We start from the raw sequence: 55,747 nt of genomic DNA on the forward strand, positions 1-55,747 counted from the left end.
ATTTCAATAGCCCGCAACGATGCCGCTGAATCGGTAGTGAAGTAAGGAGAGCCAATGCCGGCCCCAAAAATCACCACCCGGCCCTTTTCCAGGTGCCGCACCGCGCGCCGCCGGATGTAGGGCTCGCACACGCGTTGGATCGTAAGGCCCGAAAGCAGGCGGGTACTGACATCCAGCTTTTCCAGGGCGCTTTGCAGAGCCATGGAGTTGATAACCGTAGCCAGCATTCCCATATAGTCGCCCTGAACGCGGTCCAAGCCGAAGGCTTCCGCCTGAACCCCACGGTAGATATTGCCGCCGCCGATTACAACGGCTACCTGCACCCCCGTGGCCGCCGCCGTCTTAATTTCGGAGGCATATTGCATCAGCCGCTCGGCATCGATGCCGTATTGTTGCTGACCCATCAGGGCTTCGCCGCTCAACTTTAGCAGGATTCGGGTGTATTTCAAGGGAAAGGGATTAAATGTGAAGAAAAGAGCAAGCCAGTCTGGTTGCGCACGAAAAAGGGTTCAGCAGAACCCCTGAGTCGTGGCCATGTAGGCTTGCCTAAGCATCAACTGAACTGTACGAGAACCTGCCCTTTGGTGACGTTGTCGCGCAGGACAACTTTGATGGCCCCCACCACCCCGTCGGTAGGAGCTTTTAGGATGTTTTCCATCTTCATGGCTTCCAGTACCAACAACGGGTCGCCTTTTTGGACGGTCTGGCCCAGGGCTACCCGGATGTCGACAATAAGCCCTGGCATGGGGGCTTTTAACTCGTTCACCTTGCTGGCTGCGACGTTGCTCATGCCGAGCTTATCGAGGAGCAGATCGAACCGGTCTTTAGCCTGTAGCTCCAGCAACTGGCCATTGACTTTCAGCTGGAACGTCTTCGTAGGGTAATCGGCGCTGACGACTTCGGCAGAATAGGAACGACCTTCCAGCAGGATGTGGTAGCGTCCCTGGCCCAGCGCCACTAGGTCCCAGACGAATGGGGCACCATTGACTTCGATGCGCCCCTTAGGCGGATACTCGATATCCCAGGTCTGGGTGGGGGTAGTACGTACCTGTAGCATGCTGAATAGGGGCAGGGTAGGGGGAAAAGGGCTTAAAGATAGGCCAAATCTGAAATATTTTCGGAACTTGAGGCATCAATTCCCTATTGCTTCCCTGCATGAAATATTCGGTCCTCGGCATTATCAGCCTGGTCCTCACGTGCCACTTAACGACGTCCGCTCAGGTAGCTAAATCTACCAAGCCCACGTCGCCGAAAGCGGCTACCCATAAAAAAAGCCCGCCCGTTCCGGCCCCTGTTACCACCTCAGCGGCGCCTGCTACTATTATCGTTCCGTCCTGGCTGCCCCCAACCAACCCGGTTCAGCCCACGGCCACCATGGTCACTGAGCTGCTCGATACCAGGCTCGACGTAAAATTCGATTGGTCCCGGCAATGGCTGGTGGGTAATGCGTTGCTGACTTTGCGGCCGCATTTCTATCCGCAAACCCAACTGGTGCTCGATGCCAAAGGCTTCGACCTGAAGAGTGTGCGGGCCGTGATTGGCGGCAAGGAGAAGAATCTGAACTACAACTACGACAAGCGCAAGATTACCATCAATCTCGATCGGTCCTATGCTCGTAATGAGTCGTATCAGATCCGCATCGCCTACGTAGCCAAACCCAATGAGCTGGAAGCCGGCGGCAGTGCGGCCATCACCAACAATAAGGGGCTGTATTTTATCAATCCGCTGGGTACCGATAAGACCAAGCCCAAACAAATCTGGACGCAAGGCGAGACAGAGTCTAATTCCTGCTGGTTTCCGACTATTGATAAGCCCAACCAGCGCATGACCCAGGAAATAGCTATGACCGTTGATGGGCAGTATAAAACCCTGTCTAATGGTCTGCTGATTTCCTCCCGAAAGAACCCGGATGGCACCCGTACCGACATCTGGAAGCAAACCCTGCCCGCCGCGCCCTACCTGACTATGATGGCCGTCGGCGAGTTTGCCGTTATCAACGATACCTGGCGCGGCAAGGCCGTCGACTATTATGTGGAACCCAGGTTTCAGGGTACGGCTAAGACAGTGTTCGGCAACACGCCGGCTATGCTCGATTTCTTCTCCCGCAAGCTCGGAGTAGATTTCCCGTGGGAGAAGTACGCGCAGATAGCTATTCGGGACTTTGTATCAGGGGCCATGGAAAACACCACGGCCACTACCATCCGCCAGGAATGGGTGCAGCTGACCAAGCGGGACTTGATTGACCAGAGCTACGTAGCGGAAGGCACTATTGCCCACGAGCTGTTTCACCAGTGGTTTGGTAACTACGTCACGAGCGAGTCGTGGTCTAACCTGCCGTTAAACGAATCTTTTGCCGATTACTCAGAGCTGTTGTGGGCAGAGCATAAATATGGGGCTGATGCCGCTGCTTTAGTGCAGCAACAGAAGCTGACCCAATACCTGACCGAGGCGGAAAGCAAGCGGGAACCACTGATCCGCTACAACTATGCGGCCCGGGAGGATATGTTTGACCGGCATTCCTATGACAAAGGCGGCCGAGTGCTGCACATGCTGCGCAAATATGTCGGCGACGACGCCTTCTTCGCGTCGCTGAACCGGTACCTGACCCAGAATAAATTCTCGGCTTCCGAAATAGCGAAGCTGCGGTTGGCTTTTGAGGAAACTACCGGAGAGGACCTGATGTGGTTTTTCGACCAATGGTTCCTGCGGCGGGGCCATCCTGAGCTGCATATTTCCCATACCTACGCCAACGGTCAGGTGAATTTGCGCGTGGAGCAGTTGCAGGACTCCACCTTCACGCCGATTTACCGCCTGCCCGTCACCGTTTCCGTGTGGTCAGGTAGCCAAAGCCAGCCTACCGACTACAAAATAGTAGTCACCAAGGCCAACCAAATGTTTACGTTGCCGATTTCGCAACGTCCCAGCCTCGTTAAATTCGATTCAGAAAGCCAGCTGTTGGCTAAGATAGAAGAGGAGCTCACCCAGGACGAGCTGGTGTTCCAATATTATCACGCCCGGAGCTACCTGCAGAAATACGAGGCCATTGATCAGCTTCGCCCCAAACTGGGGGACTTAGCCGTAAGCGGTATGTTGCGTAACGCTATGAACGACAACTTCTGGGCTGTTCGCCTGGCCGCCGTCGAAGGCTTCCGGCGCTACAAAGGAGCGGAGGGCAATGCGGTCCGAAAAGAGCTTAAACGCGTGGCTGCCACCGATAAGAAAAGCCAGGTTCGTGCCATGGCGGTAACTACTCTGGCAAGCTTCCCCAACGAAGATTTTGGGGATATCTATGGCACGGCCCTCAACGACAGCTCATATCTGGTCGTGGGAGCGGCTATTGACGCGCTGACCAAAAACCCTACGGCAAGTACGCGGGAAACGATTAATGCCTTGCAAGAAACGACTAGTCCGGCCTTGTTGCGCTCTTTGGCTAGGTATTACTCGCTCAATGGCACAGCAGACCAGTACCAGTGGTTTTTACGTCGCATGAACGATATAGCAGACGATGAGCTATACGCTTACCTGCAGAACTTTGGGCTGTTGATGCAACGCCTGCCGCCTATTGAGCGGGATAAAGGCATTCAGCGGCTCGAATCATACGCTCGCACCCATCCTAATATATCGGTCCGCTTAGGGGCGTACCGGGGGCTCTATTCTTTGGTGCCCAGCATGCCGGCCATGAAGGCGACTTTGCAGGATATTCGCTACAAAGAGAAGAATGACCAGCTGAAAGCCGCCTACAGCTTGGTGCAATAGAAATTATTTTGCCCAGCGGGCACATTTTGTGTAAAGGTAAAATGAACTCCTTGTTCCTGCAAAATCAGGGGGTTAGCTGCTGGGAAGGCCTGCTTTGGTGAAGGAGTCCGGAAAAATAATCACAACCTTTTTAGCCGCGGGCTTGACTTGCACCGGAAACCCTCTAATTTTGCAACTCCTTTAGCAACCCACCCACTTTGGAAAGGCTAGCGAAAAGGGAAATGTTCTTCGCAAAAGGTGAAGAAAACCAAGCTGGGGGTATCGCATAGTGGCAATTGCGGGTGACTGTAACTCACCTCCTTCGGGTTCATAGGTTCGAGTCCTGTTACCCCCACCAGCTAAGTTTGAGTGTTGAGGTATTGAAAAGGTGTTCTTCAGAAGACTTTTCAATACCTCTTCCTTCGGACTTCTTACGCGGGAGTAGCTCAGTTGGTAGAGCGGCAGCCTTCCAAGCTGCAGGTCGCGGGTTCGAGCCTCGTCTCCCGCTCTTTTCATCAGCTTTTAGTCCTTGACTTCCCGCTGTTAGAATTAACAAGTACCTTTGCAAGCCTTAGTAGCTTTCGGCTGATAAGGGGCGTATTTAAAACCAGCCGTTTTAGCTCAGTGGTAGAGCACTTCCTTGGTAAGGAAGAGGTCATGGGTTCAAATCCCATAAATGGCTCATTAGTACCAGTGCCAGCCGAGCAGCGCGACTGCCTAGTTTGGATCTGTCAGGCAAGCAAAGCGACGTGCAGTTGTTCCCACTAAGCGGCGCTGCGTTTCGCTTTCTTGCGGTATAGATAAGTCGCGTTTTCTCCTTCTTCCTTTAAAATTCCTCTTAATCTCTTTACAATGGCCAAAGAAAATTTTGATCGTTCCAAGCCGCACGTGAACATCGGTACGATCGGGCACGTCGACCACGGCAAAACCACCCTGACCGCTGCTATCACGATGGTACTGGCGAACAAAGGTTTGGCCACCAAGCGTGACTTCTCGTCGATTGACAACGCTCCCGAAGAAAAAGAGCGCGGTATCACCATCAACACGTCGCACGTAGAATACTCGACCGTCCTGCGGCACTATGCTCACGTCGACTGCCCCGGTCACGCTGACTATGTGAAGAACATGGTAACGGGTGCTGCCCAGATGGACGGCGCTATCCTCGTGGTAGCTGCTACCGACGGCCCAATGCCCCAGACGCGTGAGCACATCCTGCTGGCTCGCCAGGTAGGTGTTCCTCAGCTCGTGGTATTCATGAACAAAGTGGACATGGTGGATGACCCCGAGCTGCTTGAGCTCGTGGAAATGGAAATCCGCGAACTGCTCTCGTTCTACGACTTCGACGGCGACAACATTCCGGTTATCCAGGGCTCGGCTCTGGGCGGCCTGAACGGCGATGCCAACTGGGTTCCGAAAATCGAGGAGCTGATGGACGCTGTTGACAGCTTCATTCCAATCCCGGCTCGTCTGACCGACCTGCCCTTCCTGATGCCAGTAGAGGACGTGTTCTCTATCACGGGTCGTGGAACGGTTGCTACCGGCCGTATCGAGCGTGGTATCATCAACTCGGGTGAGCAGGTTGACATCCTGGGCATGGGCGCTGCCCCCGGCCTGAAGTCGACCGTAACTGGTGTTGAGATGTTCCGCAAGATTCTTGACCGTGGCGAAGCCGGCGACAACGTAGGTCTGTTGCTCCGTGGTATTGAAAAAGAAGCCATCCGTCGTGGTATGGTTATTTGTAAGCCCGGCTCGGTAACTCCTCACCAGAAGTTCAAGGCTGAAGTCTACGTTCTCTCGAAAGAAGAAGGTGGCCGTCACACGCCGTTCTTCAACAACTACCGTCCGCAGTTCTACCTGCGTACCACCGACGTTACCGGTATCATCACCCTCCCAGAAGGTGTTGAAATGGTAATGCCAGGCGACAACATCACCATCCAGGTGGAGCTGATCAGCAAGGTAGCCATGGAGAAAGGCCTGCGCTTCGCTATCCGCGAAGGTGGCCGTACGGTAGGTGCCGGTCAGGTGACCGAAATTCTCGACTAGTTTCGCCTAGAAACTGGTAAATCAAGACAATCCGCCTCTGATATTTTCAGGGGCGGATTTGTTTTGTTTAAAGACTTCAGTACATTTGCAGTCCCAATCCGGCTTTGTAGCCGTTTGCAACGCATCCACGGGCGTAGTTCAAGGGTAGAATAGAGGTCTCCAAAACCTTTGATGGGAGTTCGAATCTCTCCGCCCGTGCAGTAATGGCCGTTCCGGCCGCAGTAAGTACAGCCAAACCAGGCGCGAACATGAGCAAGCTGACAAATTATTTCCGCGACACCACCGAGGAGATGCGCTACAAAGTAACGTGGCCTTCTTTCGATGAACTGCAGAAGAGTGCCGGCTTGGTACTGATTGGCTCGCTGATTTTTGCCGTTGTGGTCGGCATTATGGACATCGTGTTCAAAACCGGCCTGGAGGCGTTCTACAATTCATTCCGTTAATCGGCTGATCTAATGGGCGAGTTGAAGTGGTACGTGGTTCGCTCGGTGAGCGGACAGGAAAAGAAAGCCAAGCAGTACTTGGAAACCGAGATTGGCCGGCATGGCCTTTCGGAGTTGGTACCCCAGGTATTGATTCCGGCCGAGAAGGTGTATGAGATGCGGAATGGTAAGAAGCGGGTGCGCGAGCGTAACTTCTTCCCCGGCTACATTCTCATTCACGCCGACCTGTCGCACGGCGAAGTAGACCACATTATTACCAGCACTCCGGGGGTAATTGGTTTCCTGAGCGACAAAGAAGGCAAAACCGCCAACACTAAGCCCGTGCCGCTGCGCATGGCCGAAGTGAATCGCATCCTGGGAATCGTCGATGAGGCCGAGGAAGAAACCGCCAGCCTCGATACGCCCTTCGTAGTGGGTGAACTGGTGAAGGTAGTCGATGGCGCTTTCAGCGGATTCTCCGGCAACGTGTCCGAGATATTCGAAGAGCGGAAGAAACTCAACGTGATTGTGAAGATTTTCGGCCGTAGCACTCCCATGGAGCTTAGCTACACCCAGGTCGAGAAAGAATCTTAATGCATATAGATAGTATCGTCGCTGGCTCGTGTGCTCCGGCCAGCGGTGCTTCCACTTGTAGGAGCAATTAGTAAACTGAGGGTAACAGGTGTTACGACCTGCCTGCCCGAAGCCTTTCAAGCCCAATGGCCAAAGAAATTAGAGGTTATCTGAAGCTTCAGATAAAGGGAGGCGCTGCGAATCCTTCGCCGCCGGTTGGACCTGCACTTGGTAGCAAAGGCCTTAACATCATGGAATTCTGCAAGCAGTTCAACGCTCGCACCCAGGATAAGGCCGGCCAAGTATGTCCCGTACTGATTACCATGTACACCGACAAGTCGTTCGACTTCGTCGTGAAAACCCCTCCGGTGCCGGTTCTTCTCCTGGAAGCAGCCAAAATCCAGAGTGGTTCGAAAGAGCCTAACCGGAACAAGGTTGGCTCGGTGTCGTGGGACCAGGTTCGCACCATTGCCGAAACGAAGATGCCCGACTTGAACTCGTTCAAGATTGAGTCGGCCATGAAACTCGTTGCCGGCACGGCCCGCAGCATGGGTATCACCGTCTCGGGAGCTTCTCCTTTCGCTGCATAATCAAACGGAGAAGAACTCATGACCAAGATTAGCAAAAAACGCAAGGACGCCCTTGCCAAGCACGACCTGACGACGGTTCGCAACTTGGTAGAAGCTGCCAAAGTGGTAAAGGATATCACCTATACCAAATTTGACGCTTCTGTCGACATCGATGTACGTCTGGGCGTTGACCCCCGCAAAGCTGACCAGATGGTACGTGGCGTCGCCACGCTGCCCCACGGCACCGGCAAAACCGTTCGGGTACTGGCTCTCGTGACTCCCGATAAGGAAGCCGAAGCGCTGGCCGCCGGCGCCGATTTCGTTGGTCTGGACGACTACATCGCCAAGATCGAAAAAGGCTGGACCGACATCGACGTGATTATCACGATGCCGTCGGTAATGGCTAAAGTAGGTCGCCTGGGCCGTGTGCTCGGTCCCCGTGGTCTGATGCCTAACCCGAAGTCGGGTACGGTAACGACCGACGTGGCCAAGGCGGTGCAGGAAGTGAAGGCTGGTAAAATCGACTTCAAAGTTGACAAGACCGGTATCATTCACTGCAGCGTAGGCAAAGTGTCTTTTGATGACCAGAAGCTGGCCGAAAACGCCATCGAAGTAATCCAGACGCTGTTGCGTCTGAAGCCTTCGTCCGCCAAGGGTACCTACATCAAGAGCATCACGCTTTCGAGCACGATGAGCCCGGCCGTTCCGGTTGACACCACGGTTACTTCCGCTTAATTCACAATCAACGAGATATGACAAGGGAAGAAAAACAAGTCCTCGTCGACGAGTTGAGCGAAAAGTTTCAATCGCACAACGCGTTCTACATTGCCGATGCTTCGGGAATGTCGGTGGCGAAAATCAACGAATTCCGTCGTCTGTGCTTTACGCGCGGCCTGGAATTTAAAGTCTACAAGAACACGCTGATCCGCAAAGCCCTCGACACCCTGGACGGTGACACGGCCGAGATGGATGCGGCGCTGAAAGGCCAGTCGGGTGTGCTGTTCTCGAAAGAGTCCGGTAATGCCCCCGGCAAGCTGCTGAAGGACTTCTATAAGTCGCAGGCCTACGGCAAAAATGTCGTGCCCAAGCCGGCTTTCAAAGGTGCTTACATCGATGCCGGCATCTATCTGGGTGCTGAGCAGCTGGATATGCTGAGCACGCTGAAAGGCAAAAACGAGCTTATCGGTGAAGTTATCGGTCTGCTCCAGTCGCCTGCCAAGAACGTTATCAGCGCTCTGTCGAGCGGTGGCAACAAGCTGGCCGGGATCCTCAAGACGCTTTCCGAAAGAGAAGAGGTTGCTGCTTAATTGCCGCCCGTCTTTTTCCCCCTCAATTAAATTCAACAACCCCTTTTTTTTTAACAATCTACAGAAATGGCAGATTTGAAAGCATTCGCTGAGCAGCTCGTTAACCTGACGGTTAAAGAAGTAAACGAGTTGGCTACTATCCTGAAGGATGAGTACGGCATCGAGCCAGCTGCTGCTGCTCCAGTAATGATGGCTGGTGGTGGCGCTGCCGCTGCTGAGGCTCCAGAAGAGAAGACGGCATTCGACGTAATCCTGAAGGCTGCCGGTCCTAGCAAGCTGGCCGTAGTTAAGATGGTGAAAGACCTGACCGGTCTGGGCCTGAAAGAAGCTAAAGAGCTGGTAGACGGCGCTCCTAAGCCTTTGAAAGAAGGTGTAACCAAGGACGAAGCCGAAGCTCTGAAGAAGCAACTGGAAGAAGCCGGCGCTGAAGTAGAGGTTAAGTAAGCTGCCCCGCGCTTTTTCTCTTACGAACATGGATAGGCCTGGCAACTAAGCCAGGTCTTTTCCTGTTTGTAGACCACAAACCTTCCTGGATTGCCTTTCCGCGCCGCCTTGCGGCTTTTTGTGCCTACGGGTACGCAGGGTGCCCCAATCAGGTTTATTGATTACAGTACGCTTCAGTGTCCATTTCTTAACACCCAAACGCATTGGCTACACCGAAAGCAAAGGCTTTGATGCAGAAAGCCATCGAGCGAATTAATTTCGCCAAGATTAAGAAAGTTATTGAGTACCCGGATTTTCTGGACGTGCAGCTGCAGTCGTTCCAGGACTTCTTCCAGTTGGAGACGGCCGCCGAAAGCCGCACCGACGAGGGGCTCTTCAAGGTATTCGCCGAGAACTTCCCAATTTCGGACTCACGCGAAAACTTTGTACTGACCTTCCTGGACTACCACGTCGATCCGCCCAAGTACTCGGTCGACGAGTGCATCGACCGCGGCCTGACGTATTCAGTGCCCCTGAAAGCCAAGCTGCGCCTCGTCTGCAACGACAAGGACAACGAGGACTTCGAGACGATTGAGCAGGAAGTGTTCCTGGGTAACATCCCCTACATGACCGAAAAAGGCTCGTTCGTTATCAACGGCGCCGAGCGGGTTATTGTATCGCAGCTGCACCGCTCGCCGGGCGTGTTCTTTGCCCAGAGCAAGCATACCAACGGCACTAAGCTATATTCGGCCCGGATCATTCCGTTCAAAGGCTCGTGGATTGAATTTGCCACGGACGTGAACAACGTGATGTACGCCTACATCGACCGGAAGAAGAAATTCCCGGTTACCACCCTGCTGCGCGCCATCGGCTACGGCACCGACAAAGACATTCTCGACCTGTTCGGTTTGTCGGAGGAAGTGAAGGCCGATAAGAAGGCCTTGAAAAAAGCTGTCGGCCGCAAGCTGGCTGCCCGGGTGCTGCGCACCTGGACGGAGGACTTCGTGGACGAGGACACCGGGGAGGTAGTTTCCATCGACCGCAACGAAGTGCTGCTGGAGCGGGACTCGACCATTCAGGAAGAGGACATCGACACCATCCTCGAAGCTGCGCCCAAGTCCATTATCCTGCACAAGGAGAATGTGAACATCGCGGACTTCGCTATCATCTATAATACGCTGCAGAAGGACAACTCCAACTCGGAGAAGGAAGCTGTCGAGCAAATCTACCGTCAGCTCCGGAATACGGAAGCTCCCGACGAAGAAACCGCTCGTGACATCATCCAGAAGCTGTTCTTCTCAGACAAGCGTTACGACCTCGGCGACGTAGGCCGCTACCGGATCAACAAGAAACTCGGCCTCGATAAGAACTGGGAAGCCCGCGTACTGACCAATGAGGACATCGTGCTCATCGTGAAGTACCTGATCGGCCTGATCAACTCGAAAGCCGTAGTCGATGATATTGACCACTTGAGCAACCGGCGGGTGCGCACCGTGGGCGAGCAGCTCTACGCCCAGTTTGGCGTGGGCCTGGCCCGCATGGCGCGGACCATCAAGGAGCGCATGAACGTGCGCGACAACGAGGACTTCAAGCCTGTTGATCTGATCAACGCCCGGACGCTGTCGTCGGTAATCAACTCCTTCTTCGGCACCAACCAGCTGTCGCAGTTCATGGACCAGACCAACCCGCTGGCCGAGGTGACGCACAAGCGTCGCGTGTCGGCCCTGGGGCCGGGAGGTTTGAGCCGCGAGCGGGCTGGCTTCGAAGTACGGGACGTTCACTACACCCACTACGGCCGCCTGTGCACCATCGAAACGCCGGAAGGACCCAACATTGGTCTGATTTCGTCGCTGTGCGTACATGCCCGGGTCAACGGCATGGGCTTCATCGAAACGCCTTACCGCGCTGTAAAAGAAGGTAAGGTCGACGTGAGCCACACCGTGAAATACCTGACGGCCGAGGAAGAAGATACCCACCACATTGCCCAGGCCAACGCCCGGATCGATGATAAAGGTAACTTCATCAACGACCTCGTAAAAGGCCGTTTCGAAGGTGACTTCCCCGTAGTGGCTCCCCAGGAGTACACCTACATGGACGTGGCCCCGAACCAGATTGTATCGGTAGCAGCTTCGCTGATTCCGTTCCTGGAGCACGATGATGCTAACCGGGCCCTGATGGGTTCGAACATGCAGCGTCAGGCAGTACCGCTGCTCCGTCCGGAAGCTCCTATCGTGGGCACGGGTCTGGAGCGCCGCACGGCTATCGACTCCCGCTCACTGGTGGTAGCCGAAGGCAACGGGGTAATCGATTACGTGGACGCCAACCGCATCGTCGTGAAATACGACCTGACGGCCGACGATATCATGATCAGCTTCGATGCCGAGAAGATTTCGTACGACCTGATCAAGTTCCGCCGGACCAACCAGGATACCTGCATCAACCTGACGCCGCTGGTGAAGAAAGGCCAGCGCGTGACGAAGGGCGAGCCGCTTTGCGAAGGCTACGGCACCAACAAAGGTGAGCTGGCCCTGGGCCGCAACATGCAGGTGGCCTTTATGCCATGGCAGGGCTACAACTTCGAGGATGCCATCGTCATCTCGGAGCGCGTAGTCCGTGACGACATCTTTACCTCAATTCACATTGAGGAGTTTGAGCTCGAAGTGCGGGAAACCAAGCGCGGCGAGGAAGAGCTGACGTCGGAAATCCCGAACGTGAGCGAGGAAGCCGTCCGCAACCTCGACGACAACGGTATCATCCGTCTGGGCGCGGAGGTTAAGGAAGGCGACATTCTGATCGGTAAGATTACGCCGAAGGGCGAAACCGACCCGACTCCGGAAGAGAAGCTGCTCCGCGCCATCTTCGGCGATAAGGCCGGCGATGTGAAAGATGCTTCCCTTAAGGCGCCACCGTCCCTGCAAGGGGTGGTTATCGGTACCAAGCTGTTCTCGCGTCCGAAGAAAGACAAAAACCTGCGGGCCAAGTCGAAGAAGGAAGTGGAAGAGCTCAAGGAAGCCTATTCCAAGGATCTGCGCGCCGTGCGGGTGATTATGGTCGAGAAACTGGTGCAGTTGCTGGAAGGCAAAACGTCGCAGGGCGTGAAGCACAAGTTTGGCGACGAGGTCATCAGCAAGGGCGTGAAATTCGGTAAGAAGAACGTCTCCGAAGGCCTCTTCCCCGAGAAGAACCTCTACAAGGACGAGAGCAACTACGCCGTACCGGAAGAAGTCAACATCTTCAAGGATCTGATCCTGGACAACTGGACGGCCGACGAGCGGATCAACGGGATGGTGCTGCAATTGGTGAAAAACTACGCCAAGCGCCGCAACACCATTACCGCCCGCTTCAAGCGCGAACGGTTCACCCTGGAAGTAGGGGATGAGTTGCCAGCCGGCATCGTGCAGCTGGCCAAAGTGTACATCGCCAAGAAGCGTAAGCTGAAGGTGGGAGACAAGATGGCTGGTCGTCACGGTAACAAAGGGGTGGTAGCCCGCATCGTGCGCGATGAGGATATGCCGTTCCTGGCCGATGGCACGCCAATGGACATCGTGCTGAACCCGCTGGGGGTACCAAGCCGGATGAACATCGGGCAGATCTACGAAACCGTACTGGGCTGGGCCGGCCTCAAGCTGGGCCGCACCTACGCTACGCCAATTTTTGATGGGGCTACCGAAGAGGAAGTATCCAAAGAGCTGGCGGAAGCCGGGCTGCCCGTGTTCGGTCGTTCGTACCTGCATGATGGCCTGACGGGTCAGCAGTTTGACCAGCCGATTACGGTCGGGGTTATCTACATGCTGAAGCTGGGTCACCTTGTCGACGACAAGATGCACGCTCGTTCGATCGGGCCGTACTCGCTCATCACGCAGCAGCCGCTGGGTGGTAAGGCGCAGTTCGGTGGTCAGCGCTTCGGGGAAATGGAAGTGTGGGCTCTGGAAGCCTTCGGTGCGTCGAACGTGCTGCAGGAAATCCTGACGGTGAAGTCGGATGACGTGGTAGGTCGTGCCAAAGCGTACGAAGCCATTGTCAAAGGCGACGTGCTGCCCAAGCCGAATATCCCCGAGTCATTCAACGTACTCATTCATGAGCTGCGCGGTCTGGCCCTGGAAATCACGCTTGACTAAGGTCTGAAAAAGGAGTTGCCGGTGCCGATGCATCGGCAGCTCCCGTTTCAGTGCCTTTTGATAATACGCGGATCGGGCAACCGATACTTACTGCCGCCGGCGTCGCTCCGAGATGAGGTCAGAACGACAATTCTTTACCGGCTTAAGTTGACCGCACCCGCCCGGACTTGCCCAAGCTCGAGCACTATTCATCCAGACTTGGCCGAATCTACTGCCTGACGTACCTATCCGATCGGCAGAGCACTTTTGTCAGAGTCGAACTGTTGTAGCCTTTCGGGATCTTCTTAAGAAGGACCGATCATCTGCCACAGCCCACAAAGCCAATAGCTAACTAGCTCCCCCACATGGCGTTTGCAAAAAACAAAAAACTGGTGCAGGACTTCTCGAAAGTCACTATCTCACTGGCCTCGCCCGAATCCATTCTGGAGCGGTCGAACGGCGAAGTAGTGAAGCCCGAGACGATCAACTACCGGACGTACAAGCCCGAAATGGGCGGCTTGTTCTGCGAGCGGATTTTCGGTCCCGTGAAGGACTGGGAATGCCACTGCGGCAAATACAAGCGGATTCGCTACAAAGGCATCATCTGCGACCGTTGCGGCGTGGAGGTGACCGAGAAGAAAGTACGCCGCGAGCGGATGGGCCACATCGAGCTGGTGGTGCCCGTTGCCCACATCTGGTACTTCAAGTCGCTGCCCAATAAAATCGGCTACCTGCTGGGCCTGCCCACCAAGAAGCTTGATCAGATTATTTACTACGAGCGGTACGTAGTCGTGCAGCCCGGCACTTTGGCCGAAGAAGGCGTGCAGCAGCTCGACTTCCTCACCGAAGACGAATACCTCGACATCATCGACAAGCTCCCGCGGGAGAACCAGATGCTGCCGAACGAGGACCCCAACAAGTTCATCGCCCGTATGGGTGCCGATGCCTTGTACATGCTGCTGGAGCGCATCAACCTCGATGAGCTTTCCTACAGCCTGCGCGACTCGGCCGCCCACGAAACTTCGCAGCAGCGTAAGGCTGAGGCGTTGAAGCGTCTGCGCGTAGTAGAAGCTTTCCGTGACGCCGCGACCCGCGTGGAAAACAAGCCCGAGTGGATGGTTATCCGCATGGTGCCCGTTATTCCACCGGAGCTGCGCCCGCTCGTTCCATTGGATGGTGGCCGTTTCGCTACTTCCGACCTGAACGACCTGTATCGTCGCGTTATCATCCGCAACAATCGCCTCAAGCGCCTGATCGAAATCAAGGCACCCGAGGTGATTCTGCGCAACGAGAAGCGCATGCTGCAGGAAGCCGTGGATTCGCTCTTCGACAACTCGCGTAAGGTGAATGCCGTGCGGGCCGAAGGCAACCGGGCCCTGAAGTCGCTGTCCGATATGCTGAAAGGCAAGCAGGGCCGCTTCCGTCAGAACCTGCTCGGTAAGCGGGTCGACTATTCCGGTCGTTCGGTTATCGTCGTTGGTCCGGAGCTGAAGCTGCACGAGTGCGGTCTGCCGAAGAACATGGCGGCCGAGCTGTTCAAGCCGTTCATCATCCGCAAGCTCATCGAGCGCGGTATCGTGAAGACGGTGAAATCGGCCAAGAAAATCGTGGACCGCAAGGATGCCGTCGTTTGGGATATTCTGGAAAATGTGCTGAAAGGCCACCCCGTACTCCTGAACCGGGCTCCAACCCTTCACCGCCTGGGTATCCAGGCGTTCCAGCCCCGTCTGATCGAGGGTAAGGCTATCCAGCTCCACCCACTCGTTTGTACGGCCTTCAACGCTGACTTTGACGGTGACCAGATGGCCGTGCACGTTCCTCTGGGGCCGGCCGCTATCCTGGAAGCCTCCATGCTGATGCTGGCTTCGCACAACATCCTGAACCCGGCCAACGGCGCGCCCATCGCGGTACCGTCGCAGGACATGGTTCTGGGCTTGTACTACGTCACCAAAGGTAAGCGCAGCACGCCCGAAGAGAAAATCGACGGCGAGGATATGATGTTCTACTCCGATGAGGAAGTAGTTATTGCCCTCAACGAAGGAGTTCTGTCGAAGCACGCCTACATCAAGGTCCGCACGCAAATCCGCGACGAGAACGACGACTTGGTTACCAAGATCGTGGAGACCGTAGCCGGCCGCGTGCTGTTCAACCAGATGGTGCCGGCGGAAGTTGGCTTCGTGGATGAGCTGCTGACCAAGAAAAAGCTCCAGCAGATCATTTCGATGGTGTTCAAGCGGACGGGCATGGCCCGCACCGCACAGTTCCTCGACGACATCAAGACGCTGGGCTTCCAGTCGGCTTACAAAGGTGGTCTGTCGATGGGTCTGGGCGACATCCAGATTCCGAAGGAGAAAGATGCGCTGATTCTGCAGGCGCAGAACGACGTGAAGGCCGTGACTCAGAACTACCAGATGGGTCTGATTACCGACAACGAGCGTTACAACCAGGTTATCGATATCTGGACACGTATCAACAACCAAATCACTGAAACCCTCATGGGTCGCCTCGAAAAGGAGAACCAGGGCTTCAACTCGATTTACATGATGATGCACTCCGGTGCCCGGGGCTCGCGGGAGCAGATTCGTCAGCTCGGCGGTATGCGGGGGCTGATGGCCAAGCCGCAGAAGTCGCTTCAGGGCTCGGTCGGTGAGATTATCGAAAACCCGATTCTGTCTAACTTCAAAGAAGGCCTGGACGTAATCGAGTACTTCATCTCGACCCATGGTGCCCGGAAAGGTCTGGCTGACACCGCGCTGAAAACGGCTGATGCCGGCTACCTGACCCGTCGTCTGGTAGACGTATCGCAGGACGTAATCGTGAATGAGCAGGACTGCGGTACCCTCCGCGGTATCGAAACCTTCGCTCTGAAGGACAATGAGGACGTGGTAGAGCCGCTGTCCGAGCGTATCCTGGGCCGCGTCACGGTACACGATATCATCGACCCGCTGACCGACGAGGTTATCCTGGCTTCGGGCGAGGAAATCAAGGAGGACACCACCCGCCGTATTGATGCCACCAGCATTGAGTCGGTGGAAATCCGCTCGGTACTGACCTGCGAAAGCAAGCGTGGTATCTGTGCCAAGTGCTACGGCCGTAACCTGGCTTCGGGCCGCATGGTCCAGAAAGGTGAAGCTGTGGGGGTTATTGCTGCCCAGTCCATTGGGGAGCCCGGTACCCAGCTTACGCTGCGTACCTTCCACGTAGGTGGTACGGCCTCCAACATTGCGGTAGAAGCCAACATCAAAGCCAAGTTTGCTGGTATCGTGGAGTTCGAAGACATCCGGACTGTCGATTCGACCAACGCCGAGGGCGATAAGTCGAGCGTGGTCATGGGGCGTTCGGGCGAAATCCGGATTATCGACAAAGCCACGGGTAAGGTGTTCATCTCGAACCACGTGCCGTACGGCTCTTTCCTGCTGGTTAAGGAAGGTCAGGAAGTGGAGAAGGGCCAGGAACTCAACAACTGGGACCCGTACAACGCCGTTATTCTGGCCGAGTTCGACGGTACCGTTGTCTACGATGCCATCACGGAAGGTGTAACCTACCGGGAAGAATCGGATGAGCAGACGGGTCACCGCGAGAAGGTAATTATGGAAAGCCGCGACAAGGCTCAGAACCCGTCTATCATCATTAAGGCGGGCAAGAAAGATGTCGAGGAAGGCCAGCGGGCCTATAGCATCCCGGTAGGGTCGCACTTGAATGTCGACAACAACGAGAAAATTAAGGCGGGTCACATCCTGGCCAAGATTCCCCGGGCTGTTGGCAAGACACGCGACATTACGGGTGGTCTGCCCCGCGTTACCGAGCTGTTTGAGGCTCGTAACCCATCGAACCCGGCCGTTGTGTCGGAAATCGATGGTGTGGTAACGTACGGTACCGTGAAGCGTGGTAACCGGGAAATCTTCGTCGAGTCAAAAGACGGCGTCAAGAAGAAGTACATGGTGCCGCTGTCGAAGCACATTCTGGTGCAGGACAATGACTTCATCCGGGCCGGTATGCCGCTTTCCGATGGTGCCATCACGCCATCCGACATCCTGAGCATTCAGGGTCCGGGTGCCGTGCAGGAATACCTCGTGAACGAGATTCAGGAAGTGTACCGCTTGCAGGGGGTGAAAATCAACGATAAGCACATCGAGGTGGTAGTTCGCCAGATGATGCAGAAAGTGGTTATCCTCGACGCCGGCGACACGACTTTCCTGGAGCACCAGGTAATCGACAAGATTATCTTCATGGAGGAAAACGATACCATCATCGACATGAAGGTGGTAACGGAAGCCGGTGATTCCAGCATCCTGAAGCCGGGTCAGATCCTGAGTGCCCGCAAGCTGCGGGACGAGAACAGCAGCCTGAAACGTCGTGACCTCCGCCTGGTGGAAGTGCGCGATGCTCAGCCTTCGGTTTCCCGCCCTACGCTGCAAGGCATCACCCAGGCCTCGCTCGGTACGCAGTCGTTTATCTCGGCTGCTTCGTTCCAGGAGACCACCAAGGTTCTGTCGGAAGCTGCCATCCGTGGTAAGGCCGATGAGCTGTTGGGTCTGAAAGAGAACGTAATTGTCGGGCACCTCATTCCGGCCGGTACCGGTCTGCGCGAATACACGCGGCAGATTGTCGGCTCGAAGGATGAGCTCGAAGCTCAGCAAGCGGCTAAAGCGGAGGTTCCGGAAGTGAGCACAAAGCGCGCGTCGCGGGTCGGCAAGCGTGAAGTGGCCGCTGAATAACCGGCGGTAAGCCTGTAATGGAAAAGCCGACCGGAGCCATCCGGTCGGCTTTTCTCTTTTTAGTAGCTTTGATACTTCTCTGAGTTCTCCTTTCTAAAATACGCTCTTCCGATATGAACCAGCCCCAAGACCCCAACGCTCCGCAACCGCAGGACCCGAACGCCATCAACATTGAGCTATCGGAGGAAATTGCCGAAGGCGAATACGCCAACCTGGCCATGATTGCGCACAGCAGCAGCGAGTTCGTCATCGACTTCATTCGCCTGATGCCGGGCCTGCCGAAAGCCAAGGTAAAGGCCCGTATCGTGGTAACGCCCGAGCACGCCAAGCGCCTGCTGTCGGCCCTGGCCGATAACATTGAGCGGTTCGAGCAGACCTTTGGTCCCATCAAGCAGCAGCCCGACTCGCCCAGCTTCCCGATGAACTTCGGCGGCACAATGGGGGAGGCGTAAGCCAAGCTTCTTACAGACCTTACAGAAGGGCCTTGGACGAGACGTCGAAGGCCTTTTTGTGTGCCCTGATTGAAGCTAAGGCCCTAACCGAACGAGTCACCGATAAGAGGTGCCAAGCCCCGGAATCATTCTCTAAAACAAACTATTTCAACTCGTTTGCTATTCTACCCTGACTTTGATACCTTTGCAAGCCTAATTTTTTGGGAGAGAACCCTCCTTGACAAACCATTCCGTAAATGCCTACTATTAACCAATTAGTACGAAAAGGCCGCGAGAAGCTGACGACGAAGTCGAAGTCGCCCGCCCTTGACTCGTGCCCGCAGCGCCGTGGCGTATGCACCCGTGTGTACACCACCACGCCCAAAAAGCCGAACTCGGCTATGCGTAAAGTGGCCCGTGTGCGCCTCACCAACGGCAAAGAGGTTAACGCCTACATCCCGGGTGAAGGTCACAACCTGCAGGAGCACAGCATCGTGCTGATCCGCGGTGGTCGTGTTAAAGACCTTCCCGGCGTACGTTACCACATCATCCGTGGTGCCCTTGACACCGCTGGTGTTGGTGGCCGTACGCAGCGTCGTTCGAAGTATGGTGCCAAGCGTCCGAAGCCCGGCCAGCCAGTGGCAACCGGCAAAGGCGGTAAGCCAGCCCCCGGCAAGAAAAAGTAATTGATACGAGTGGAGTCAGGCCCCGCGTTGGATAGAAAATGGTTCTTATCCCGTAGCTCCTGGTTACCAGCTCACATCTAACCTCATGAGAAAGTCAAAACCAAAGAAGCGCATCCTCCTGCCCGATCCCAAGTTCAAGGAGACGCTGGTAACCCGTTTCGTCAATTACATGATGTATGACGGAAAGAAAAACCTTGCCTACGGCATTTTCTACGACGCCTGCGAAATCGTAGAGCAGCGCACGAAGGAAAACGGCCTGGAAATGTGGCGCAAGGCGCTGAACAACGTGATGCCAACTGTAGAAGTGAAGAGCCGCCGCGTAGGTGGTGCTACCTTCCAGGTGCCGATCGAAGTTCGCCCCGACCGTCGTATTTCGGTGGGTGCTAAGTGGATGATTCAGTACGCCCGTCGTCGTGGGGAGAAAACCATGAAGGACAAGCTGGCTGGCGAAATCATTGCCGCGGCTAAAGGTGAAGGGGCTTCCGTGAAAAAGAAGGACGACACCCACCGCATGGCGGAGGCCAACAAAGCCTTCTCGCACTTCCGTTTCTAACTAGTTGTTGGAGCCTTGGGGTCTTAGGATCTTGGTTTTTTGTTCTGCTGTTTTTCTTCCAGAACGATAACCAAGACCCCAAGACCCCAAGGCTCCAAGACCCCAACAAAAGACATGGCTGTTAATAAAGATCTGCAATACCTCCGGAATATCGGGATTATGGCGCACATCGATGCTGGTAAAACCACCACGTCGGAGCGCATTCTCTACTATACCGGTAAGACCCACAAAATCGGGGAAGTGCACGAAGGTGCCGCCACGATGGACTGGATGGAGCAGGAGCAGGAGCGTGGTATCACCATCACTTCGGCTGCTACCACCACGTTCTGGAACTACCCTACGGACGCCAACGGCGAGCCGACGGCCGACACCAAGCAGTACAAAATCAACCTCATTGACACCCCCGGCCACGTTGACTTCACGGTAGAAGTAGAACGTTCGCTGCGTGTGCTCGATGGTGCCGTGGCTTTGTTCTGCGCCGTATCGGGGGTTGAGCCCCAGTCGGAAACCGTATGGCGTCAGGCTGACAAGTACAAGGTGCCCCGCATCTGCTTCGTCAACAAGATGGACCGTGCCGGGGCCGACTTCTTCAAGGCTGTAGCCGAGATTAAGGATAAGCTAGGCGCTAACCCCGTACCGCTGCAAATTCCAATCGGTGCCGAGGATACCTTCAAAGGTGTTGTCGACCTGCTGACGGGTAAGGCCATCGTATGGGATGATGCAACTCAGGGCAAGGCGTACCACGAAATCCCGGTTCCCGAGGATCTGGTGGAAACCGTTGCCGAGTGGCGTCAGAAGCTGGTAGAAAGCGTTGCCGAGTACGACGACCGTCTGCTGGAGAAATTCTTCGAAGACCCGAACAGCATCACCCGGGAGGAAATGATGGTCGTTATCCGCCAAGCGGTTATCGACATGAAGTTCTCGCCCGTAATGTGCGGCTCAGCCTTCAAAAACAAAGGTGTGCAGTCCATGCTGGACGGTGTAATGGCTTATTTGCCTTCACCGCTCGATATGCCGGCCATCGTTGGTACCGACCCGGACACGGGTGCTGAAGTGATTCGTCACCCCGACAACAGCGAGCCGTTCACCGCCCTGGCGTTCAAGATTGCTACTGACCCCTTCGTTGGTCGTCTGTGCTTCTTCCGCTGCTACAGCGGCGTGCTCGATGCCGGCTCGTACGTGCACAACAACCGCACGAACAAGAAGGAGCGTATTTCGCGCCTGATGCAGATGCACTCCAACAAGCAGAACCCGATTGACAAGATCCAGGCGGGTGACATTGCGGCGGGTGTAGGTTTCAAAGACATCAAAACCGGTGACACGCTGACCGACGAGAAGTCGCGCGTGGTACTGGAGTCGATGAGCTTCCCGGAGCCCGTTATCGGTTACGCCATCGAGCCTAAAACTCAGGCGGACATGGATAAGATGGGTATGGCTATTGCCAAGCTCGTGGAAGAAGATCCTACCCTGGTAGTACAGACGGACCCCGAGACGGGCCAGACCGTACTGAAAGGCATGGGTGAGCTTCACCTTGAAATCATCATCGACCGTATGCGTCGGGAATTCAAGGTTGAAATCAACCAGGGCGCCCCAATGGTAGCCTACAAGGAGGTGCTGACGAAGAAGGTGGAGCACCGCGAAACCTACAAGAAGCAGACCGGTGGTCGGGGTAAATTCGGGGATATCCAGTTCGAGCTGGGCCCGAAAGAAACCGATCCGGAAAAGCCCGGTCTGGAGTTCGTAAACGGCATCACCGGTGGTGTTATCCCGCGCGAATTCATTGCCCCGGTTCAGAAAGGCTTCGAAGAGGCTATGAAGAATGGTCCATTGGCTGGCTTCCCAATCGAAGCCATGCGCGTGCGCCTGTTCTACGGTTCCTATCACGATGTTGACTCGGACGCGCTGTCGTTCGAACTCGCTGCCCGTGGTGGTTTCCGCGAAGCTGGCCGCTTGGCCGGTCCGAAACTGCTTGAGCCCATCATGGCTGTCGAGGTAGTTTCGCCCGACGAGTACACGGGTTCCGTAACCGGTGACCTGAACCGTCGTCGTGGTATCATGAAAGGTTTGGATACCAAAGGTGGTCTGAACGTTATCAAGGCTGACGTTCCGCTGTCGGAGCTGTTCGGCTACGTAACGACGCTGCGTACGATTTCGTCGGGTCGGGCTTCGGCTTCGCTCACGTTCTCGCACTACGACCAGGTACCGCAAAACCTTGCCGAAGGCATCATCGCCAAGCAGAAGGGTAACTCCATTCGCTAACCCGCTTTCACTCAACATCACATGAATCAGAAAATTCGCATCAAACTCAAATCCTACGACCACAACCTGGTGGACAAATCGTCGGAGAAGATTGTGAAGGCGGTGAAGGCTACGGGCGCTATCGTTAGCGGTCCTATTCCATTGCCGACCGTCAAGGAGAAATTCACCGTGCTTCGTTCGCCCCACGTGAACAAGAAGGCCCGGGAGCAATTCCAGCTCTGCACCTACAAGCGTCTCGTGGACATCTACTCGACTTCGTCGAAGACCGTAGATGCCCTGATGAAGCTGGAGCTGCCCAGCGGCGTTGACGTAGAAATCAAAGTCTGAGGACCGGTTTCCACCGGTAATTAGGATAAGCACCCCATCGGTTTTCGGACCGGTGGGGTGTTTTTCTGGCTATCCTTGCCAACTTAGCGTTCCACTTATCCCCTTTGAATGGCCTCCCCTCTGGCTGCTACCTTCACTACTCCCCGGCTTCACTATGCCGCGACGCTATTCTGCGCCCTTATCATCGTGGGCCTTTTCGTAGCCCATTACTTCCGGATTCTGCCCAGCATCGGCATCGTTGGCCTAAGCCTGACGGCCATAGTATATGCGGTGGTATATAAGCAAGCGGCCAACCAGCAGCAGTGGCCGGTCTTCGGCGCATTGATGGTCATCTATGTCATTCACTTGCTAAGTGGCCTGACGACGGATCCAGCTAACCTGGGGGAATACAGACGGGACGTGGTATTGCAGCTGCCGTTTCTGCTGCTGCCACTCACCTTCTGGGTTCTGCCCGCTTTGCCGGCCAGCAAGCTGCGGAATCTGTGGCTGCTGTTTATCGGCTGCGTAGTAGTCTCTGCCCTGATCAGTACTGGCTACTATCTGCTGCATATGGCGGTAATCAACGAAATCTACCTGCACTCGAAGATTATGCCCACTGAGCCCGACCATATCCGGTTCAGTCTGATGGTAACGCTGGCCGTAGCCGCCGGGGTGGTTCTCTGGTACTGGGGCAATATGTCCGTCAGGTGGCGCACTGCTTTAATCGCGGCAGTTTTATATCTGGTGCTGTTCCAGCATATGCTGGCCGTGCGGAGTGGACTGGTCACGCTGTACGCGGTAGGAGGGGTATTTTTTCTGTGGCTGATATTCTTGGCGAAGCAGTACCGCCAGGCCCTGTACCTAGCGGGTTGTCTGGCACTGTTGCCGGCGGTCAGCTACCTCGCTTTTCCGACTTTTCAGAACAAGTTCACTAATACCAAGGAGGACCTGGGAAAGGTCAATGACACCAAGGCGGCCAACAGCTACTCGTTAGTAGCGCGGGTGTACTCCTATAAAGCCGCTTGGGAAATCATCAAGCAGAACCCGACAGTAGGAGTGGGCAAGGCCGATATGGAGGATGAAATGGCGGAGCAGTTCCGCCAGAACTATCCCAGCATTGAACGAAGCTCCTATCTGCTGCCCCATAATCAGCTTATCTATGATTTGGTAGCTTTTGGCTTTCTGGGGACGCTGCTGTTTATTGTTTGCTTCTACTATCCGGCACTTTGGTCCTGGCCGCGGTTTGCGCCGCTGCTGGTAGCGCAGTACACACTGGTGACACTTTCCTTCCTGGTAGAGTACACGCTGGAGACTCAGATCGGCCTGACGTTTTCCCTGTTTTTCCTGCTGTTGGCGCTGAATGGCCTGTTGCCGGCGACCCGGCCGGAAAAGGAGTGGCGGCCGGCCTAGTGAGATTGGGTGATGCTTAATATTGCACTATTTGTAACCCAGTCCGTTCTCCCGGTTGAGTTCAGAAAGGCTGCTGTTTTCCCCCTCATTAGCGTCACCGGAGCCAAAGGGCTTGAGGCACAGGAAACAGCCCGTTCCGGAAGCCAACTACGTGACCCTGAAAATATTTCAGAGCCGGGTTAGATTTCTGTCCTATATTTTTCTAGCTTTGCACTCCCATTGCGAAAACGTCATTTGGGCGTTTTCTTTTTGCGTCTTTCATAAAACATAACAGAATGCCTGGCATCATCGGTAAAAAAATCGGTATGACAAGCCTCTTCACTCCGGACGGGAAAAACATTCCCTGCACGCTCATCGAGGCGGGTCCGTGCGTAGTGACGCAGGTTAAGACAGTCGCGAATGACGGTTACACCGCCATTCAGATCGGCTACGGCGAGAAAAAAGTGAAGAACACGACCAAAGCTTTGGCTGGTCACTTCGCTAAAGCCGGTACCACCCCCAAAAGAAAGCTGGTTGAATTCCGCCTCGACGCCGAATCAACGTACGCTGCTGGTTCTACTATCGACGCGACTCTCTTCGAAGAAGGTGAGTTTATTGACGTTGTAGGTACCTCAAAAGGCAAAGGTTTCCAGGGTGTAGTGAAACGCTACAACTTCGCAGGTGTTGGTGGCCAGACCCACGGTCAGCATAACCGTCTGCGTCACCCTGGTTCCATCGGTGCCTGCTCGTGGCCGTCGCGCGTATTCAAAGGAATGCGTATGGCTGGCCGCATGGGCGGTGACCGGGTAAAAGTGCAGAACCTGAAGGTGATGCGCGTGGTAGCCGACAAGAACCTGATCCTCGTGAGCGGTTCTATTCCCGGTGCCAAGAATTCTTACGTGGTACTCGAGAAATAGACGATTACGATGGAACTCGCAGTATTTAACATCAAAGGTGAGGACACCGGCCGCAAGGTTACCCTGTCTGACGCCATTTTCGGCCTCGAGCCGAACGAGCACGTGATGTACCTCGACGTGAAGCAGTACTTGGCCAACCAGCGCCAGGGTACGCACAAGTCGAAGCAGCGCAACGAGGTGCACGGCACCACGAAAAAGCTCAAGAAGCAAAAAGGTACGGGCGGTGCCCGCGCCGGCAGCATGAAGTCACCGGTATTCATTGGTGGTGGCCGTGTATTCGGTCCCGAGCCCCGTGACTACGGCTTCAAGCTCAACAAAAAGACCAAACGTCTGGCTCGTCTGTCCGCTCTGTCGGTACTGGCCCAGGATGGCAAAATTGCTCTGGTAGAGAACATCACCATGAGCGCTCCTAAAACGAAAGATTTCCTCTCGATCCTGTCGGGTCTGAAGCTGGACAACGGCAAGAAAACCTTGCTCGTGACCGGTGAAGTCGACAAGAACGTGGTGCTGTCGGTTCGGAACATTCAGAAAGTGACCGTGGCTACGCCCGTTGCTCTGAACACGCACGATCTGCTCAACACGGACACGCTGTTGCTGTCGGAAGATGGCCTGAAGTCGCTGGAACAACTCTACACCACTGCTGAGTAATGAGCACGCTGAAGAAACCCATCGTGACCGAAAAGGCCACCGCCCTGAACGAAAAAGGCCAGTACTCTTTCGCAGTAGAGCGTACCGCCAACAAGGTTCAGATCAAAAAAGAAATCGAGGCGCTGTATGGCGTGACGGTAACGGGCATTAGCACGATCCGCACCATTGGCAAATTGAAGTCGAAGTCCACCAAGGGCGGCTCCGTAACCGGTCGTCGTCCGCACGGGAAAAAGGCAATTGTAACTGTGAAGGAAGGCGACGTAATCGACTTCTATAACGGTATCTAGGGTCGGGAAACCGACGAAACGCGCATTTTAAACTAAAATGGCACTCAAAAAACTAAGACCAACATCACCGGGTCAGCGCTTCCGCATCGCCCCGGCCTTCGACGAGATTACGACGTCGAAGCCGGAGAAGTCGCTGTTGGCACCCATGGAAAAATCCGGTGGCCGCAACAACGCGGGTAAAATGACCAACCGCTACATCGGCGGTGGTCACAAGCAGAAGTATCGTGTTATCGACTTCAAGCGTGATAAAGCCGGGGTTCCGGCCACGGTGAAGACGATCGAATACGATCCAAACCGCACGGCGCGTATCGCGCTGCTGTTCTACGCCGATGGCGAAAAGCGCTATATCATTGCGCCCGCTGGCCTGGCTGTAGATTCAGTAGTCGTATCGGGTCCCGGTGTTGCTCCCGAAGTTGGAAACGCCCTCACGCTGCGTGAAATCCCCCTGGGTACCATCCTGCACAACATCGAGCTCATGCCCGGTAATGGTGCAGCCATGGCTCGCTCGGCTGGCACGTATGCTCAGCTGGTAGCCCGCGAAGAGAAATACGCCACCCTGAAATTGCCTTCCGGCGAGATGCGCATGGTCCTCGTGACCTGCATGGCGACGGTCGGCACCGTTTCGAATGGTGACCACATGAACGTTCGGATGGGCAAAGCCGGTCGGAACCGTTGGATGGGTCGTCGTCCGCGCGTTCGTGGTGTGGCTATGAACCCAGTCGATCACCCAATGGGTGGTGGCGAAGGCAAGTCGTCGGGTGGTCACCCCCGCAGCCGTAACGGTATCTTCTCGAAAGGTCAGAAGACCCGGAACAAGAACAAGTACTCCGAACAGCTCATCGTTAACCGTAAAGGCAAGAGATAATCAATGGCACGTTCACTAAAAAAAGGGCCGTACATTGACTTTCGGCTCGAGAAGAAAGTAGTAGCGATGGAAGGTTCCGGCAAAAAGTCGGTTATCAAAACCTGGTCGCGCCGCTCCATGATTTCCCCGGATTTCGTGACGCACACTTTCGCGGTTCACAACGGTAATAAGTTCATCCCGGTTTTCGTCACGGAAAACATGGTAGGCCACAAGCTCGGTGAGTTTGCTCCTACCCGCAACTTCCGCGGCCACGTAGCCAAGAAAGATAAAGGCAAGCGCTAAGATGGAAGCAAGAGCTAAACTCAATAACGTGCCTACCTCGCCGCGCAAGATGCGGCTGGTAGCCAACATGGTTCGCGGTCAGAAAGTGACCCGCGCCCTGGGCTTGCTGAAATTCGAAGCTAACTCGGGTGCTGAGCGGATCGAAAAACTGCTCCTGTCGGCTTTGGCCAACTGGCAGCAGAAAAACGAAGACGAGCGCATCGAGGATGCTAATCTCTACATCAAGGAGATTTTCGTCGACGAAGGCCGTCAGCTGAAGCGTTTGCGCCCCGCCCCTCAGGGGCGTGGTCACCGCATCCGCAAGCGTTCCAACCACGTGACGCTGGTGATTGACTCGAAAGTAGAACCACTGGGCAGCAAGGCTGCCGCCCAGCAGGCTGCTGAGACGAAAGGCACCGAGGCTAACGCTGAAGGAAAAGCTAAGACTACCCGTCGCAGCTCGGCTAAGAAATCAACTGAAACGAAGGCAGAAGCCACCGCATAGCACTATGGGACAGAAAGTAAATCCGGTTGGCTTCCGCTTGGGCGTCATCAAAGGATGGGACTCGAACTGGTACGGCGGCAAGGACTTTGCCGACAAGCTGGTTGAGGACGAAAAAATCCGCAAATACATCATGGCTCGGATTCCGAAAGGTGGCATCAGCCGCATCGTAATCGAGCGTACGCTGAAGCGCATCACCATCACCATCAACACCGCTCGTCCGGGCGTGGTTATCGGTAAGGGCGGCGCCGAGGTGGATAAGATCAAAGACGAGCTAAAGCAGATCACCAGCAAGGACGTTCAGATCAATATCTTCGAAATCAAGCGTCCGGAGCTTGACGCGAAACTGGTAGGTGAGAGCATTGCTCAGCAGCTCCAGGCTCGTATCTCCTTCCGTCGGGCGATGAAAATGTCGATCCAGGCCGCCATTCGGGTTGGCGCTGAAGGCATCAAAATCCAGTGTGGTGGTCGTTTGGGTGGCGCAGAAATTGCCCGCTCCGAGCAGTACAAAGAGGGCCGCACTCCGCTGCACACTCTGCGTGCTGACATCGACTACGCTCTGTCGGAAGCCCAGACGGTATATGGCAAGATCGGCATCAAGGTGTGGATCATGCGCGGTGAGGTATTCGGCAAGCCCGACCTCTCGCCGAACCAGGTACCGGCTAACCAAGGTAACGACACCCGCGGCGGCAACGACCGTGGCCCACGTGGCGCCGGTGGCGACCGTGGTGGTGACCGTGGCCCGCGTCGTAATGACCGGGGCGGCGATAACCGTGGTGGTGGTGCCGGTGGTGACCGTGGCGGCAACGCCGGCGGTGCCGGGGCTCCCCGTCGCAGTGGCGGTCCGGGTGCTGGTCCAAATCGCGGTGGTGGTGCCGGTACCGGTGCTCCCCGTCGTTAGTCTTTCTCTCTTCTCGAATCCTTTTTTTCGATAACTCATGTTACAGCCGAAAAGAACCAAGTATCGGAAGATGCAGAAGGGTCGCGTGACTGGCCTGGCCTACAAGGGCTCCACCATCGACTTCGGTTCGTTCGCCATCAAGTCGCTGGAGGTTGCCTGGATTACGGCCCGCCAGATTGAAGCTGCCCGTATCGCCATGACTCGTGCTATGAAGCGCGAAGGTCAAGTGTGGATCCGCATTTTCCCCGACAAACCAATCACCAAGAAGCCAGCCGAAGTGCGGATGGGTAAGGGTAAGGGTTCCCCAGAGTATTGGGTAGCCTGCGTGAAGCCCGGCACCATCATGTTCGAATCGGACGGCGTTACGTTGGAAGTAGCTCAGGAGTCGCTGCGTCTGGCTGCTCAGAAGCTACCCGTGAAGACCAAGTTCGTTGTTCGTCGCGATTACGAAGAGAGCAATTAAGATGAAGCAAGCTGAAATTAAAGGTCTTTCGCTCGAGGAGCTGAAAGCCCAAGTCAAGACCGAACAGACCAGCGGTCAGGCTTTGCGCTTTGCGCACGCCATTTCCCCGCTGGAGAATCCGATTCGCCTGAAGCATAGCCGCAAGAACGTTGCTCGTCTTAAGACTGAGCTGACCCGTCGCGAAAACGAGCAGGCTAACCAAACTGCTAACTAACGATGGCAACCAACGAAGAAACCAAGGCAACGGCCGCTACGGAAGAGCGGAACCTGCGCAAAGAAATCGTCGGCCGGGTGACTAGCTCCAAAATGGACAAGTCTATCACGGTGATGGTGGAAAGCAAAATGAAACACCCGATCTACGGCAAGTTCGTTACGAAGTCGACCAAATTCATGGCCCACGACGAGAACAACGAATGCGGCGAAGGCGATACGGTCCGCATTATGTCGACCCGTCCGCTGAGCAAGAGCAAGCGCTGGAGACTGGTAGAAATCGTAGAACGCGCCAAGTAAGATGATACAGCAAGAATCCCGTCTGACCGTCGCTGATAACAGCGGCGCCAAAGAAGTTCTCTGCATCCGTGTCCTCGGTGGCACGGGCAAGAAATACGCCAGCGTAGGCGACAAGATCGTGGTTTCGATCAAGTCGGCTATTCCTTCGGGCAACGCCAAGAAAGGCACTGTATCGAAGGCGGTAGTAGTTCGCACGAAGAAGGAAGTACGCCGCAAAGACGGTTCGTACATCCGCTTCGACGACAATGCTGCTGTTCTGCTCAACAATAACGACGAGCCCCGCGGTACCCGCATCTTCGGCCCGGTTGCCCGCGAACTCCGCGAGCGTCAGTTCATGAAGATCGTTTCGTTGGCTCCTGAAGTTCTCTAAGCAATGGCAACGAAAACGAAAGCACAGAAGCCCGTAAAACTGCACGTCAAGACTGGTGACACCGTGAAGGTGATTGCCGGCGACGAGCGCGGCAAGACCGGTGTCATCAAGTCGGTGAACCGTACGACCCAGCGCGTCATCGTGGACGGCCTGAACCTGGTGACCAAGCACAACAAACCCAGTGCTAAGAACCCGCAAGGGGGCATCACCAAGATCGAGGCTGGCATCCACGTCAGCAACGTGAAGGCCGTTGATTCGACTAACGCCTAATCTGTTACGACAATGGCTCGACTCAAAGAGATTTATAAGAAAGACGTAGTACCGGCGCTCCAGGAGAAATTCCAGTTCAAGAGCATCATGCAGGTACCGCGCATCACCAAGATCTGCATCAACCGCGGTATCGGTGCGGCCGTAGCCGACAAGAAGCTGGTCGACAATGGCGTGGACGAACTGACGACCATCACTGGTCAGCGGGCCGTTGCGACCATCGCCAAGCGTTCGGTATCGAACTTCAAACTGCGCGAGGGCATGCCAATCGGCGCCCGCGTAACGCTGCGTGGTGAGCAGATGTACGAATTCATGGACCGTCTGCTGACGGTAGCGCTTCCCCGCGTTCGTGACTTCAAAGGCATCAACGACAAAGGCTTCGATGGCCGGGGTAACTATACCCTGGGCATCAAAGAGCAAATCATCTTCCCCGAAATTTCGATCGACAAGATCAAGTCAATCTCGGGTATGGATATTACCTTCGTAACGACGGCCGAAAACGACGAGCAGAGCTACGAGCTCCTCAAAGCTTTCGGAATGCCGTTCGCTAACGCCAAGAAAGAAAACAATGGCTAAGGAATCCGCAAAAGCAAGAGCGCGCAAGCGCATCGCTACGGTTGCTCGTTATGCTGAGAAGCGTAAAGCTTTGAAAGCTGCCGGCGACTACGAAGGTCTGGACAAGCTCCCCAAGGATGCTTCGCCCGTACGCCTCCACAACCGGGATATGATCGACGGTCGTCCTCGTGGATACATGCGCAAGTTCGGCATCAGCCGGGTGCGTTTCCGCGAAATGGCACTGGCCGGTAAAATCCCCGGGGTCACGAAGTCGAGCTGGTAATCCAGCTTCAGTTGTCGGAGTAGCTCAGCTACGTAAGATAACGCCACTTGGCAGGTTGCCGAGAGAAACCATTGGCCGAGCCTCAATAAGTCGAGCCAAGAAGTCTTAACCGAAAATTTCGCTGCCGCTTTTTCGCGGGGGCGAAATTTTCTTATCTTTGCGCTCCGTTAAAACGAGTGCTCTTCAAAACCGAATGAATACAGATCCAATTGCCGACTTCCTGACCCGGGTGCGCAATGCCATCAAGGCAAACCACCGGGTAGTGGAGATTCCGGCCAGCAACATCAAAAAGGAAATCACGAAAGTGCTTTACCACAAGGGCTACATCCAGTCCTATCGTTTTGATGACTCATCGGTACAAGGCACGATTAAAATCGCGCTGAAGTACAATCCTACGACCAAGGTTCCGGCCATCACCAAGCTTGAGCGGATCAGCTCGCCTGGTCTGCGCACGTATGCCCACGTAGAAAACATGCCCCGCGTACTGAGCGGCCTGGGTATTGCCATCCTGTCGACGTCGAAAGGCGTGATGACAGAGAAGGAAGCCAAAGCCCAGAACGTTGGTGGCGAAGTATTGTGCTACGTTTACTAATCGAGAAAGAACCAGACTATGTCACGCATTGGTAAACTCCCGATCAGCCTGCCCACGGGCGTAGAGGTTGAAGTAAGCAAGGACAACACGGTAACGGTAAAGGGCCCGAAAGGCACCTTGACCACGCCCGTTGACCGCGACATTATCCTCACCAACGCCGACGGCCAGTTGGTAGTGGAGCGTCCGACCGAGCAGAAGCGCCACAAGGCGATGCACGGCCTGTACCGCTCGCTGCTCAACAACATGGTTGTGGGTGTCAGCAACGGCTACGAGAACAAGCTGGAGCTGGTAGGTGTAGGTTACAAAGCTGTAATGGCCGGCACCACGCTGGAATTGTCGCTGGGTTTCTCGCACAACATCTTCCTGGCGCTGCCGAAGGAAGTAACGGCTACCGCTCTCACCGAGAAAGGTAAAAACCCGATTGTTACCTTGAACAGCATTGATAAGCAATTGCTGGGTCAGGTAGCTGCTAAGATTCGTTCCCTGCGCAAAGTCGAGCCTTACAAAGGCAAAGGCGTACGCTTTGTGGGCGAGCAAATTCGTCGCAAGGCTGGTAAAACAGCTTCGAAATAATTTCGCATCATGGCTTTCGATAAAGCAACTAGAAGAAAACGGATCCAGCGCATCATCCGCACCAAGGTGGCTGGCACGTCCGAGCGCCCTCGTCTGTCGGTGTTTCGCAGCAATACGGGCATCTACGCCCAGATTATTGACGACACTACCGGCAACACCCTGGCGTCTGCTTCCTCGAAGCACGTATCGGTGGAAGGGGGCAACGGAGTCGCCCTCGCTGCCGCAGTCGGCAAAGAACTTGCTGCCCGTGCTACAGGAAAAGGAATTTCGAAAGTGGTATTTGACCGTTCCGGTTACCTCTACCACGGCCGCGTAAAATCATTGGCAGAAGGAGCCCGCGAAGGCGGCCTCAATTTCTAAGGCATCATGGCAGAACTCAACAACAATCCCCGTGGTGGTGGCAATGAGCGGGGCGGCAATGACCGTCGCGGCGCTGGCAACGACCGTCGTGGTAACAATAACGAGCAGTCCCGCACCGGCGATTCTGATCTGAAGGAAAAGGTTGTCGCTATCAACCGCGTCGCCAAAGTAGTGAAAGGCGGTCGTCGCTTCAGCTTCTCGGCCATCGTAGTGGTAGGTGACGGCAATGGCACCGTAGGCTACGGCCTCGGCAAAGCCAACGAAGTAACCGACGCCATTGCCAAAGGCATTGACGATGCTAAAAAGAACCTGGTGAAAGTGCCGCTGTATAAGCACACCGTTCCCCACGTGATGGAAGGCAAATACTCGGGTGGCTTCGTACTCGTACAGCCGGCAGCAGCTGGTACCGGCGTAATTGCCGGTGGTGCTATGCGCGCCGTGTTCGAGAGTGCCGGCATTAAGGACGTGTTGGCTAAGTCGAAAGGTTCTTCCAATCCGCACAACGTGGTGAAGGCTACGTTCGATGCTCTCCTCAAGATGCGCGACCCGATGCAGATTGCACAGGCTCGTGGCATCACCCTCGCCCAAGTTTTTAACGGCTAAGTAGAGATGGCGCAGATCCACATCAAACTCGTAAAAAGCGTAATTGACCGCCCTGAGCGTCAAAAGCGTACCGTCAAGGCCCTGGGCCTGGGCAAAATGGGCAGCACTTCCGAAAAAGAACTCAACCCGCAGATTGCTGGGATGGTTGCGGCAGTACAGCACCTGGTAGAAGTAACTGAACTCTAGGACGTACCTCGATATGAATCTCAGCAATCTCATGCCCGCCACGGGTTCAACGCGCAACAACAAGCGTCTTGGTCGTGGTACGGGTTCCGGCCGCGGCGGCACGTCGACGCGTGGTCACAAAGGTCAAAAGTCGCGTTCGGGCTATTCCAAGAAGTCCGGCTTCGAAGGTGGCCAGATGCCCCTGCAGCGCCGGGTTCCGAAGTTCGGCTTCAAGAACATCAACCGCATTGAGTACAAAGGGGTAAACCTCGATGTATTGCAGGGTCTGAACGAGCAGCATGGTGCTACCACCATGGATGCCGCTTTCTTCGTGTCCAGCGGTCTGGCGTCGAAAAACGCTAAGATCAAGGTTTTGGGTCGCGGTGAAATCACCCAGGCTCTGGAAGTACATGCCCACGCCTTCTCGAAATCAGCGGTTGAAGCTATCGAGAAAGCCGGTGGTAAAGCAGTGACGCTTTAAGCCTACCTGGCAATGAACAAGTTTATCACCACGATAAAGAACATTTGGGATATTCAGGATCTGCGGGCGCGGATCCTGAATACGCTTTTTTTCATTGCCATCTATCGGCTGGGTTCCTTCGTGGTACTGCCCGGCGTCGACCCGACCCGGTTGAAGCAGGGCGCGGAAGGCCTGTTCGGTATTCTGGATACGCTGCTTGGCGGCGCTTTCAGCAATGCCTCGATTTTCGCCCTGGGCATCATGCCCTACATTTCGGCGTCTATCGTGCTGCAGCTGCTGACGATTGCCGTGCCTTACTTCCAGAAACTCCAGAAAGAAGGCGAATCAGGTCGTAAGAAGATCAATCAGTACACCCGCATTCTGACCATTCCTATTGTGATGGCGCAGTCGGTTGGCTTCATTGCCACCATCAATGCGGATGCCATTATCAGTCCCGGTACGTTTTTCACCATCTCCACGATGTTGATCATCACTGCCGGCACGCTGTTTTGCATGTGGCTGGGCGAAAAGATTACGGATAAAGGTATCGGCAACGGTATCTCGATGATCATCATGATCGGGATTGTATCCCGCCTTCCTGGTGCCATCATTGGTGAAGCAGCGGCCAAAGGCATGCGCGGTTCGCTGATTTTCCTGATCGAAGCGGTAGTGCTGTTCCTGGTGGTTATGGCGGTCATCGTCCTGACCCAGGCTGTACGTCGCATTCCGGTACAGTACGCCAAGCAGGTCGGGGGCACTACGCAACTGAACGCGCAGCGCCAGTTTATTCCCCTCAAGGTGAATGCTGCCGGGGTAATGCCGATCATCTTTGCTCAGTCGCTGATGTTCGTTCCCGCTATCCTGGCTTCGGTCTGGCAGGCGGATAGTGAAACGGCCAGCTACATCGGCCAGAAGTTCTCCGACTATACTTCGTGGCAGTACAACTTGGTTTTCGCCACGCTGATCATTGTCTTCACTTACTTCTACACGGCTATCAGTGTCAATCCTAATCAGATTGCTGATGACCTGAAGCGGAGTGGTGGTTTCGTACCGGGCGTGAAGCCCGGCCGCGATACCTCGGAGCACATGGACGAGATTCTGACCCGCATTACTTTGCCCGGGGCTATTGCCCTGGCGCTGATTGCCATCTTCCCGGCCTTCGCGCTGCTGGCTGGCGTGACGCGTCCGTTCTCGGCTTTCTATGGTGGTACTTCGCTGATCATCATGGTTGGGGTAGTATTGGATACCTTGAATCAGGTAGAGAGCTACCTGTTGATGCGTCACTACGACGGCATGATGAAAACCGGCAAGATGCGCGGCCGCACGCCTCAGGACGTGGCGCTGGCTTCCTGATTCGGTCATGATCGTTTACAAGACCGAAGAAGAAATAGAACTCATCCGGGCCAGCGCGAAGGTGCTGGCTCAAGCCCACGGAGAAGTGGCGGGCATGATCCGGGAGGGCGTCACCACGCGGCAACTGGACCGTCGCGCGGAGGAGTTCATCCGGGATAATGGCGGCCAACCATCCTTCAAAGGCTACAATGGTTTCGAATACAGCCTCTGCATCTCGCCCAACTCGGTCGTGGTGCACGGTTTTCCAAGTGACGAACCGCTGAAGAGCGGCGACATTGTTTCGGTAGACTGCGGCGTACTTCTTAACGGTTATCATTCGGATAGCGCTTACACTTACCCAATCGGGGAGGTGGCACCGGAGGTGCTCAAATTACTGGCTGACACCAAGCAGTCGCTGTATCTCGGTATCGAGGCGGCGGTGGCTGGTAACCGTATCGGCGACATCGGCTATGCCATCCAGAACTTCGTCGAGAAGAAAGGCTATGGCGTGGTGCGGGAGCTGGTCGGGCACGGGCTGGGCAAGAAGCTACACGAAGCACCCGAAGTACCCAACTACGGCAAGCGTGGGGCGGGTACCAAGCTGCAGGAAGGCTTAGTCATTGCCATCGAACCTATGATCAACTTAGGAACGAAGAGCGTGGTGCAGGAAAAGGATGGCTGGACCATCCGGACCAAGGACCGCAAACCCTCGGCGCACTTTGAGCACACCGTGGTAATAAGAAAAGATAAGGCGGAAATTCTGACCTCCTTCGACTACATAGAAAAAGCCTTACAGTAGCCTTATGGCCAAACAATCCTCCATTGAGCAGGACGGAGTAATTCTCGAAGCACTTTCTAACGCAATGTTCCGCGTGGAATTGGAAAATGGGCACACCCTGGTGGCGCACATCTCCGGGAAAATGCGGATGCACTACATCAAGATCCTGCCGGGAGATAAGGTGAAGCTGGAAATGTCGCCCTACGACTTGTCGAAAGGCCGCATTGTTTACCGTTACAAGTAAGGGTCTTGGTTGACGTTCAGATAACCAGACCGCCATTTGACTTCGGTTTCCTAGCACAGACCTCAAGTTCCTAAGTCTCTCAGATTCCATTTCCATGAAAGTCAAAACCTCGGTCAAAAAGCGCAGCGTTGACTGTAAGCTGGTTCGCCGCAACGGCAAACTCTACGTCATCAACAAAAAGAACCCACGCTTCAAACAGCGTCAGGGTTAAGCACCAGACTTTTTAATAAAGCACATGGCTCGTATTGCAGGGGTAGACATCCCAGACAACAAGCGCGGTGAAATCGCGCTGACGTACATTTTCGGCATCGGCCGTCCATCCGCACAACGCATCCTGACCAAGGCCGGTATCGACCTGAGCAAGAAAGTGAAGGACTGGACGGAAGCGGAAGCCGGCGAAATTCGTAGCATCATTGCCGCGGAAGTGAAGACCGAAGGTGTTCTGCGCTCGGAAGTGCAGCTCAACATCAAGCGTCTCATGGACATCGGCTGCTACCGCGGCTTGCGTCACCGGAAGGGTCTACCAGTTCGTGGGCAGCGCACCAAGAACAACTCCCGTACCCGCAAGGGCAAGCGGAAGACCGTTGCGAACAAGAAGAAAGCTACTAAATAAACTGTAGCGGGAATCGGCCTTTGGTAATTAAGAATTAAGAATTAAAAATTAAGAATGCGGCTGACCGGCTAGTTCATAGTTCATGATTCATAATTCTTAATTGCGCGAAGCGCCAACACCTTCCGCATTTTTTGCGATAACCAGATGGCACAAAAAAGAAAAGACAAAGCCAAAAAGCGCGTTGTCGTTGTTGAGGCAGTAGGCCAGATTCACATCAAGGCTTCGTTCAACAACATTATCATCTCCATTACCAACAACAACGGCCAGGTTATTTCCTGGGCCTCTGCTGGTAAGATGGGTTTCAAAGGCTCCAAAAAGAACACTCCCTACGCGGCCCAGATGGCGGCTACGGATTGCGCCAAAGTCGCCCATGACCTGGGTCTGCGCAAAGCCGAAGTGTTCGTGAAGGGTCCGGGCGCTGGCCGGGAGTCAGCCATCCGTACGCTCCAGAATGTGGGCATTGAGGTAACTACCATCCGCGACGTGACCCCGCTGCCGCACAACGGCTGCCGTCCACCTAAGCGTCGTCGCGTCTGATATACTGAACTGGTCAGCCTTCGCGCTGACCACCCGTGTCGGGTTTCTGATGCGCCTTCTTTACCCAAGGCTCGTCTGAGAAGCCCGACACGCGCGGTTCAACCCCTCCAAAACTCAACATCCCCGAAATGGCACGTTATACCGGTCCCAAATCCAAGATTGCTCGTCGCTTCGCAGAGCCGATCTTCGGTCCGAGCAAAGCGCTCAACAAAAAGAACTATCCTCCAGGCCAGCACGGCCGCGGCCGTCGCAAGAAGCAGAGCGAATACGCGGTGCAGCTGATGGAGAAGCAGAAGGTGAAGTACATGTACGGCATCCTGGAAAAGCAATTCGAAAACCTTTTCCACAAGGCGGCTGCGCTGCCGGGTATCACGGGTGAAAATCTGCTGGCCCTGCTCGAGTCGCGCCTCGACAACACGGTATACCGTTTGGGCATTGCCCCAACCCGCCGTGCTGCCCGTCAGCTGGTGCTGCACCGTCACATCACGGTGAACGGCGACGTAGTAAACATCTCTTCGGTTAAGCTCCGGGCTGGCGACATTGTCGCGGTTCGGGAGAAGTCGAAGTCGCTGGAAGCTATTACGACGAGCCTTTCTTCCCGCAATGCCCGCGCTTTCTCGTGGCTGGAGTGGGACGGCAAGGAGATGGTAGGCAAGTTCCTCAACGCCCCTGCCCGCGACCTGATTCCGGAGAAAATCACGGAGCAGCTCATCGTCGAGCTTTACTCGAAGTAATCCTAAGGACCCGGCTGCGGCCGGGCCCTTTTTCTTCGATTTTTTCCCTGTTGTAATTTTAAAGCCCCACTTATGTCAATCTTAGCTTTTCAAATGCCGGAGAAAGTTGTGATGGAGAAATCCGACGACTTCTACGGAACGTTTGAATTTAAACCGCTGGAGAAAGGCTACGGCGTCACGATCGGCAACGCACTGCGCCGTATCCTGCTGTCGTCGCTGGAGGGCTACGCCATTACGTCGGTTCGGACGGCCAGCGTGCTGCACGAGTTCATGACCATCGAAGGCGTGATTGAGGACATGTCCGAAATCATCCTGAACCTGAAGCAGGTTCGCTTCAAGAAGGTCAGCGACGCAATTGAGGATAAAATCACGGTCCGCATCAAGGGCCAGGATTCGTTCTCGGCGGGCGACATCAACAAGTTCACCAACGGTTTCGAGGTCCTGAATACGGATCTGGTTATCTGCCACATCGACCCGAGCGTAGAGCTGGAGTTTGAATTTACGGTGCAGAAAGGCCGCGGCTACGTTCCTGCCGAAGAAAACCGCCCTGCCGACCAGGTGTTCGGGCAAATTGCCATCGATGCCATCTTCACGCCTATCAAGAACGTGAAGTACAGCATTGAGAACACCCGCGTAGAGCAAAAGACCGACTACGAGAAGCTGCTCATCGAGATTCAGACGGATGGTTCGATCCACCCCGAAGAGGCGCTGAAAGGCGCGGCTAATATTCTGATTCAACACTTCATGCTGTTCTCGGACAACACGATGACCTTCGAAACGGCCAAAGCCGAGGAAGAGGAAACCGTAGACGAAGAGACGCTGCACATGCGCAAAGTTCTGAAGACGCCGCTGGCGGATATGGACCTGAGCGTACGCGCTTACAACTGCCTCAAGGCCGCCGACATCAAATCGCTCGGTGACCTGGTGCAGCTGGATATGAGCGACATGATGAAGTTCCGCAACTTCGGCAAGAAGTCGCTGACGGAGCTGGAGAACCTCGTGGAGGAAAAAGGTCTGACCTTCGGGATGGATCTGGGCAAGTACAAGCTCGACGAAGAATAGAGGTTTAATGTGGGTGAATGTGCTAATGTGGCAATGTGCTGACGTGTTAATTTATTGAGTTGGGTAGCCGTTTTGGTCATCTCACCCAATTTAACTGACGCTTCGCTCATCAACCCATTAGCACATTTTCACATCAGCACATTTTCATTTTAACACATTACCTAACCAATGGGCCCCGAGGGGCAGTGGTTCTAATGAGGTGGCTACCTAATTCAGCCGCCCGCCGTGGCCACGCCCGCAAGCCCATACATCCGCTTTTTTAAGCAAGTACCATGAGACACGGTAAAAAAATCAACCACCTGGGCCGGACGGCTTCGCACCGTAACGCCATGCTTTCGAACATGGCTTCGTCGCTGATTGTGCACAAGCGCATTTCAACGACCCTGGCGAAAGCCAAAGCCCTGCGTAAGTTCGTCGAGCCCCTGCTGACCAAAGCCAAGAGCGATACTACGCACTCACGTCGTACCGTTTTCGCCACCCTGCAGAACAAAGAGTCCATCAAGGAGCTGTTTGATTCGGTAGCCGGCAAAATTGCGGACCGTCCCGGTGGATACACCCGCATCATCAAGCTGAGCGACACGCGTCTGGGCGACAACGCCGAGATGTGCATCATCGAGCTGGTAGACTACAATGACGCCATGCTGGAAGCGAAAGCCGCCGGCGAAGCGAAGACCACCACCCGCCGTTCGCGCGGCAAGAAGAAGGCTGACCCGGCTACGGCCGGCGAAGGCCAGTCTTCGGCAGAAGTAGTGGCTGATGCTCCGGCCGCTGCCGTAGTAACCAGTGCTGCTGCGGCTGATGCTACCGACGCTCCGACCGAGACGCTGAAAGAAGGCGAAACCCGCGACGAGAAAAGCGAAGAAGCTGCTTCGTAGTAAGAACTTCGTCAATACAGAAAAAGGGACGTGCCGCAAGGTGCGTCCCTTTTTGTTTGTCCTGGCCACCAGGAAAGCACCGAGCTTAATTGTTTTTTCCTCCACTTGGCCGCAGGATTACCTCAGTTCATAGAAATGGCGGCGGGGTTGACCGGGCGGGTGGCTTGCTTTGGATTATCAATTCCACCTTCGAGCCCCCGATCCTATGAAAACGATGTTCTCCCGCTCTTGCTTTTACGCCATCATTGTCAGCTTGCTCACCGGCTGGGCGAATCCGGCCCGGGGGCAGGCACCCGAGCCGGTTGTCCCGGGAGTAGTATTTGCCGGCGTGCCGCAGGAACCGATTCAGCCGGGGGCGGGCCCGAATTTTGGGCTGTTTGATGCCGGCTTCTACGCCAACCAGCTGTTTCTGCTGGGGGAGTCGCACGGGGTAGCCCGGCCGCAGGAAGTAGACGTTGAGCTGTTCAGGCATCTCAACCAGCGGGCCGGAGTGCGGTACTACGTGGGCGAGTTTGACTGCGCCAAAGCCTATTATCTGAACCAGTACCTGCGCACCGGCAACGACAGCACGCTGCAGCTCGTGTTTCGCAGCTGGGTGCGGGATGAATCGCAGTGGGCCAATAAGGATTTGCTGGGCAAATTCCAGAAGCTGCGGGCCCTGAACCTGACGCTGCCCAAGCAGCGGAAATTCGAGTTTGTGGGCATCGACGAGCTGCAGGACCTGCCCTTGGCGGCCGACTACCTGCACCGGCTGCTGAGCAAGAAGGGCTTCTCGGTAGTGCTGTTGCAGCAGGCTGATTCCTTGTACACATTGCTGAAGCTGCCCCCTACGCCGAAGCTGCCCGCGCTGGCCCAGCGTACTATAGCGGAGCTAAAGCAGCACCGGCAAGGCTACCAGTTTACGCTGGGTGCTTCCTACGAGCCGGTGCTGCACTTACTCACCAACCTGACCTACCGCGCCGCCGGGCTGGGACGGGAGCAGAGCATTTTTGCCAACTTCAGCGCCTTGAGCCAAACCAAGCGGCTGGCGGGGCAAAAGATGTACGGCTTCTGGGGGCTGGCCCACGTGCTGCAAAGCCCGCTGCAGGGAGGGCACACGATGTTTGCGGCCCTGGTGCGGCAGAGCGCCCTGCCCATGCACGACAAGGTGGTGTCCCTGATGTGCGCGTTTTCAGGCTGCCGGATGCTGTATCCCACCCGCAGCCTGCCCGCGCCCTGGCAGACGCAGGGGCAGACGTATACCGGCACCGACAAATTCAACCACGACGGCCCGCTGACGGTTATTAAGGGCATCGGGGAGCTGAAGGCCCGTACCCAGCCGCACAGCCTGACCCTGTTCCGGCTGGATGCGCCGGCCGCCGCTACCCGGCAGCAGCCGATTCGGGTAACCTACGCGCCCGGAATCCCGGCCGCCCAGCAGATGCAGTTCGACCCCCAGCTGCCCGCGGCCGCCTACGTGCAGTACCTGGTGCTGGTGCGCGACTCCGACATGGTACAGCCGCTACGGCCCTGAGCCCGCTTCTTATGCTATCCGGCGTATTGCTCGTGACGCAGCAACTGGTTGTGCATTGGAAAGGGGCGGGCCGCGTGGCCCGTCCTTTTCTTGTGGCGGAGCGTTCGGCAAAAGAGTGGCAACTTCCCGGCGGCAAAGCTGCCTGGCTTGCCCAACTGCGCTGTATGCTGCTTGCCCGCCCTTCCCGCTCCGACCTGCTGACCGCCGCCGCCTACTGGCCGGTAGCCACCGCCGTGATTCTGCCCACCTACGTGCAGGAGTTCGGCTGGGGCCTGGCCCTGGCGGGAATGACGTACACCGTGCTGCTCGATTCGGCGGCCGTCTTCGCCATTGTATTCGGGCTGGTGCCCAACCTGCTGGTGCCCCGCTACCGGCTGCGGGCCCTGCTGCTGCTGCTGGCCTTTCTGGTGGCCAGTGGCGTGAGCTATGCCGTGGGCTACGGTCTGATTCTGCACCAGACCGTGCACTGGGGGCTGATGCCGTTGGTGGGCAGCATTATCCGGCACGCGTTCAGCTACGGGATGCTGGCCGTGCTGCTCACCGGCAAACGCTACTTCGACGTGCAGCAGCGGCTGGTGCTGGCCCAGAAGGCCCACGCGGAAAGTGAGCTGCGCAACCTCCGGGCCCAGGTTGACCCCCACTTCCTGTTCAACAACCTCAACGTGCTGCGCGGCCTGATTCAGTACGACCCGGTCGTGGCCGATGAGTACCTGACCCACTTTGCCGCGCTCTACCGCTACCTGCTCCGCCATAAGGACGACGACTTCGTGTCTCTGGCCGATGAGCTGGGCTTCGCCGATGAGTACGTATACCTGCTGCGCCACCGCTTTGGCGCGGCCTACGGCTTCCGGCAGCAGCTGCCCGCCCACGCCGGGCTGAGCCGGCTGCTGGTGGTGCCGGGCACGGTGCAGCTGCTGCTCGAAAATGCCATCAAGCACAACGTCGGCAACGAGGACGACCCACTCATCATCACCATCGAAGCCACCGAAACCAGCCTCACGGTGCGCCACCCGCGCCGGCCCAAGCTCACCCCCGTCGACTCTACCGGCACCGGCCTGGCCAACCTGCGGGAGCGGTACCAGCTGCTGGCCGGGCAGACCATTGCCGTGGACGACACGGGCCCCGAATTCAAGGTTACCGTTCCCGTGCTGGCGGCTACGTCCGGCTAGTGGAACCGGCTGACCGCGCAGGACCGGCAACTCTTTACCTTACGTGCTATGCGCATTCTGATTCTTGAAGACGAAGAGCCCGCGGCCCGCCAGCTGCTGCGGTTCGTGGCCCAGGCCGGGCTGACGGCTGAAGCTCCGCCCGTGCTGCGCAGCGTGGAAAAGGCTCTGGCCTGGCTGCAAGCCAACCCCAACCCCATGCCCGACCTGATTCTGTCGGACATCGAGCTGCTCGATGGCAACGTGTTTTCGCTGTACGAGCAGTTTCGCGTTACCTGCCCCATCATTTTTACCACGGCCTACGACCAGTTTCTGCTGCCCGCCTTCCGCGCCAACGGCATCGCCTACCTGCTCAAGCCTTTCACCTTCGACCAGTTTCAGGCTGCGCTGGCCAAATACCAGACCCTGCGGCAAAGCTTTGCCCCGCCGCCGGAGCCGGTTGTTGGCGGGGCGTCACCGCCCGCGGTGACGGCTGAAGTGCTGCGCGAGCTAAGCCAGGCCCTGCGCCAGGGCGCGCTGCCGCAGTACAAACAGCGCTTCTCGGTACGCCTGCGGCAGGGGCTGCATATTCTGCAGGTGGCCGATGTGGCTTACGTGCAGGCCGACGAAGGCGTGACCTTCGCCGTGGACGGGGCCGGCACGCGCTACCCGCTCAATGGCACCCTCACCGAGCTGGAACGCCAGCTTGACCCCGCCCGCTTTGGCCGCCTCAACCGCTCGGAGCTGGTCAGCATAGCCTTCATTGAGAAAGTGGAACCGTATTTCAACAACCGGCTGGCCGTGAAGCTGCGGGCCAGTGCCGTCACGCTCACTACCAGCGCCGCCCAGACCCCCGAGTTCCGGCGCTGGCTGGAAGGGTAGGACTGGGAAACGCCAGAAAGTAGGGCCGGCTCTTTTCCGAATTCCTTACCTTGGCCTCCGCAACGCAGTGGAGCCCCTTTCGGGTGCTACGTAGTGCCGGACTGGTGCTGTATTGCGTGATTTTCGTCGGAAACCCATTTTCAACCTTAGCTTTTTCAACATGAGCATCATCTCGGCCATTCATGCCCGCCAGATTTTTGATTCGCGCGGTAACCCGACCATTGAAGTAGACGTGACCACCGAAAGCGGGGCCGTGGGCCGCGCCGCCGTGCCTTCGGGCGCCAGCACCGGCAAGCACGAAGCCGTGGAGCTGCGCGACGACGACAAGAGCAAGTACATGGGTAAGGGCGTGCTCAAGGCCGTGGAAAATGTGAACAGCCGCATTGCCGAAGAGCTGATGGGCTTCTCGGTGTTTGAGCAGGGCCTGCTCGACAAGATCATGCTCGAAATCGACGGTACGCCGAACAAGGCCAACCTCGGGGCTAATGCCATTCTGGGCGTTTCGCTGGCCGTAGCCCGGGCCGCGGCGCAGGAAGCCGGCATGCCGCTGTACCGCTACGTAGGCGGCGTGGGCGCTACCACGCTGCCCGTGCCGATGATGAACATCCTGAACGGCGGCTCCCACGCCGATAACAGCATCGACTTCCAGGAGTTCATGATTATGCCCGTGGGTGCTCCTTCGTTCTCGGAGGCGCTGCGCTGGGGTACCGAAATCTTCCACCACCTGAAGGAAGTGCTCAAAAAGCAGGGCTTCAGCACCAACGTGGGCGACGAGGGCGGCTTCGCGCCGAACATTAAATCCAACGAGGACGCCATTAAAATCGTCATTCAGGCCATCGAGAAGGCCGGCTACAAGCCCGGCGACGAGGTGATGATTGCCATGGACGCCGCCGCGTCGGAGTTCTACTCCGATGGCCATTACCACTTCAAGAAGAGCACCGGCGACAAGCTGACGTCTTCAGAAATGGTGAATTACTGGACCGACTGGACCAAGAAATACCCCATCATCAGCATCGAGGATGGCATGGACGAGGACGACTGGACCGGCTGGAAGGCCCTCACCGACAGCATCGGCAGCACCACCCAGCTGGTGGGCGACGACCTGTTCGTGACCAACGTAACCCGGCTGCAGCGCGGTATCGACGAGAAGATTGCCAACTCTATCCTGATCAAGGTCAACCAGATCGGTACCCTCACCGAGACGATTGACGCCGTGAACCTGGGCCGCCGCAATGGCTACAAGAGCATCATGAGCCACCGCTCGGGCGAGACGGAAGACAACACCATCGCCGACCTGGCCGTGGCCCTGAACACCGGCCAGATCAAGACCGGCTCAGCCTCGCGCTCCGACCGGATGGCCAAGTACAACCAGCTGCTCCGCATTGAGGAAGAGCTGGGCGAAACGGCCTACTTCCCCGGCAAGAAGATGTAGCGCTAGGGGGAATTAGATTCTGATTCCAAATCAAAGAGGCCGTTCTGTTCGCAGAACGGCCTCTTTGTTTATCTTTGACAACCATGCAAATTTCCGCCCTTCTGGACCGGGTACCCCGGTTTCTCCGCAGCTTTTACTTTCTCACCACGCTGGCTTTCCTGGTCTGGATGTTCATGTTCGACTCCAACGACCTATTTAAGCAGTACGACATGTATGCCAAATGGTGGGAGCTGCAGGCTGAGAAGGAGTACTACCTGAAGAACATTGCCCTGGTGAGGAAAGATCGGGCCGAGCTGCTCAGCAGCCCGGAGCTGCTGGAGAAATTCGCCCGCGAGAAGTATACCATGAAGCGCCCGGGCGAAGACGTATTTATTCTGGTGCCCCAGGCCGCGGCTGAATAATCAGGGGCCGGCTGCTTTGGCCGTCTGGCGCGGAGCTGCGGCGTTTAGCCCGATTTAGCTAATTACGGGGCCCTGATCGGGTGGCAGCCGGTGGTTCGAAGTCTGGTTCGGGTCGGGGGGCTGGTTGGCGAGAATGTCTGCCCAACGTGGCCCCGTATTTGACCAGGGCCGCCCTATGAAACAGGCTTTCACTTTGGGTATTCCTTTCAAACTGTGCCGCATGGCAGGTCTGCTGGGACTGTTAGTGCTGCTGGCCCCACCCGCCCGGGCCCGCCCTTCGCAGGTGCAGCTAGCCCGGCAGTTTCTGCTGGCTGTGCTACGGGGCGACTACGAGCACGCCTACCAGCTACTGGCCCCGGAAGTAAGCGCCGCTATTACCCCGGCGCACTTCCGGGCCGCGGCCCGGCCCCTCTACGAAAAAGGCCAGCAGTTCCGGCCGGCCATCGACCTGTATAAGCTGGGACTGCGGATTGGGGAAGCCAACGACGTGCGCAACTTCTACAGCTTCATGTTCAAAAGCGACACGCTGGCAACCCGGCCGCAGGTGCAGCTTGACGTCACGTTCCGCGACTCCACCGCTACGCGCATTCTGAGCTTCGGCCTCGTTCCCGCTCCGCAGGGTAAGGTTAAAGCTCCGGAGTAGTTACGCCGGAAAGGAAATCTTACCCAGGGCCACCGCCGGTACCCGTTGCTGGCCGGCTCCGATAGACCGCGCCTCGCCGGCCAGGGTTTCATTAGCCAGCACGGCAAACAGCACGGCTTCTTTGGCATCGGGCTCAATACCCAGAGCCTCGGTGGTGGCAAACCGGCAATGCGGTAAGCGCCGCTGAATAGCGGCAATCAGCGTAGGGTTGTGCATGCCGCCGCCGCTGGTATACACGTGAAAAGGCCGGCCAAGGCCGAAGGCCAGCTCCACCGCCCCGGCAATGCCGGCCGCGCTGAGCTCAGTGAGAGTAGCCAGCAGGTCGGTTGCTGCTAAAGCGGCAGTGCCGGTCCGGGCCTGGGCTGCACGCACGTACGCCAAGTTAAACAGCTCCGGCCCGGTAGTTTTGGGTAACCCGGCCTGGAAGAAGGCATGGCATAGCAATTCTGCCAGCAGGGCTGGATTTACCTGCCCCTGCGCGGCCAGCTCCCCGTTTTCGTCGTAGCTTTTGGCTGGATAGAATTCCCGGACGAAAGCGTCCAGCAGCGTATTGCCTGGCCCCACGTCGGTGCTGAATACCTCGGCCGCATCCAGGGAGCCGGGCAGAAACGTGAAGTTGGCAATGCCGCCCAGGTTGAGCAGGAGCCGGTCTTCGCCGGGTTGGGAAAAGATCAGATAGTCGCCGTACACGGCCAGGGGCGCACCCTGCCCGCCGGCCGCTACGTGTTTCTGCCGGAAGTCACTTATGGTCAGAATACCGGTGTGCACGGCCAGATGGTCGCCGTCGCCGAGCTGCAGGGTCGCGTCGGGCCACTCCGCCAGGCCGTGCTGCTGCCGGGGGGCGTGAAAAACAGTCTGGCCGTGGCTGGCAATGGCGTCGACCGTAGCGGACTCAACGTTCCATTCGCGTAGGCACGCCAGCACCATGCGGGCATGTAAGCTGCCCAGCCAGGCGTGCAGCAGGGTGAGGTGCTGCAGCTCCACGTCGCGGCGGGCAAAGACCCGGCGGATTTCCTCCCGCACGGCTTCCGGGTAGGGCACCGTAGTGAACTGCTCCACCGCTACGCGGGTGGCGGGACCGTGGCCTTCGAAGCGGCACAGCGCCACATCCAGCCCATCGAGCGACGTGCCTGACATCAGACCGATAATGCGCCGCCCAGGCTTTTGAGCGGCCGCCACCAGCCGCGTGAGGTTGGCATTCATGCGAACTGCTTACTCGATTTTCTTGCCGGCCATGGCCTGCTTGATGGAGATATTCATCACCCGCTCCGCAAACGGACTCGTGAGCTCTTCCAGCTTATCTACCGCGCCCAGAATGGTGTCTTTGTCCCCGGTTTCGAGCGCTTCGCGCAGATTCTGGGTCTGGGCGGCGGTCTGCGTGATTTCGTCCTCGGTCAGATACTGCGAGTTCTTGTCCACGAACCGCTCTACCTGATAGATCATCTGCTCGGCTACGGTGCGGGCCTCAATCACCATCCGGGCCGACACGTCGGCGCGGGCGTGGGTGAGCGAGTCCAGCAGCATCTGCTCCACCTGCTCGTCGGTGAGACCGTACTGGGGCTTTATTTCCACGACCTGCCGGGTGTTGGAACGCAGCTCAACAGCTTCTACCTGCAGAATACCGTCGGCGTTGAGCAGAAAATTGACGTCCACCTTGGGCAGGCCGGCGGGCATGGCCGGAATGCCGCGCAGGTCAAACTCGGCCAGCTTGCGGTTTTCCTTCACCAGATCCCGCTCGCCTTGGTACACCGAGATTTTCAGGTTCACCTGCCCGTCGACTGAGGTGGTATACTGGCGGCCGGCCTTGGTTGGAATCTTGGAGTTGCGCGGAATAATCGGGTCCATCAGCCCGCCCAGGGTTTCGATGCCCAGCGTCAGCGGCGTCACGTCGAGCAGCAGCACGTCGCGGCGGTTGCCGGCCAGAATGTCGGCCTGAATGGCGGCTCCCAACGCTACCACTTCGTCGGGGTTGAGCGAGTTGTTGGCGGGCTGCTGAAAAAACTCCGACACGGCCTCATACACCAGCGGTACCCGCGTGGAGCCCCCAACCAGCAGCACCGCGTCGAGGTCTTTGGGGGTAAGCCGGGCATCGGTCAGCGCGAGTCGGCAGCAGGTTATGGTGCGTTCCACCAACGGGCGAATGAGGTCGTTGAACTCCGCTTTGGTGAGGCGCAGTACGAGGTCGGTGAAGTTGGCCCCGAAATCGTCGTGCTGGCTCAGGTACTTTTTAGCTGATTCGGCCAGCAGGCGCAACTCCTGCTGCAATGAGCCATTGGCTGCCACGACGGCGCTCAGGTGGTGCCGGGCCGTCCAGTGGTTGATAATGGCGCGGTCGAGGTCGTCGCCCCCGAGGTAGGTGTCGCCGTTGGTGCTCAGGACTTCAAAAATACCCTGCTGAATGCGCAGGATACTCACGTCGAAGGTGCCGCCGCCAAGGTCGTACACGGCCACGGTTTTCTCCTCATCAGGGCTCAGGCCGATGCCGTAGGCCAGGGCCGCCGCCGTGGGTTCGTTCACGATGCGCAGCACTTCCAGTCCCGCCAGGCGGCCGGCGTCGCGGGTCGCCTGGCGCTGGGAGTCGTTGAAGTAAGCGGGCACGGTAATCACGGCGCGGTTGACCGGCGTTTTCAGCGCGTGCTCGGCGCGGGTGCGCAGCTCTTTCAGAATCTCGGCCGATAGCTCAATGGGGGAATAGAACCGGTCGGCCACGCGGATCTTCACCAGCCCCTCCGAGTTGTCGTCGATGACCTTATAGCCCAGGTCAGCCGCGTGACCGTGCAGATCCTTATAGCTTTTGCCCAGCAGGCGTTTTACCGAATAGATAGTGTTTTGCGGATCGGTAAGCAGGAATTCTTTGGCTTCAGTGCCTACTATCGGCTCGTCGCCGCCGCCGGGAAAATGAACAACCGACGGGACGATCGTACCCCGGTCCAGGTCGTTGATGGCCGTAGGCTGCCGGCCGTCGGGATGAATGTAGGCCACCAGACTGTTGGTCGTGCCCAGGTCAATACCCACGATGAGTTCTTCCTGCTGGAGGCTTCCGGTGGAAAGGTTGATTGCGACTTTAGCCATACAAAGAAGAGCAGCGCGTCGAAGCGCGCGGATGGAGAAACAAGGTTTAGCCGTTGCAACAGATTAAACTGTTGGGCTGGTCAAAAGTAGGCAGGAAATGCGGGTATGAATACCCGAGCCGGCAACGGGAGTATTGCCAGTTCTAAAATGCCTGAATTTTCTTATCAAAAAGGTCAACTACGCCAAACCAGAATTCACACCGGACCCGTATGTGGCTTTGTAATCTGCTGAAAATACTACTGCGGATCTGCTAACCGGATCTGCCCCTGTACTATCCATTGCCGTCGGCACACCGGCCGTGTCTCTGTTCCGGTTCGCCCGCGCTTCCTTCTATTGCCCCCATACTTGTTTTAGCCGTCTGATTGCTCAGGCGAGTTGGTGCGTTTCCATTTATCCACTTTTCCCTTTTTACAGTATCATGAAAAAGACCTTTACACGTCCCATTCTCCACCTGTCGCTGGCCGCCACGGCGGTAGTAGGCGCTCTGGCCTGGAGCGGACAAAACACGCGCTTAGAAGCCTCCAGTCACCGCGAAGCCCCGCTTATCGCCGATGACCCGCTGGCCGACAACACCGACCTGTATGCCTTCCGCGACCCCAGCAACGCGGAGATGATTAACATCATCGCCAACTATATTCCGCTGGAATTGCCCCAGGGCGGCCCGAATTACAACAACTTCGGGGAAAACGTGCGCTACGAGATTCACATCAAGAACTCGGGGGCTAATCCTAACCGCGACGACCTCACCTACCGCTTTACCTTCAGGCTTGTCAACGAAGATGCGACTACGTTCTTCAACATCCGTAACGCTGGCGCGGGCCCGAAGCAAAACCTGAAGGCTACTTACACGATGGAAGTGAGCCTCAACGGCGGCACTTTCACAACCCTGACCAGCAACGGCGTAGTGCCCCCAACCAACGTTGGGCCGCGCTCCATATCCAGCGCCGTAGGCCTGGGCGTAGCGGATTACAACACGTTGATGACCGGCGCCATTCAGACTGTGGGCAGCAACATAAAAGTATTCTGCGGCCCCGTAGACGACCCATTCTTCGCTGACCTGGGCGGTATCTTCGACCTGGGCGGCATCCGCGTAGCCGCGGCCCGCGATGGTCTGGCCCGCAAAAACATCCACACCATTGCCCTGCAGATCCCGATTTCATTGCTGCAGAAAGATGGCAAAACCGGTGCTCAGGCCGCTAACATTCTGGATTCAGACTACATCATCGGCGTGTGGGCTTCGGCCAGCCGTCCGGCCCTGCGTACGCTGAACACCGATGGTACCCAGACCCATACCGGCAACTTCGTGCAGGTATCGCGGATTGGTATGCCGCTGACGAACGAGGTTATCAACCCGATCGGCGCGAAGGATCTGTGGAACTACAACACTCCTTACACGGAGGTAGCCGTTACGGAAGATTACCTCTCCAACCCGGAGCTGGGTCTGTACATGGCTGAAGGCACGGGCTATTTCGGCGCCGTAGTGCCCGGCCTGAGTGCCCTGCGTATTCAGCGGAACTCGCTGGGTTCGTTTGACTTCGCCAATGGCAAGGCTGGGGTTTCAGCCCTGCTGAACGCGCCGGCTGCTTCGGTAGCAGGTACGGCTTTCGCCAAGATTGCGGCGGGGGGCTACGCGGAGTATCTTCTGCGTCCGGCCAAGCCGCGCTCGGTCGATATTCTGCCGATCTTCCACACCGGGGTGCCAAACCTGCCGCCCTATCAGTTGGCTAACATCAAACCCGCTGGCCAGCCTCTGGCAGTTGGTAAGCCCTTCGTCAACAACTTCCTGCCCTTAGTTGACAATCCGGCTGCTGCGGCTGGCGTAGGTGGCGACATGCTGCGTCTGAACATGGCCGTGCCCGCTACGCCCCGTACCCAAGCAGCAGGCTTTAGCTCGCAAGGTCTACTGGCTGCCGCAGTACTCGGTTTGACTGATTCTCGCTTCAATACTACCAATACGCTGCAGAACATTCCAAACATGGACGGTTTCCCCAACGGTCGTCGTTTGGAGGATGATGTCACCCGTATCGAATTGCAGGCTGTGGGGGGCGTCGTACTGGCCGCCATCGGCCTGCCGTACGAAACGGCCAACGGTCTGGGTAACGTCCTCACCTTCCGCACGGGCATCGAAGCCAACGACACCACCTTCAAAGCGGCTTTCCCTTACGCCCAGACTCCCTGGAGCGGCACGAAAGCGCAGCGGGTAGCCCTGGCTCAGCGTGGCGCATCGGGCTTGAACATGAGTTCTTTGCCGATTCAGGTAGCCCAGAACTTCCCGAACCCTTTCAGCGACCAGACTACCTTCCACTACGAGGTATTGGCTAAAGGCCCCGTTACGCTGATCGTGACGGACATGATGGGCCGCAAAGTGGCAACCCTCATCAACAACAAGGAGCACAAAGCAGGCACCTACGACTTCGTATGGAAAGTGCCCGCACTGGGCGCAGGTACTTACGTGGCTACCGTGAAAACGGGCGCAACGGTACTCCAGTCCATCAAGCTCGTTCACACCAACTAGCCATAACCCATCGGCGCGGCTGCCGGGCCCTGGCCTGGCAACCGGGCCGATAGTGTGGTAGATTGATAGCCGGGCCCGGGTGAGCCCGGCTATCTTTTTTTGGATATACTCGCACTCAGATTAGCGCTGACCGCTGCATCTCACTTTTCAAGCCTGACCGCCTTGCGTAAATACCTCTACCCAATTCTATTGCTCTGCTTCGGCGCAGCCGTTGCGGCCCTCTTTTTCTTCCGCAAACCGGAGCCTGTTCCGATGCTTAAGGAACGCCACGGCGACCTGGCTCTGGGCGGCGAATGGCTCAATACCAAAAATGCTATTGACGGTCTGCTAGCCCAGCTCCGGGCCAAGCCCGAGGATAATAAAGCCAGGCTGCTGCTGGCCCAGGCGTACATGCAGGAGGGCCGGGTCACGGGCGACCACCCGTACTACGATATGGCGGCTATGCAGCTGCTGAATGGTATTCTGGCCCAGGAACCCGAAAACTTTGAGGCTCTTTGCTGCAAAGCGTCGCTGTGCCTCACCCAGCACCATTTCTCCGAAGGGCTGGCTATTGCGCAGCAGGCCGTTGCTATCAACCCTAACAACGGGTTTGTCTACGGGCTGCTCTGTGATGCCAACGTCGAGCTGGGCCGCTACGACGAGGCCGTGAAAATGGCCGATAAGATGAACCAGGTACGGCCTGATCTGCGCTCCTATTCCCGGGTGTCTTACCTGCGGGAAATCTATGGCGACTACCCGGGCTCAATCGAAGCGATGGATATGGCGGCCAAAGCCGGCTACCCGGGCCTGGAACAAACCGAGTGGGCCCGTACTACCCTGGGCCATTTATACGAAAGCACCGGCGACCTGCTTAAAGCAGAACAGCACTATCAGCAGGCTTTACTGGCCCGACCGTACTACGCGTATGCTATGGCCGGCCTGGGGCGGGTGGAAAAAGCCCGCAAGAACTATCCCGTGGCTATCGACTACTTCCGCAAGGCCCGGGCTACGGTGAAGGACTACGCCTTTGCCGAGGAGCTGGCCGATCTGTATCGGCTCAACAACGAGCCGGCTAAAGCCACGCAAATGGCCAAAGAAGCCATTTCGATGCTGGCCTCCGATGCCAGGAATGCGGATGAGAACGAGGAAATGGGGCACTACGCCGACCGGGAGCTGGCCTATGCCTACCTGAAAACCAACCAGCTGGACAAAGCGCTGGAACACGCCAAGCTCGAATACGAGCGGCGGCCGGACAATATTGACGTAAACGAAACTCTGGCCTGGGTTCATTATAAGCGCGGCGAGCACAAGGAGGCCGGAAACTACATGGCCAAAGCGCTGCGCACGAAGTCGAAGAACCCAACGCTACTATGCCGCGCCGGCCTGATTGCTACCAGGAACGGCAAGCCGGCGGAAGGTCAGGCGCTGATCCGGCAGGCGCTGAATATGAACCCTTACCTGAGTGTGGATCTGGCCGATGAAGGCAAGAAGCTGCTGGCCGTTAACTAACGTGGGCCTGCTTATTATCAGGAAAACTGCGGCGCCTTCGTGGCGTCTCCCGGCTGGGTTGCTGCTGGCATTGCTGCTGGCTCCGCAGCTGGCATCGGCGCACGTGCTGGATGTGGATCTGAGCAAGCTTTCCCGCACCGACATTGTCTGGACCTACATTAAGCTCGGCTACACCCATATCCTGCCGCTGGGCCTCGACCACATCCTGTTCGTGCTCAGTATTTTCTTTCTGGAACCGCGGCTAAAACCCGTTTTGCTGCAGGCTACGGCTTTCACCGTGGCCCACTCCATCACGCTGGGGCTGGCTATCTACGGCTTCATCAATCCGCCGGCGGATATCATTGAGCCGATCATTGCTTTGTCCATCCTGTTTGTGGCCATCGAAAATATCTTTGCCGACCGGCTGAATCCGTGGCGCGTGGCCATTGTGTTTGGCTTCGGGCTGATTCACGGGATGGGCTTCGCCAGTGCCCTCACGTCGCTGGGGCTGCCGCGCTCCATGTTCTTCGAGTCGCTGATTTCCTTCAATGTGGGCGTGGAGCTGGGGCAGGTATCGGTGATTTTGCTGGCCTGGCTGTTCATCGGCTACTGGTTCGCCGACAAGCCCTGGTATAAGCAGCGCGTCGTAGTGCCGGCTTCCGTTATCATTGGGCTGGTGGCGGCCTACTGGACCGTGGAAAGAGTATTTTTCGTTTAGCTTATTTCTGATTCTACGTCATGTTGCGCTCCTGCCTCGTCTTGCTGCTGCTTTGCAACTACCTGCTGGTAGTGGGCGCGGGCCTGGTGAACCGGCCGGAGCCGCCGCGCTACTCCGCCGCGCACCCCTACGTTCACCAGCACGATTGCCAGCAGAACAATTATCTGCGCCTCGACTGCTTTAGTACCTGCAACGGGGACCAGCACGCGTTGAGCAAAAACGCCAAGCCCCTGACTCCGCAGCAGCTATTAACGCTGGCCAAAGGAATCGACCTGCATTACCTGGTTCCGGCCGTCAGGGTAGTGCACCCGCAGTTTCGGTTCGCCCGGGTATTCGCCCCGGCGTTGGTCCCAGCAGTGCCGGCCGGATTTTCAGGCCTTCTGTATTCTCCCCCACGTCAGGGATAAGTCGCAGCCTGGCTTCATGGTAGCCAGCTAAAAGCGCGTCGGTTCCGATGCGCCCGCTCGTCTTATCTTTTATCAGCTGCTTCCGCCAGGAATTCCTGGCCGGAAGCGGTGATTTCCTGACGCATGAAACTTCAGCTTACTTCCCCCCGACTGCCCGTGGCTGCCCCCGCGGAGCATCTTGCAATTTCCCACCTGCTGTCCCGGGCTTGCCCCCGGGTATCGGTAACTGCTCTCAAAGCGCCGCTGGTGATCAAGCGGGCCAATGAGGACCGCAAATTTGCCAGCCTTACGGCGCACCGGGTCCAGTGTCTGGCCCAGCGCCGGGCCGCCGTTCCTTCATCTGCTAAACGCTGGTAGTATGAAGAAGTTCTCTATTTGCACGTTAGCGGTAACTCACCGGTTTACCGCTAAAGTATCGCTCCCTAGTAAACCAGCCTTTCCGGGTAGAGTAAGAGCCGGCGTTTTAAGGCTCATCAGTACACTTGCTATTGGAATGCTGAGCCTGGCGGCGGCGGCCCAGAATTCGTCGTCTCCGGCAGCTGCCATTCGGGGCGTTATTGCCGATTCTGCTTCCGGGCAGCCTCTGTTGGGCGTAGGCGTACGCCTGCTGGGCCAGCCCGGCGGCACTGCGACGGATGCGCTGGGTAATTTCCGCTTCAGCGGATTGCCCGCGGGTACCTACACGGTTCAGGCTACGGCCCTGGGCTACGGGACGCGCACGATGGTGGTAGGGCTGACGGCCGGCGACAACCGTACGGTCAGGCTGCCGCTGCCTGCCGTGTCCCTGAATCTGACCGAAGTAACCGTGTTGCAGCCGCGGGACGTGAACCAGTCGCTGGCCGCCATTTCGCACATCGATAAGGTGTTGCGGCCGGTGAACTCGGCTCAGGACCTGCTGCGGCTGGTGCCGGGCCTGTTCATTGCCCAGCACGCGGGCGGCGGCAAAGCCGAGCAGATCTTCATTCGCGGGTTCGACGTGGACCACGGCACCGACTTTGCCGTGAGCGTCGACGGCCTGCCGGTAAACATGGTGAGCCACGCCCACGGCCAGGGCTACGCCGATTTCCACTTCGTGATACCGGAAACCGTGGACCAGCTGCGGGTATATAAAGGACCCTACACGGCCCGCTTCGGGGACTTTGCCACGGCCGGAGCCGGCGAGTTCACTACCAAAACCAGCCTCGACGCCAGCCAGGTGAAGCTGGAGGCTGGCCGCTTCGACACCCGCCGGGCCCTGGTGATGCTGGATTTGCTGGGCAACAACAACCGCCACCTGTTCTCAAAAGGACCCGAAAGCGCCTACGTGGCGGCCGAGTACAACTTCACCAATTCTTATTTCGATCAGGACCAGGATTTCAAGCGCTTCAACGGGTTGCTGAAGTACACGGGCCAGTTGTCGGACCGTACTTCGCTCACGCTGCTGGGGTCACACTTCAACTCCAACTGGGATGCCAGCGGTCAGATTCCGGTACGGGCCGTGGAGGCCGGCCTCATCTCGCGCTTCGGCAGCATCGACCCCAGTGAGGGTGGCCGGACCGACCGCACCAATGCCTCGGTAGTGCTTACCACGGGCCTGGCCGATGAGGCCGTGATTCGCCAGCAGCTGTACTATTCCAACTACAACTTCAACCTGTTTTCCAACTTCACCTTCTTCCTGGCCGACTCGGTGAATGGCGACGGAATCAACCAGACCGATGCCCGCAACATTTACGGCTATACCGGTACCTACGACCGCGACGACCAGCTCGGCACCCGCGCCCTGCATACCACTTTCGGTTTGGGTACCCGCATCGACAATGCGGATGTGACCCTGCGCCGCGCCGTGCAGCGCCGAATTACGGATACCATTACGGTGGGCGAAGTGTATGAGCAGAACCTCAATGCCTATCTGGATGAAACCCTGACGCTGACCGACCGCCTGACCCTGAATGCAGCTATGCGGGCCGACGTGTTCGTGTTTGATTTCCGGGGCAATCTGGCCGATACCGCCCGGGTTTTGCAGCCCCTGAATGGTCGCAAAACCCGGGCCCGGGTATCCCCGAAGCTGAACCTGTACTATCAGATTTCGCCGGCCGTGCAGCTGTTTGCCCGCTCGGGGCTGGGGTTTCACTCCAACGATGCGCGCGGGGTGATCCGGGGCACCGTGAACGACAATGCCCTGCCGCGGGCCCTGGGCTACGAAGCTGGCAGCACCTTCAAGCCTTGGCCGGGCATGGTGGTCAACGCGGCCCTCTGGGCCCTCCACCTCGACGATGAGCTGGTGTATATCGGCGACGAAGGCGGT

Annotated in this window: 60 protein-coding genes, 4 tRNA genes and 1 pseudogene (2 of these 65 running past the window's edge); 61 read left to right on the forward strand and 4 right to left on the reverse strand. The window is 56.8% G+C overall.

Annotated features, from left to right (window positions below; translation table 11 throughout):
- Window positions 1-449 carry the 5' portion of a UMP kinase gene (gene pyrH / locus ABD833_RS15200; RefSeq protein ID WP_345074123.1) on the reverse strand. It extends 355 nt beyond the left edge of the window, so 449 of the gene's 804 nt are visible here — the first part of the coding sequence; its start codon is at window positions 447-449; its stop codon lies beyond the left edge, outside the window.
- 104 nt (window positions 450-553) lie between these two features.
- Entirely contained in the window at window positions 554-1,057 is a 504-nt protein-coding gene (locus ABD833_RS15205) for an acyl-CoA carboxylase biotin carboxyl carrier protein subunit (protein WP_345074124.1), read from the reverse strand.
- 98 nt (window positions 1,058-1,155) lie between these two features.
- On the opposite strand from ABD833_RS15205, the gene ABD833_RS15210 reads away from it, so the two are divergent.
- From ABD833_RS15210 to ABD833_RS15480, 55 genes and pseudogenes are all read left to right on the forward strand, one after another.
- Window positions 1,156-3,756 (forward strand): M1 family aminopeptidase, encoded by a 2,601-nt coding sequence (locus tag ABD833_RS15210; protein ID WP_345074125.1) that lies wholly within the window; start codon window positions 1,156-1,158, stop codon window positions 3,754-3,756.
- 254 nt (window positions 3,757-4,010) lie between these two features.
- Window positions 4,011-4,093 (forward strand) — tRNA-Tyr (locus ABD833_RS15215).
- Window positions 4,094-4,170: 77 nt separating this feature from the next.
- Window positions 4,171-4,243 (forward strand) — tRNA-Gly (locus ABD833_RS15220).
- Window positions 4,244-4,345: 102 nt separating this feature from the next.
- Window positions 4,346-4,417, forward strand: a tRNA-Thr gene (locus ABD833_RS15225).
- A 170-nt stretch (window positions 4,418-4,587) separates the two neighbouring features.
- On the forward strand, window positions 4,588-5,778 hold the full coding sequence (gene tuf / locus ABD833_RS15230) for an elongation factor Tu (protein ID WP_345074126.1): 1,191 nt from the start codon (window positions 4,588-4,590) through the stop codon (window positions 5,776-5,778).
- A gap of 127 nt (window positions 5,779-5,905) precedes the next feature.
- Window positions 5,906-5,976, forward strand: a tRNA-Trp gene (locus tag ABD833_RS15235).
- A 50-nt stretch (window positions 5,977-6,026) separates the two neighbouring features.
- Entirely contained in the window at window positions 6,027-6,221 is a 195-nt protein-coding gene (gene secE / locus ABD833_RS15240) for a preprotein translocase subunit SecE (RefSeq protein WP_345074127.1), read from the forward strand.
- 12 nt (window positions 6,222-6,233) lie between these two features.
- Complete coding sequence (gene nusG / locus ABD833_RS15245; RefSeq protein WP_345074129.1) at window positions 6,234-6,794, forward strand: transcription termination/antitermination protein NusG; 561 nt, start codon at window positions 6,234-6,236, stop codon at window positions 6,792-6,794.
- 125 nt (window positions 6,795-6,919) lie between these two features.
- The gene (gene rplK / locus ABD833_RS15250; RefSeq protein ID WP_345074131.1) at window positions 6,920-7,363 is read left to right on the forward strand and encodes a 50S ribosomal protein L11; all 444 of its coding nucleotides are present in this window, start codon (window positions 6,920-6,922) and stop codon (window positions 7,361-7,363) included.
- A gap of 18 nt (window positions 7,364-7,381) precedes the next feature.
- On the forward strand, window positions 7,382-8,077 hold the full coding sequence (rplA, locus tag ABD833_RS15255) for a 50S ribosomal protein L1 (protein ID WP_345074133.1): 696 nt from the start codon (window positions 7,382-7,384) through the stop codon (window positions 8,075-8,077).
- Between the two features lie 17 nt (window positions 8,078-8,094).
- A complete protein-coding gene (rplJ, locus tag ABD833_RS15260) occupies window positions 8,095-8,649 on the forward strand; it encodes a 50S ribosomal protein L10 (RefSeq protein ID WP_345074134.1) in 555 nt (184 codons plus the stop codon).
- 66 nt (window positions 8,650-8,715) lie between these two features.
- Window positions 8,716-9,093, forward strand: coding sequence for a 50S ribosomal protein L7/L12 (rplL, locus tag ABD833_RS15265; protein ID WP_345074136.1), 378 nt, complete (start codon window positions 8,716-8,718; stop codon window positions 9,091-9,093).
- Between the two features lie 230 nt (window positions 9,094-9,323).
- Window positions 9,324-13,190, forward strand: a complete 3,867-nt coding sequence (rpoB, locus tag ABD833_RS15270) for a DNA-directed RNA polymerase subunit beta (RefSeq protein WP_345074137.1) — start codon at window positions 9,324-9,326, stop codon at window positions 13,188-13,190.
- Window positions 13,191-13,534: 344 nt separating this feature from the next.
- Complete coding sequence (gene rpoC, locus ABD833_RS15275) at window positions 13,535-17,887, forward strand: DNA-directed RNA polymerase subunit beta' (RefSeq protein ID WP_345074139.1); 4,353 nt, start codon at window positions 13,535-13,537, stop codon at window positions 17,885-17,887.
- Between the two features lie 113 nt (window positions 17,888-18,000).
- Complete coding sequence (locus tag ABD833_RS15280; protein ID WP_345074140.1) at window positions 18,001-18,339, forward strand: DUF3467 domain-containing protein; 339 nt, start codon at window positions 18,001-18,003, stop codon at window positions 18,337-18,339.
- Between the two features lie 236 nt (window positions 18,340-18,575).
- A complete protein-coding gene (gene rpsL, locus ABD833_RS15285) occupies window positions 18,576-19,004 on the forward strand; it encodes a 30S ribosomal protein S12 (RefSeq protein WP_135496054.1) in 429 nt (142 codons plus the stop codon).
- 85 nt (window positions 19,005-19,089) lie between these two features.
- The gene (rpsG, locus tag ABD833_RS15290) at window positions 19,090-19,557 is read left to right on the forward strand and encodes a 30S ribosomal protein S7 (RefSeq protein WP_073107096.1); all 468 of its coding nucleotides are present in this window, start codon (window positions 19,090-19,092) and stop codon (window positions 19,555-19,557) included.
- A gap of 114 nt (window positions 19,558-19,671) precedes the next feature.
- Entirely contained in the window at window positions 19,672-21,816 is a 2,145-nt protein-coding gene (gene fusA, locus ABD833_RS15295) for an elongation factor G (protein ID WP_345074141.1), read from the forward strand.
- A gap of 21 nt (window positions 21,817-21,837) precedes the next feature.
- Complete coding sequence (rpsJ, locus tag ABD833_RS15300; RefSeq protein ID WP_073107090.1) at window positions 21,838-22,143, forward strand: 30S ribosomal protein S10; 306 nt, start codon at window positions 21,838-21,840, stop codon at window positions 22,141-22,143.
- Window positions 22,144-22,251: 108 nt separating this feature from the next.
- Entirely contained in the window at window positions 22,252-23,532 is a 1,281-nt protein-coding gene (locus ABD833_RS15305; RefSeq protein ID WP_345074143.1) for an O-antigen ligase family protein, read from the forward strand.
- Between the two features lie 275 nt (window positions 23,533-23,807).
- Window positions 23,808-24,428 (forward strand): 50S ribosomal protein L3, encoded by a 621-nt coding sequence (gene rplC, locus ABD833_RS15310; protein ID WP_345074145.1) that lies wholly within the window; start codon window positions 23,808-23,810, stop codon window positions 24,426-24,428.
- A 9-nt stretch (window positions 24,429-24,437) separates the two neighbouring features.
- Entirely contained in the window at window positions 24,438-25,076 is a 639-nt protein-coding gene (gene rplD, locus ABD833_RS15315) for a 50S ribosomal protein L4 (RefSeq protein WP_345074146.1), read from the forward strand.
- The gene (gene rplW, locus ABD833_RS15320; RefSeq protein WP_345074149.1) at window positions 25,076-25,363 is read left to right on the forward strand and encodes a 50S ribosomal protein L23; all 288 of its coding nucleotides are present in this window, start codon (window positions 25,076-25,078) and stop codon (window positions 25,361-25,363) included. Before rplD ends, rplW begins: the two co-directional genes overlap by 1 nt.
- A gap of 37 nt (window positions 25,364-25,400) precedes the next feature.
- Complete coding sequence (rplB, locus tag ABD833_RS15325) at window positions 25,401-26,228, forward strand: 50S ribosomal protein L2 (protein WP_345074150.1); 828 nt, start codon at window positions 25,401-25,403, stop codon at window positions 26,226-26,228.
- A gap of 3 nt (window positions 26,229-26,231) precedes the next feature.
- Window positions 26,232-26,510 (forward strand): 30S ribosomal protein S19, encoded by a 279-nt coding sequence (rpsS, locus tag ABD833_RS15330; protein ID WP_073107075.1) that lies wholly within the window; start codon window positions 26,232-26,234, stop codon window positions 26,508-26,510.
- A 1-nt stretch (window position 26,511) separates the two neighbouring features.
- Window positions 26,512-26,994, forward strand: a complete 483-nt coding sequence (gene rplV, locus ABD833_RS15335; protein WP_073107072.1) for a 50S ribosomal protein L22 — start codon at window positions 26,512-26,514, stop codon at window positions 26,992-26,994.
- Window positions 26,995-26,998: 4 nt separating this feature from the next.
- Window positions 26,999-27,892, forward strand: a complete 894-nt coding sequence (gene rpsC, locus ABD833_RS15340) for a 30S ribosomal protein S3 (protein ID WP_345074153.1) — start codon at window positions 26,999-27,001, stop codon at window positions 27,890-27,892.
- Between the two features lie 37 nt (window positions 27,893-27,929).
- Entirely contained in the window at window positions 27,930-28,355 is a 426-nt protein-coding gene (gene rplP, locus ABD833_RS15345) for a 50S ribosomal protein L16 (protein WP_345074155.1), read from the forward strand.
- A 1-nt stretch (window position 28,356) separates the two neighbouring features.
- The gene (rpmC, locus tag ABD833_RS15350; RefSeq protein WP_345074156.1) at window positions 28,357-28,569 is read left to right on the forward strand and encodes a 50S ribosomal protein L29; all 213 of its coding nucleotides are present in this window, start codon (window positions 28,357-28,359) and stop codon (window positions 28,567-28,569) included.
- 2 nt (window positions 28,570-28,571) lie between these two features.
- Window positions 28,572-28,865: a 30S ribosomal protein S17 gene (rpsQ, locus tag ABD833_RS15355; protein ID WP_345074157.1), complete on the forward strand. Its 294-nt coding sequence runs from the start codon at window positions 28,572-28,574 to the stop codon at window positions 28,863-28,865.
- A 1-nt stretch (window position 28,866) separates the two neighbouring features.
- Window positions 28,867-29,235 carry a 50S ribosomal protein L14 gene (gene rplN, locus ABD833_RS15360; RefSeq protein ID WP_073107059.1) on the forward strand — a complete coding sequence of 123 codons (369 nt, stop codon included), beginning with the start codon at window positions 28,867-28,869 and terminating at the stop codon, window positions 29,233-29,235.
- A 3-nt stretch (window positions 29,236-29,238) separates the two neighbouring features.
- Window positions 29,239-29,490: pseudogene (gene rplX, locus ABD833_RS15365) on the forward strand (50S ribosomal protein L24); the annotation flags it as partial.
- Between the two features lie 27 nt (window positions 29,491-29,517).
- Window positions 29,518-30,078: a 50S ribosomal protein L5 gene (gene rplE, locus ABD833_RS15370; RefSeq protein ID WP_129919336.1), complete on the forward strand. Its 561-nt coding sequence runs from the start codon at window positions 29,518-29,520 to the stop codon at window positions 30,076-30,078.
- The gene (gene rpsN, locus ABD833_RS15375; RefSeq protein ID WP_044016038.1) at window positions 30,071-30,340 is read left to right on the forward strand and encodes a 30S ribosomal protein S14; all 270 of its coding nucleotides are present in this window, start codon (window positions 30,071-30,073) and stop codon (window positions 30,338-30,340) included. Before rplE ends, rpsN begins: the two co-directional genes overlap by 8 nt.
- A 193-nt stretch (window positions 30,341-30,533) precedes the next feature.
- Window positions 30,534-30,932 (forward strand): 30S ribosomal protein S8, encoded by a 399-nt coding sequence (gene rpsH, locus ABD833_RS15380; protein ID WP_345074161.1) that lies wholly within the window; start codon window positions 30,534-30,536, stop codon window positions 30,930-30,932.
- Between the two features lie 18 nt (window positions 30,933-30,950).
- Window positions 30,951-31,505, forward strand: coding sequence for a 50S ribosomal protein L6 (gene rplF / locus ABD833_RS15385; protein WP_345074162.1), 555 nt, complete (start codon window positions 30,951-30,953; stop codon window positions 31,503-31,505).
- A gap of 9 nt (window positions 31,506-31,514) precedes the next feature.
- On the forward strand, window positions 31,515-31,865 hold the full coding sequence (gene rplR, locus ABD833_RS15390) for a 50S ribosomal protein L18 (protein ID WP_044515439.1): 351 nt from the start codon (window positions 31,515-31,517) through the stop codon (window positions 31,863-31,865).
- A 6-nt stretch (window positions 31,866-31,871) separates the two neighbouring features.
- Window positions 31,872-32,468: a 30S ribosomal protein S5 gene (gene rpsE, locus ABD833_RS15395; protein WP_345074164.1), complete on the forward strand. Its 597-nt coding sequence runs from the start codon at window positions 31,872-31,874 to the stop codon at window positions 32,466-32,468.
- Between the two features lie 6 nt (window positions 32,469-32,474).
- The gene (gene rpmD / locus ABD833_RS15400; protein WP_073107046.1) at window positions 32,475-32,654 is read left to right on the forward strand and encodes a 50S ribosomal protein L30; all 180 of its coding nucleotides are present in this window, start codon (window positions 32,475-32,477) and stop codon (window positions 32,652-32,654) included.
- Window positions 32,655-32,667: 13 nt separating this feature from the next.
- Window positions 32,668-33,114 (forward strand): 50S ribosomal protein L15, encoded by a 447-nt coding sequence (rplO, locus tag ABD833_RS15405; RefSeq protein WP_345074165.1) that lies wholly within the window; start codon window positions 32,668-32,670, stop codon window positions 33,112-33,114.
- 12 nt (window positions 33,115-33,126) lie between these two features.
- The gene (gene secY, locus ABD833_RS15410; RefSeq protein WP_345074166.1) at window positions 33,127-34,446 is read left to right on the forward strand and encodes a preprotein translocase subunit SecY; all 1,320 of its coding nucleotides are present in this window, start codon (window positions 33,127-33,129) and stop codon (window positions 34,444-34,446) included.
- 7 nt (window positions 34,447-34,453) lie between these two features.
- Window positions 34,454-35,224, forward strand: a complete 771-nt coding sequence (gene map, locus ABD833_RS15415; RefSeq protein WP_345074167.1) for a type I methionyl aminopeptidase — start codon at window positions 34,454-34,456, stop codon at window positions 35,222-35,224.
- 4 nt (window positions 35,225-35,228) lie between these two features.
- Complete coding sequence (infA, locus tag ABD833_RS15420; protein ID WP_073107036.1) at window positions 35,229-35,447, forward strand: translation initiation factor IF-1; 219 nt, start codon at window positions 35,229-35,231, stop codon at window positions 35,445-35,447.
- Window positions 35,448-35,541: 94 nt separating this feature from the next.
- Complete coding sequence (rpmJ, locus tag ABD833_RS15425) at window positions 35,542-35,658, forward strand: 50S ribosomal protein L36 (RefSeq protein WP_046246595.1); 117 nt, start codon at window positions 35,542-35,544, stop codon at window positions 35,656-35,658.
- Window positions 35,659-35,682: 24 nt separating this feature from the next.
- Complete coding sequence (rpsM, locus tag ABD833_RS15430) at window positions 35,683-36,060, forward strand: 30S ribosomal protein S13 (RefSeq protein WP_135496031.1); 378 nt, start codon at window positions 35,683-35,685, stop codon at window positions 36,058-36,060.
- Window positions 36,061-36,204: 144 nt separating this feature from the next.
- Window positions 36,205-36,597, forward strand: a complete 393-nt coding sequence (gene rpsK, locus ABD833_RS15435) for a 30S ribosomal protein S11 (protein WP_345074169.1) — start codon at window positions 36,205-36,207, stop codon at window positions 36,595-36,597.
- Between the two features lie 128 nt (window positions 36,598-36,725).
- Window positions 36,726-37,331 carry a 30S ribosomal protein S4 gene (rpsD, locus tag ABD833_RS15440; RefSeq protein ID WP_345074170.1) on the forward strand — a complete coding sequence of 202 codons (606 nt, stop codon included), beginning with the start codon at window positions 36,726-36,728 and terminating at the stop codon, window positions 37,329-37,331.
- A gap of 72 nt (window positions 37,332-37,403) precedes the next feature.
- Entirely contained in the window at window positions 37,404-38,393 is a 990-nt protein-coding gene (locus ABD833_RS15445; protein WP_345074171.1) for a DNA-directed RNA polymerase subunit alpha, read from the forward strand.
- A 272-nt stretch (window positions 38,394-38,665) separates the two neighbouring features.
- Window positions 38,666-39,268, forward strand: a complete 603-nt coding sequence (rplQ, locus tag ABD833_RS15450; protein WP_345074172.1) for a 50S ribosomal protein L17 — start codon at window positions 38,666-38,668, stop codon at window positions 39,266-39,268.
- A gap of 205 nt (window positions 39,269-39,473) precedes the next feature.
- Complete coding sequence (locus tag ABD833_RS15455) at window positions 39,474-40,781, forward strand: TraB/GumN family protein (protein WP_345074173.1); 1,308 nt, start codon at window positions 39,474-39,476, stop codon at window positions 40,779-40,781.
- A gap of 164 nt (window positions 40,782-40,945) precedes the next feature.
- Window positions 40,946-41,950, forward strand: coding sequence for a sensor histidine kinase (locus tag ABD833_RS15460; protein WP_345074174.1), 1,005 nt, complete (start codon window positions 40,946-40,948; stop codon window positions 41,948-41,950).
- Window positions 41,951-41,998: 48 nt separating this feature from the next.
- On the forward strand, window positions 41,999-42,808 hold the full coding sequence (locus ABD833_RS15465) for a LytR/AlgR family response regulator transcription factor (RefSeq protein ID WP_345074175.1): 810 nt from the start codon (window positions 41,999-42,001) through the stop codon (window positions 42,806-42,808).
- A gap of 160 nt (window positions 42,809-42,968) precedes the next feature.
- Window positions 42,969-44,240, forward strand: coding sequence for a phosphopyruvate hydratase (eno, locus tag ABD833_RS15470; protein ID WP_345074176.1), 1,272 nt, complete (start codon window positions 42,969-42,971; stop codon window positions 44,238-44,240).
- A gap of 83 nt (window positions 44,241-44,323) precedes the next feature.
- On the forward strand, window positions 44,324-44,641 hold the full coding sequence (locus ABD833_RS15475) for an FtsB family cell division protein (RefSeq protein ID WP_345074177.1): 318 nt from the start codon (window positions 44,324-44,326) through the stop codon (window positions 44,639-44,641).
- Window positions 44,642-44,861: 220 nt separating this feature from the next.
- On the forward strand, window positions 44,862-45,284 hold the full coding sequence (locus ABD833_RS15480) for a hypothetical protein (protein ID WP_345074179.1): 423 nt from the start codon (window positions 44,862-44,864) through the stop codon (window positions 45,282-45,284).
- On the opposite strand, the gene ABD833_RS15485 is transcribed toward ABD833_RS15480, so the two are convergent.
- Window positions 45,285-46,487: an anhydro-N-acetylmuramic acid kinase gene (locus ABD833_RS15485; RefSeq protein WP_345074181.1), complete on the reverse strand. Its 1,203-nt coding sequence runs from the start codon at window positions 46,485-46,487 to the stop codon at window positions 45,285-45,287.
- A 9-nt stretch (window positions 46,488-46,496) separates the two neighbouring features.
- Entirely contained in the window at window positions 46,497-48,356 is a 1,860-nt protein-coding gene (gene hscA / locus ABD833_RS15490) for a Fe-S protein assembly chaperone HscA (protein WP_345074182.1), read from the reverse strand.
- A 418-nt stretch (window positions 48,357-48,774) separates the two neighbouring features.
- On the opposite strand from hscA, the gene ABD833_RS15495 reads away from it, so the two are divergent.
- From ABD833_RS15495 to ABD833_RS15520, 6 genes are all read left to right on the forward strand, one after another.
- Window positions 48,775-50,871 (forward strand): DUF4331 family protein, encoded by a 2,097-nt coding sequence (locus ABD833_RS15495; RefSeq protein WP_345074184.1) that lies wholly within the window; start codon window positions 48,775-48,777, stop codon window positions 50,869-50,871.
- Window positions 50,872-51,123: 252 nt separating this feature from the next.
- A complete protein-coding gene (locus tag ABD833_RS15500; protein WP_345074185.1) occupies window positions 51,124-52,359 on the forward strand; it encodes a tetratricopeptide repeat protein in 1,236 nt (411 codons plus the stop codon).
- A 58-nt stretch (window positions 52,360-52,417) separates the two neighbouring features.
- Window positions 52,418-53,056, forward strand: coding sequence for a HupE/UreJ family protein (locus tag ABD833_RS15505; protein ID WP_345074186.1), 639 nt, complete (start codon window positions 52,418-52,420; stop codon window positions 53,054-53,056).
- Window positions 53,057-53,076: 20 nt separating this feature from the next.
- The gene (locus ABD833_RS15510) at window positions 53,077-53,463 is read left to right on the forward strand and encodes a hypothetical protein (RefSeq protein ID WP_345074188.1); all 387 of its coding nucleotides are present in this window, start codon (window positions 53,077-53,079) and stop codon (window positions 53,461-53,463) included.
- 123 nt (window positions 53,464-53,586) lie between these two features.
- A complete protein-coding gene (locus tag ABD833_RS15515) occupies window positions 53,587-53,820 on the forward strand; it encodes a hypothetical protein (protein WP_345074189.1) in 234 nt (77 codons plus the stop codon).
- 136 nt (window positions 53,821-53,956) lie between these two features.
- On the forward strand, window positions 53,957-55,747 hold the 5' portion of the coding sequence (locus tag ABD833_RS15520; RefSeq protein ID WP_345074191.1) for a TonB-dependent receptor. Its footprint extends 483 nt past the window's final position; the window shows 1,791 of its 2,274 coding nt (coding positions 1-1,791); the start codon lies at window positions 53,957-53,959; its stop codon lies off the right edge, out of view.

Source organism: Hymenobacter fastidiosus (genome assembly GCF_039539565.1).
In the GTDB taxonomy this organism is placed as follows: domain Bacteria; phylum Bacteroidota; class Bacteroidia; order Cytophagales; family Hymenobacteraceae; genus Hymenobacter; species Hymenobacter fastidiosus.

Excerpts from the sequence above, each read along its gene's own strand:
- ABD833_RS15495 (WP_345074184.1), top strand. The coding sequence starts at position 48,775 with ATGAAAAAGACCTTTACACGTCCCATTCTCCACCTGTCGCTGGCCGCC.
- ABD833_RS15445 (WP_345074171.1), top strand. The coding sequence starts at position 37,404 with ATGTCAATCTTAGCTTTTCAAATGCCGGAGAAAGTTGTGATGGAGAAA.
- secY (WP_345074166.1), top strand. The coding sequence starts at position 33,127 with ATGAACAAGTTTATCACCACGATAAAGAACATTTGGGATATTCAGGAT.
- eno (WP_345074176.1), top strand. The coding sequence starts at position 42,969 with ATGAGCATCATCTCGGCCATTCATGCCCGCCAGATTTTTGATTCGCGC.
- rpsM (WP_135496031.1), top strand. The coding sequence starts at position 35,683 with ATGGCTCGTATTGCAGGGGTAGACATCCCAGACAACAAGCGCGGTGAA.
- rpmC (WP_345074156.1), top strand. The coding sequence starts at position 28,357 with ATGAAGCAAGCTGAAATTAAAGGTCTTTCGCTCGAGGAGCTGAAAGCC.
- rplQ (WP_345074172.1), top strand. The coding sequence starts at position 38,666 with ATGAGACACGGTAAAAAAATCAACCACCTGGGCCGGACGGCTTCGCAC.
- hscA (WP_345074182.1), bottom strand. The coding sequence starts at position 48,356 with ATGGCTAAAGTCGCAATCAACCTTTCCACCGGAAGCCTCCAGCAGGAA.
- ABD833_RS15205 (WP_345074124.1), bottom strand. The coding sequence starts at position 1,057 with ATGCTACAGGTACGTACTACCCCCACCCAGACCTGGGATATCGAGTAT.
- rpsG (WP_073107096.1), top strand. The coding sequence starts at position 19,090 with ATGAGAAAGTCAAAACCAAAGAAGCGCATCCTCCTGCCCGATCCCAAG.
- map (WP_345074167.1), top strand. The coding sequence starts at position 34,454 with ATGATCGTTTACAAGACCGAAGAAGAAATAGAACTCATCCGGGCCAGC.
- rpsC (WP_345074153.1), top strand. The coding sequence starts at position 26,999 with ATGGGACAGAAAGTAAATCCGGTTGGCTTCCGCTTGGGCGTCATCAAA.
- rpmD (WP_073107046.1), top strand. The coding sequence starts at position 32,475 with ATGGCGCAGATCCACATCAAACTCGTAAAAAGCGTAATTGACCGCCCT.
- ABD833_RS15210 (WP_345074125.1), top strand. The coding sequence starts at position 1,156 with ATGAAATATTCGGTCCTCGGCATTATCAGCCTGGTCCTCACGTGCCAC.
- rpsD (WP_345074170.1), top strand. The coding sequence starts at position 36,726 with ATGGCACGTTATACCGGTCCCAAATCCAAGATTGCTCGTCGCTTCGCA.
- rplP (WP_345074155.1), top strand. The coding sequence starts at position 27,930 with ATGTTACAGCCGAAAAGAACCAAGTATCGGAAGATGCAGAAGGGTCGC.
- rplD (WP_345074146.1), top strand. The coding sequence starts at position 24,438 with ATGGAACTCGCAGTATTTAACATCAAAGGTGAGGACACCGGCCGCAAG.
- ABD833_RS15500 (WP_345074185.1), top strand. The coding sequence starts at position 51,124 with ATGCTTAAGGAACGCCACGGCGACCTGGCTCTGGGCGGCGAATGGCTC.
- rpsJ (WP_073107090.1), top strand. The coding sequence starts at position 21,838 with ATGAATCAGAAAATTCGCATCAAACTCAAATCCTACGACCACAACCTG.
- rpoB (WP_345074137.1), top strand. The coding sequence starts at position 9,324 with ATGCAGAAAGCCATCGAGCGAATTAATTTCGCCAAGATTAAGAAAGTT.
- rpsE (WP_345074164.1), top strand. The coding sequence starts at position 31,872 with ATGGCAGAACTCAACAACAATCCCCGTGGTGGTGGCAATGAGCGGGGC.
- rpsK (WP_345074169.1), top strand. The coding sequence starts at position 36,205 with ATGGCACAAAAAAGAAAAGACAAAGCCAAAAAGCGCGTTGTCGTTGTT.
- rplK (WP_345074131.1), top strand. The coding sequence starts at position 6,920 with ATGGCCAAAGAAATTAGAGGTTATCTGAAGCTTCAGATAAAGGGAGGC.
- rpsQ (WP_345074157.1), top strand. The coding sequence starts at position 28,572 with ATGGCAACCAACGAAGAAACCAAGGCAACGGCCGCTACGGAAGAGCGG.
- rpmJ (WP_046246595.1), top strand. The coding sequence starts at position 35,542 with ATGAAAGTCAAAACCTCGGTCAAAAAGCGCAGCGTTGACTGTAAGCTG.
- fusA (WP_345074141.1), top strand. The coding sequence starts at position 19,672 with ATGGCTGTTAATAAAGATCTGCAATACCTCCGGAATATCGGGATTATG.
- rplJ (WP_345074134.1), top strand. The coding sequence starts at position 8,095 with ATGACAAGGGAAGAAAAACAAGTCCTCGTCGACGAGTTGAGCGAAAAG.
- rplV (WP_073107072.1), top strand. The coding sequence starts at position 26,512 with ATGGAAGCAAGAGCTAAACTCAATAACGTGCCTACCTCGCCGCGCAAG.
- rplW (WP_345074149.1), top strand. The coding sequence starts at position 25,076 with ATGAGCACGCTGAAGAAACCCATCGTGACCGAAAAGGCCACCGCCCTG.
- nusG (WP_345074129.1), top strand. The coding sequence starts at position 6,234 with ATGGGCGAGTTGAAGTGGTACGTGGTTCGCTCGGTGAGCGGACAGGAA.
- rplE (WP_129919336.1), top strand. The coding sequence starts at position 29,518 with ATGGCTCGACTCAAAGAGATTTATAAGAAAGACGTAGTACCGGCGCTC.
- ABD833_RS15455 (WP_345074173.1), top strand. The coding sequence starts at position 39,474 with ATGAAAACGATGTTCTCCCGCTCTTGCTTTTACGCCATCATTGTCAGC.
- ABD833_RS15305 (WP_345074143.1), top strand. The coding sequence starts at position 22,252 with ATGGCCTCCCCTCTGGCTGCTACCTTCACTACTCCCCGGCTTCACTAT.
- tuf (WP_345074126.1), top strand. The coding sequence starts at position 4,588 with ATGGCCAAAGAAAATTTTGATCGTTCCAAGCCGCACGTGAACATCGGT.
- ABD833_RS15460 (WP_345074174.1), top strand. The coding sequence starts at position 40,946 with ATGCTGCTTGCCCGCCCTTCCCGCTCCGACCTGCTGACCGCCGCCGCC.
- ABD833_RS15475 (WP_345074177.1), top strand. The coding sequence starts at position 44,324 with ATGCAAATTTCCGCCCTTCTGGACCGGGTACCCCGGTTTCTCCGCAGC.
- ABD833_RS15280 (WP_345074140.1), top strand. The coding sequence starts at position 18,001 with ATGAACCAGCCCCAAGACCCCAACGCTCCGCAACCGCAGGACCCGAAC.
- rplC (WP_345074145.1), top strand. The coding sequence starts at position 23,808 with ATGCCTGGCATCATCGGTAAAAAAATCGGTATGACAAGCCTCTTCACT.
- secE (WP_345074127.1), top strand. The coding sequence starts at position 6,027 with ATGAGCAAGCTGACAAATTATTTCCGCGACACCACCGAGGAGATGCGC.
- rpsS (WP_073107075.1), top strand. The coding sequence starts at position 26,232 with ATGGCACGTTCACTAAAAAAAGGGCCGTACATTGACTTTCGGCTCGAG.
- ABD833_RS15510 (WP_345074188.1), top strand. The coding sequence starts at position 53,077 with ATGTTGCGCTCCTGCCTCGTCTTGCTGCTGCTTTGCAACTACCTGCTG.
- ABD833_RS15515 (WP_345074189.1), top strand. The coding sequence starts at position 53,587 with ATGAAACTTCAGCTTACTTCCCCCCGACTGCCCGTGGCTGCCCCCGCG.
- rplO (WP_345074165.1), top strand. The coding sequence starts at position 32,668 with ATGAATCTCAGCAATCTCATGCCCGCCACGGGTTCAACGCGCAACAAC.
- rplA (WP_345074133.1), top strand. The coding sequence starts at position 7,382 with ATGACCAAGATTAGCAAAAAACGCAAGGACGCCCTTGCCAAGCACGAC.
- rpsL (WP_135496054.1), top strand. The coding sequence starts at position 18,576 with ATGCCTACTATTAACCAATTAGTACGAAAAGGCCGCGAGAAGCTGACG.
- rplR (WP_044515439.1), top strand. The coding sequence starts at position 31,515 with ATGGCTTTCGATAAAGCAACTAGAAGAAAACGGATCCAGCGCATCATC.
- ABD833_RS15480 (WP_345074179.1), top strand. The coding sequence starts at position 44,862 with ATGGCAGGTCTGCTGGGACTGTTAGTGCTGCTGGCCCCACCCGCCCGG.
- rpsN (WP_044016038.1), top strand. The coding sequence starts at position 30,071 with ATGGCTAAGGAATCCGCAAAAGCAAGAGCGCGCAAGCGCATCGCTACG.
- rplL (WP_345074136.1), top strand. The coding sequence starts at position 8,716 with ATGGCAGATTTGAAAGCATTCGCTGAGCAGCTCGTTAACCTGACGGTT.
- rplF (WP_345074162.1), top strand. The coding sequence starts at position 30,951 with ATGTCACGCATTGGTAAACTCCCGATCAGCCTGCCCACGGGCGTAGAG.
- ABD833_RS15485 (WP_345074181.1), bottom strand. The coding sequence starts at position 46,487 with ATGAATGCCAACCTCACGCGGCTGGTGGCGGCCGCTCAAAAGCCTGGG.
- rplB (WP_345074150.1), top strand. The coding sequence starts at position 25,401 with ATGGCACTCAAAAAACTAAGACCAACATCACCGGGTCAGCGCTTCCGC.
- infA (WP_073107036.1), top strand. The coding sequence starts at position 35,229 with ATGGCCAAACAATCCTCCATTGAGCAGGACGGAGTAATTCTCGAAGCA.
- rpsH (WP_345074161.1), top strand. The coding sequence starts at position 30,534 with ATGAATACAGATCCAATTGCCGACTTCCTGACCCGGGTGCGCAATGCC.
- rpoC (WP_345074139.1), top strand. The coding sequence starts at position 13,535 with ATGGCGTTTGCAAAAAACAAAAAACTGGTGCAGGACTTCTCGAAAGTC.
- rplN (WP_073107059.1), top strand. The coding sequence starts at position 28,867 with ATGATACAGCAAGAATCCCGTCTGACCGTCGCTGATAACAGCGGCGCC.
- ABD833_RS15465 (WP_345074175.1), top strand. The coding sequence starts at position 41,999 with ATGCGCATTCTGATTCTTGAAGACGAAGAGCCCGCGGCCCGCCAGCTG.